This window comes from Streptomyces sp. NPDC002520 (assembly GCF_053595235.1).
Window position 1 is genome coordinate 115,344 of record NZ_JBSFXG010000021.1, and the last position, 52,646, is coordinate 167,989.

Sequence of the window (52,646 nt, forward strand, 5' to 3'; positions counted from 1 at the left end):
CGTGGAGGTTCCGGCGGAGCGGTACTCGGCGGCGAGTGGGAAGACGCGCTTGTTTGCGAGAGTGATCACGGCGACGGTGTATTCCGCGACAGGTATGGCGTTGGCCGAGGCGGCCGACGAGACCGACAGGCCCCGCTCCCAGCAGGCCGGGGTGATGTGGTGCTTGACCGATCCCGCAGCGTGCACGACGGCTCGCAGCCGCGGCGCCAGGGCGAGTACGTCGGCCGTGAGCGGTGGGCACCCCCAGCTGGTGACGAGGATTTCGGCCCGGCCGAGGCACGCCACGGCTTCCGGAGTCGAAAACTCGTGGAGTGCTTGTCCCGGTTCGATGTCCGCGACCGCGCTCAATCTGTGTAGCAGTTCGTCGTCGAGCAGGCGCTCGCGAAGGCCGCGGTGCATGGCGAAGGCCACGCGCGCTCGGCTGCTCCTGGTCACTTTTCTCCTCGGCCGTGTCGGATGTGCGACCATCCAACGATCACTGGACGAAAAGCGTCAACGCGCACCCGGCCGATCGAAAGGAAGTGAAAGCGGGAGCGGTTCTCAGGCGGTGCCGCAGGAGGACCGGACGACGAGGTCGGGTAGCAGGGACATACGACGGGTCGCCACGGCGTCGCCGGGCGAGCTGATGCGCAGCATCAGGGTCTCCACGGCCGTGCGGCCCACGTCGAACTTGGGCGGGGCTACCGCAGTCAGGGGCACCTCGGCCAGCGCGGCGACCTCGTCGTCGTAGGCGACGATCGCGAGGTCGCCGGGGACGTCGAATCCGCGTTCGGCGGCTGCGTGCACGATGGCCGCCGCGTTCGAGTCGGCGTGGACGACCAGCGCCCGTACCCCGGCGGCGAGGCAGCGGTCCACGAGGGAGCCGATCGCTTCGGCGTTCCCGAGCGGATCGAGGTCGGAGCGAGGCAGCTGCGTGTGTCCGACCCCGCCGTCGGTGATGCCCAGCCGGGCCAGAGCGGCGGTGTGGCCGTCGAACAGCCACCGGGCGGTAGGGCTGCGCAGCCCGGCAGCGGCAGCCACCCGGGTGTGGCCGGCGGAGACCAGGTGCTCCACCGCCAGTTCGGCACCGGCGGCGTGATCGCTGCGGACGTACTCGATGCGCGCGGCGGCCGGACCGGCCAGCGATCGCTCCACCAGGACGACGGGGACGTCGATGCCGGTCAGCCAGTCGATCATCTCCGGGGCCTGGTCGGGCGGGTCGGCCGTCGTGATCAGCAGTCCGTCCACCCCCGCGCGCAGCAACCGGGCGACCTGCTGGCGCTCGAGCTCGACGTTGTAGTGGGATACAGCCAGGACGACACGTACTCCGAGGGCCCCTCCCGCGGACTCCGCTCCGCGGATGACCGCGGGATAGTAGTAGGTGGACGACGGGACCACCAGGCCGATGGTCGCCCGGTGCCTGGTGCGCTGCGCACGGTCACCTCCCCTCTTGGGCACCGGCGCTCTGCTCGGGATACTCGCCCCGCCGTAGACCCGTTCGAGGAGGCCCCGGTCGACCAGGGCGCCGATGTCGCGCCGCATGGTGACGGTGGAGACTCCCAGCCGTTGCGTCATGTCCGTCACCCGGACCCAGCCCTGGCTCTGGGCCGCTTGCATGATCGCTTCGTAGCGCTCTACCGCCAACATCACCCAGTCCCCCTGGTCGACCGATGCTCCGTGAGGTGTGTGAGTCGTGCAGCCTAATGACTCCGGCCTTCGATCGAAACCTCTTGCTTTCGATTGCTTTCGATCTCCTTGTGTTGGCTCAGGCTTGCGGTGATGCTGACGATCGCCATTCGTGCCGCCGCTACGAGAGCGAGGAGACGCTCATGGGTTCGTCCGGACCGGTACTGCCGGCGGAGGACCGCACACTCTCCCCCATCACCGGGTACACCAGGGCTCATTGGCTCACCGTCGCCGACCAACTGCTGGTGGACGCCCACCGGTTCGCCTCACCGTCCGGCGCGCGGATTGTGTTGCCGGGCAAGGCCTCTTCGTCGGGCCCCGACTCCGACCATCTGGAAGGCTTCGCACGCACGTTCCTGTTGCTCGCTCACCGGCTCACGGGTTCCGGGGGCGAGGCGCCCGCCGGGCTGCTCCAGTCGTACGCCGACGGCATCGCGGCCGGCACCGATCCGCGGCACCCTGAAGCATGGCCGACGATCGCCCGGGAGTGCCGCCAGACCCTGGTCGAGGCGTGCTCGCTCGCCCTCGGCCTGCACCTGACCCGGCCGTGGCTGTGGGACCGCCTCCCGCCCGTGGTCCAGGAGCGCGTGGTGCACTGGTTCCAGGGCGTGTGGGGGCTGGAGATCCCGGACAACAACTGGCACATGTTCCGGGTGGTCGTGGGAGAGTTCCTCGCGAGTGTCGGGGCCAACCACGACCGCGCCGAAATGGATGCCGATCTGGCCCGGATCGAGGACTTCTACGTGGCCGACGGGTGGTACCGCGACGGTGGCGACGCCCGCACCGCCGACAGCTTCGACCACTATTGCGGCTGGGCCATGCATCACTATCCCATCCTGTGGGCGCTGATGACCGGCGAGCGGGGAGACGCGCGCCTTCCGGTGTTCCGGGAGCGGCTGGTGCGGTTCCTGGAGGACTTCCCGCTCTTCTTCGGTGCGGACGGCGCGCCGATGTACCAGGGTCGGTCCCTGATCTATCGGTTCGCTGCCGCAACAGCTCCCTGGATCGGGGCCCTGGCCGACGCCACCCCGCTCGCCCCGGGGCTGACCCGACGTCTGGCCAGTGGCGCGCTGAGGCACTTCGTCGACCGTGGCTTCCGGGACGCTCACGGGATCCCGACACTCGGCTGGTACGGGCCCTTCCCGCCCATGGTGCAGGGGTACTCGGGACCCGGATCGCCGTACTGGCTCTCCAAGGCCTTCGCCGGGCTCCTGCTGCCGGAAGATCATCCGTGCTGGACGGCGGTGGAAGAGCCCCTGCCCGTCGAAGGCCAGGACCGGGTGCGGGCACTGCCCGCACCCGGCTTCCTCATGTCGGCCACCCACGCCGACGGCATCGTCCGGCTCGTCAACCACGGCAGCGACAACCACGCGCCCGGCCGCACCTCTTCGGACCCGCACTATGCCCGGTTCGCCTACTCCACGGCCACCGGTCCAGTACTTGGTGCCGCCGGCCTCCCCGTGGCCGACAACCATGTGGGGCTCATGGATCCCGCTCTGGGCCTGTCCAGCCGTACGCGCATCCACCGGCTCGGCGTCGCCGACCATTACGCCGCGTCCTGGCACCGCCCCGTCTGGCCCGGCACGCAGGAGCCGGAGAACGCCGAGATGCGAACCCCCGGTGCCCGTGGCGCCGACGCCCGGATCGAGACGGCGAGCGTGATGTGGGGGCCGTGGGAGCTGCGCGCCCATCTGGTCGACGCGCCCGCCCGCTTGACCCTGCACGACAGCGGATGGCAGGTCGCAGATGACAAGCCGCCGCAGCGGGACAGCAGCGACCGCTGGGCTACGGCCGTCACCGGTTCCGGGCTCACCAGCATCTTCGTCTCCCTCAGCGGCCACACCGCGGTGACCGTCGCGGCGACCGAGAACACCAGCGCGTTCGCCCGCTGGGCCGCCGTCCCGTACGCCATCGGTGAGCGGGCAGCGGACCGGACCGTGCATGCGGCCGTGGTCGGCCTCACAGGCGGCGGCCCCGAACCGGCTCCCGTCCCCTCCGGCACGCGCTGTGAGGTCGACGGGACGACGGTCACGGCGCGGTTCCCCGACGGCACCTGGGTCCTGGTCGCTCTCGGCGGGGAGGCCGCGCACACGCCGACCCTCGGCGGCCACCGGCTGGACGGCCCCGTGCGCTATGCGCGGATCTCCCCCGAGGAACGGCCGGTGATCCTCTCCGACCGCCCGCAGGCAGTGAACACACGAGGAGGAGTCAGATGAATACGCCGTCACGGCCGAACCGGCCGCATGTGCTGTTCCTGATGGACGACGAGCATCGGGCCGATGTCGCCGGGTACGCCGGCGATCCGGTCGCCCGCACCCCGGTCCTGGATGAACTGGCCCGTACGGGCGTGGTCTTCACCAACGCCTACACCCCGGCCCCGATCTGCATTCCGGCCCGGCAGAGCCTGGCCGCGGGGCAGCTCCCTCACACGACCGGATGCGAGCGGTACGGCGAGGACCTTCCGCCCGGCCACATGACGTTCGCCCGCCGGTTCGCCCAGTACGGTTACCAGACGGTGGCGTGCGGCAAGCTGCACCACGACGGAGTCGATCAGATGCAGGGCTGGCTGCGCCGCTATGGCGCCGACATCGCCATGGACCCCGGCCTGGTGCCGGGCCGGATCGAGCCGATACCCGTCCCGATGGACCTGAAGTGGCCGCAGGACAAGGAGGTGCGGCGCGCGGGCCCCGGGCGCGCCTCACACGAGATCGACGACGAGTACGCCGTACAGGGCGCGCTGGACTATCTCGACCGGCACTTCGTGGACAGCGGCTACGACCGGGCGCTGCCTGACACGCCCCTGCTCCTGAAGGTGAGCCTCAACCAGCCTCACTACCCGTACATCACCGCACGCGCCGACCGCTTCGACTACTACCTCAACCGCGTCACCCCGTATGCCGGGCAGAGCCTCTTCGACCATCCCTTCCTGGGCGGGGCGTGCCGCGTTCGGGCCGGGGAGGAGGTCAGCGAGCGCGACCTGCGCCGCGCCACCGCGGCGTACTACGCGATGGTCGAGACGACGGACGAGCGCTTCGGGCGGGTGCTGGACGCGATACGGCATGCCGGCCAGGACCCCGACGACTGGCTCATCGTCTACACCAGCGACCACGGCGAGATGCTCGGTGAGCACGGTGTCTTCGAAAAGCAGAAGTTCTTCGAGGGCAGTGTGCGGGTGCCGCTCATCGTGCGCTGGCCCCGCCGGTTCCAGGCCCGCACGGTGGACCGGAACGTCAGCCTCTGCGATCTGTTCGCCACGCTGTGCGAGCTGGCCGGCATCGATGTGCCCGTCCGCCTCGACAGCCGCAGTCTCGTCCCGCTCCTGCACGGTGACGACTCGGGCTGGGACAACGAGGCGGTCTCGGAGTTCCAGGCCAGGAACCTGATGATCAAGCGGGACCATCTGAAGTACCAGTCCTACGGTCCCGGCATGCCCGAGGTGCTGTTCGACCTCCGGGCCGATCCCGGCGAACTGCGCAACGCGATCGATGACGTCGAACACGCCGACGCAGTCGCCGGGTTTCAAAAGCGCCGGGACGAACTCGGCTTCTCATGAAGCTGAAGGCCGCTGCACGGCTCCGGTGGTCAGCCTTCGGAGCCGTGCAGCCAGCAGTGCGTCCACTGCCTGGAAGGGAACTCCGTCCGGCCGGGAAAGGCCCGACGGCACTCGTCGCGGGCCGAAGGGCAGCGGGGGTGGAAACGACAGCCTGGCGGCGGGTTCACCAGACTGGGGGGCTCTCCCGGCGACGCGGTCCGGTCGAACGCACTGCCCAACTCCGGGTCCATCAGCCGCTCCGGGTCGGGAGAGGACTCGAGCAACAGCCGGGTGTAGGGGTGCTTGGGGTGCTGGATGACCTCCTCGGTGGGCCCCGACTCCACCAGTTGCCCGGCATACATCACATACACGCGGTCGGCGAGATAGCGTGCGCTGGCGATGTCGTGCGTGATGTAGAGCAGCGACAGCCCGTCCTCGTCCCGGAGCCTGGCCAGCAGGTTGAGCATGTCCAGCCTGATCGACACGTCCAGCATGGAGATCGGCTCGTCGCCGAGCAGCACACTCGGTCGGACCGCGAGCGCGCGGGCGATCACGACGCGCTGCCGCTGGCCACCGGACAGCTCGTGGGGCAGCTTGTCGATGAAGTGCTCCGCCGGCGTGAGGTTCACCTTTTCCAGCAGCTCCAGGACCTGCCGTCGCCGTTCGGCCTTCGACGTCGCCGCGTGACCGTGCAGTCTCAGGGCACGCTCGATGTTGTGCCGTACCCGACGCATGGAGTTGAGGGATCCGAACGGGTCCTGGAAGATCATCTGTACTGACGAGTGGTACGCCCTGGCGGCCTTGGTCCTCGGCCGTACGACGCTGCCCTGCAGCCGGATCTCCCCGTCCGTGACGGGGTGGAACAGTGCCAGCAGCCGGGCGAGCGTGGTCTTGCCGCTGCCGCTCTCACCGACGAGGGCGACGATCTCGCCGCGGTGGAGGGTGAGGTCGGCGTTCTCCACGGCACGGACCACCTGTGTCCTGCCCAGGGTGCCGCTGACGTCGAAGTGGCGGGTCACACCGACCGCCTCGAGCACGGGCACCGGGACGGGAGCCTTCTGGGCTGTCACAGACTCATCTCCTCGGGTACGGGGCCGGCATCAATACCGGCTGTACTGTGCAGATGGCAGGCGACGTGGCCCCCGCCCGACGGTACGAGCAGGGGTGTCCGGTCGTCGCACGGTTCGAATCGCCGCGTGCAGCGCGGATGGAAGGCGCAGCCCGGTGGTGGGCTCGACAGGCTCGGGGGTGTGCCAGGGATGCCGTGCAGTTCCCGCCTGGGCGCGAACAGCGGCGGGAAGGAGTCCCGCAGTCCGCGGGTGTAGGGGTGTTGGGGGTTGCTGTAGAGGTCTCTGGCGGCTCCCATCTCCACCACCCGGCCCGCGTACATGATCGCGATTCGGTCGGCCAGTTCGAGCAGCAGTGACAGGTCGTGGGTCACGAACACCACCGCGAAGCCCAGCCGTTCGCGCATCTGCAGCACCTGGGAGAGGATCTGCCTCTGCATCACCACGTCGACGGCGGTCGTCGGCTCGTCCATGACGACGAGCGACGGTTCGCACGCCAGGGCCAGGGCGATCGAGGCGCGCTGCCGCATACCGCCGGACAGCTCGTGCGGATAGGCCCGCAGCCGGTCCGGGGAGATGCCGACCATGGCGACCAGTTCGGCCGCCCGGGCCCAGGCGGCCTTCTTGCTCATGTCGCGGTGGTGCTCGCGCAGGACGTCGGCGAACTGCGCGCCCAGCCGCATCACCGGGTTGAGGGCGTCCATGGCCGACTGCATCACGATGGCGATCTCGCTCCACCGCAGTCGGCGCAGCGCTCGCTCCGAGAGCTGCACCAGGTCGACGGGCTGCCCGCCGTCGCGGTGCAGCCAGATCTCACCGCCCGTGGTCACCGCGGGCATCCGCTGCAGCCGGGTCAGCGCGGTGATCAAGGTGGACTTGCCGCACCCCGATTCGCCGGCCACGCCGAGGATCTCACCCCGGTGCAGGTCGAAGGTCAGATCGCGGCAGGCGACCACGCCCGGTTCGGGGGCGGGCCGGACGTACTCGACCGTCAGGTTCCTGACCTGGAGCAGCACCTCGTGGCGTGGCGCCTCGGCGCGTGGGGAGTCGTTCATCGTGGGATCTCCTGTTTCACCGGCTCCGGGCGAGCGGCGATCGTCCTGACGCGCTTCTCGACCTGCTTCACCAGGCTGCGCCGTGCCGCCTTGAGGCGGGGGTTGGCGATCTCGTCGATGCCGAAGTTCACCAGGCCCGCCGCCAGTCCGAGCAGCGCGATGCAGGCACCGGGCGGCACGAACCACCACCACAGGCCGCTCAGCAGTGCGGATTGCTGGTTCGCCTGCTGGATCATCGTTCCCCAGCTGACGGCGTCGGGGCTGGTGATGCCGAGGAATGCGAGTCCGGCTTCGGCGAGCACCGCGCCGACGACCGCGTGCAGGAACATCGCGGAGGTCCATCCGGCCAGATGCGGCATCGTCTCGACGAACACCAGCCGCCAGCGGCGTTCGCCGAGCATGCGCATGGCGACGATGAAGTCGCGGTTGCGCAGGCTCAGGGTCTGGGCCCTCAGGGTACGGGCGCCTCCGGGCCACCCGAAGAAGCCGATGAGCAGCCCGATCATCAGTACGCCGCCGCCTTGCAGATAGCCGGCCACGACCAGGATGAGCGGGAACACGGGAAGGACCAGGAACAGATTGATCAGGAAGGTGGTGCACGCGTCCGCCCTGCCCCCTGCGAAGGTGCCGATGACGCCGACGAGCACGGCGATGGCGGTGCTCAGGATCCCGGCGATCAGGCCGACCACGACCGATCCACGGGTCCCTGCGAGCACCTGCGCCAGCACGTCCTCACCGCCGGTGGTGGTGCCCAGCCAGTGCACGGCCGACGGCGGTTGCCCGGTGGCGCCGTAGTCGATGGCCCGCGGATTCAGGCCGAGCAGGCTGTTGAGAGCGGGGCCGAACAGGGCGAGCAGACCGTACACGGTGAGGAGGCCCAGGCCCACGCGGACCTTCCAGCTGTGGACGAAGTCCTTCATCGCTCAGCTCACCTCCCGGGTGCGCGGGTCCAGCAGGCTGTAGACCGAGTCCGCCACGAAGTTCGCGCACAAGGTCGCGAGGGTGATCAACAGGAACACCCCTTGCATCAACGGGTAGTCACGCTTGTCGATCGCGTCGAACAGCAGGAATCCGATGCCGGGATAGGAGAAGACCATCTCGGTGAGCAGGGATCCGCCGACCACGTGGCCGAGGGCCAGGGCGAAGCTGGTGAAGCTGGTGAAGCTGGGCAGGATCGCGTTGCGGGCTCCGTAGCGGGTCATCACCCGCCAGGTGGACAGTCCCTTGGCTCGGCCGAGCTGGACGTAGTCCTCGCTGATTGTGGTGACCGTCATGTTGCGCATGCCCATGAGCCAGCTCCCGGCCGAGGCGAAGACGATCGTCGCCACCGGGAGGATCCCGTAGTGCAGGACGCTCAGGAGGTAGCCGAAGGAACCGGGGACCTCGTCGGGCGAGTATCCACCGGACAGCGGGAACCAGTGCAGGTGGAACGCGAGCACCCAGACGGCGAGGAGTGCCACCCAGAAGTAGGGCACGGAGGTCGTGAACATCGCCAGGGGCGTCATGACCGAGTCGGTGAGCCGGCCGGGGCGCCATCCGGTGACGATGCCCAGCACGACTCCGATCACGAAGGCCAGCAGGGTGGAGACGCCGGCCAGCATCAGCGTCCAGGGCAGACCGGCCGCGATGAGGTCGGAGACGGGCACCGGGAAGCGGCTCACCGACAGACCGAAGTCGAGATGCGCCAGATTGCCCAGGTAGTCGAGGTACTGCTGGAACAGGTTGGTCTTGGGGTCACCGAAGAGCGCCCGGATGTTGTCGATGGCTCCGGGTGGGAGCTGCTCGCCGCCGGAGGTCTTCTGGAACTGGCGGAGGATCGCCTCGGCCGGATCACCGGGCATCAACCGCGGGATCAGGAAGTTGGCGGTGATCGCGGCCCAGGCCGCCGCCAGATAGAAGCCGACTCTCTTGAGGAGGGGCATCCATCGGGATGCCCGGCGTCCGCGCCGGGCGGAGGAGCCGGGGGCTGGCAAGGCCCCCGGCTCGTCCGTCATGAGAAGCGATGGCTCAGTCACGATGCGGTCCCGGTTCTCACGTGGCCGGCTTGAGGTTCTGCAGGGTCATGGTGAAGTCCGGACCGTTGATGAAGTGCGGCACGTAGCCGGACTTGCCCGGTTCGGGCCAGCCCCGCCACCGGCCGGCGTTGATGTCGACGAACCACACGGTCTGGAAGAGCGGGCGCAGTGGCACCTGTTCGGCGACGATGTTCTCGAGCTGGGCCGTCAGGCTCTTGATGCGCTCCGGGTCGTCGGTGCGGCGCAGCTGGTCGAGCAGTTCGTCGGTCTTCGGGTCGCGCCAGCGGACCGTGTCGTTGAAGTTGGAGTTCTGGCCGATCGGCTTCGCGTACTTGCTGTCCAGCATGGAGGAGTAGGAGTTGTACACGCCTTTGCCGGAGCCGGCGTAGTTGAACGCCATTCCGAAGTCGCCTTCGTTCACCTCGGGGTCGAAGCTGGAGGACTGGACGGGCGAAAGCTTGACCGCGAGGCCCAGGGACTTCCTGGCCTGGTCGGCGAAGCCCCGGGCGAAGGCCTGCCAATTGGCGTACTCCTGGATGAACTTCAGCTCCAGGGGGTAGGACTTGCCGTCCTTGACCAGCTTGCCGTCCTTGACCTGGTAGCCGCTGGCTGCCAGTTCCTTCCTCGCCAGTCCGACGTCCTGTTTGTTGGTCTTCCCGCGGTACTGCTTGGCGATGAGGTCGCTGTACGTCTGCTCGTCGAGGCCGGTGATGTTGGCCGCGGCCTGTCCGGTGTCGCTGAGGGCCAGCATCTTCTCGGCGTCCACGGCCGCCGAGATGGCGCGGCGCACGTGGACGTTGTTGTACGGCGCTACGGCGTTGTTGAAGTACAGCGCCGTGCTGCCGCCTTGCGCGTAGACGTGGTAGAGGTTGGTCTTCGGGTTCTTGGCCACGAACTCCTTGTCAGCGTTCGCCCACGCGGCCGTAGCCAGGTCGAGCTCACCGCTGAGCAGCTTGGGCTTGGTGGCGTCGCCGAGAAGAGCGGGAATTTTGATCGTCGGAACAGCGACGGGCTTGCCCCAGTAGTGGTCGCGGGCCCGGTAGGTCACCTGCTGGCTGCTGAAACCCCCGACCGTGTAGGGACCGGTTCCGACCGGCTCCGGGTTGGTCCAGGACTTCAGGTCCTTCCCGGCCCACTGATGCTTGGGGACGATGTCGAGGTTGCCGGCGCCGAAGCTGTTGAGCTCGGCGTAGGCGGGATGGTCCCAGGTGACCTTGACGGTATGGGCATCGACCTTCGTCACCTTCTTGTACGAGACGCCGGCGAGGTTCAGCTCGGGTTTGTCCAGCATCAGCTGGAGTGTGAAGACCACGTCGTCGGCGTCGAACTTCTGCCCGTCCGACCAGCTCACGTCGGAGCGCAGATGAAAAGTGAGCTCGGTTCCGTCCTTGTTCCAGTCGAACGACTTCGCCAGCCAAGGGTCGATCTTCGCGCCCTTGGTGTAGTCGACTCTCACCAGTGGCTCGAAGATCACTCGTGGGGCCGGGCTCTTGTCGCTGGCCGGCGAGTAGATGTTGAAGTTGCGCACCCAGGTCGTGACGGCCCCTGCGGTCATGGTCAGCGCCCGGCCTCCGCTCGCGGTGCCGTTAGCGCTCTCCGTGGTGCCCCCGGTACAGGCGCCCGCGCCGAGCGTCAGCGCTATCGCGATGCCGGCGGCGCCCAGTCGGCGCCGACCTTTCTTGCACGGAAACACAGCGTCCTCCTCAGGGAAACGGCGTCTGCGGCCGAAAAGCACAGCAGGGAAGTCCTCGGACTGTAGGTGCGCACCGAGGACTCGGCCAGAATGCTGGCTCAACCGAACAACACCGATCATCCCGGTAATGATTGGGCGGTATTTCCGGCCATGGCGGCGGTCCTCCACGGCCTGCCGTGGTCGCGGAGGACCCCGCGATACGGTGCCTCAGTGCACGGCGGAGACGGTGAGGTAGTCGACGTTTGGCCCGTCGTCCTTGGCGGAGGTGAGGCGGACCGTGCTCCTGCCGGCCGTCAGTGGTACCTCCGCCTTGGTGTCGCACCACTTCGGCCGTGATCCTCAGCGGCGTCCGCATGCCACGCGCGAACTGCTCTACCCGCTCGCCACCCGGATCTTCCGTGGCGGACCATCAGATCGCCCACCTTCCGCCCCGCGGCTGACACCGCTCGCGGCTCGGTGATGTCGCCCTGCCGTGTCAAGACATCCGAGGCGGCTGAATCGTCCGACCCAGGCCGAGCTGCCCCGCCCAGGCCCCAACTCGCCACCAACAGAGCCCACGTCATCGGGTGCGATGGCACCAGTGCTCATGTCAGAGGAACGTGGCCTTGCCGGGGCCCTCCTCGGCGAAACTGCGCATGCCGCGTTCTCGGTCCTCGGTCGCGAACAGGCCCGCGAACCAGGTGCGCTCGATGGTTCACGACGACCAGGGGCACGGCGACGCCGACGCCGAGGAGGCCGACCGGTGAGCGTGCTGACCACCGCCCTGCGCGACTCACTCAGGACCCTGCGGCTGTCCGGCAAGCTGGAGACCCTCGATGCCCGCCTCACCCAGGCACAGAAGGGCGAGCTCGGACACCTCGACTTCCTCCAGGTTCTCTGCCAGGACGAGATCACCCGCCGCGAGTCCGTCGCTCTCGAACGACGCCTGCGCAGGGCGAAGTTCGATCAGCAGGCGACCTTGGAGGGCTTCGACTTCAACGCCTCTCCGAAGCTGCCCGCCGCACAGATCCGCGACCTTGCGGCCCTGCGCCGGCTCCACTCCGGCGAGTCCGTCATCCTGTTCGGGCCCGTCGGGGTCGGCAAGACACACGTCGCGCAGGCCCTGGGCCACCAGGCCGTCCGCCAGGGCGCCAACGTCCGCTTCACCAAGACCAGCCGCGTCCTGGCCGAACTCGCCAGCGGCCACGCGGACCGCACCTGGGACAAGCGCATGCGCGAACTCATCCGCCCGGACCTGCTCATCCTCGACGACTTCGCCATGCGCCAGATGAACGCCTCCCAGGCCGACGACCTCTACGAACTCGTCTCCGAACGACAGGGCCGGTCCCTGATCATCACGAGCAACGGGGCACCCAGCGACTGGTATCCCCTCTTCCCCAACCCCCTCGTCGCCGAGTCGCTCCTGGACCGACTGATCAATGCGAGCCATCAAGTCATCATGAACGGCCCCAGCTACCGGCCCAACAAGCGACCGAAGGGGCCCACCGGCTCAGCCAAGCCCCCGACCAGCTGACATCGGCGACACCCCAGAGGGTGGGGAATTCCCCCGACAGACCCCCTGGGGAACATCGCCGTCGCTCGGACGCAGCGGTCAGGCATCTCGGCCGCGTGCAGAAGCAACCTCTTCCCGTGCACGTACGGAACGTGTAGCCAGGCGTCGGCACGGTGGGCTGCTGCGCTACCCGGCCAGATCGTCCAGCAGGGGGATGACCACCTCCTGCTGCCCGCCGGTCAGGGACTGCTCGGCCCAGATGACCTTGCCCCGGGCCGTGTACCTCGTCCCCCACCGTTCGGAGCACTGGGCCACCAGGAACAGCCCACGACCGCCCTCGTCGGTGGTCTTGGCGCGGCGCAGGTGAGGGGAGGTGCTGCTGCCGTCGGAAACTTCACATATGAGGCTGCGGTCGCGCAGGATCCGGACCCGTACCGGCGCGGAGCCGTAGCGGATGGCGTTGGTGACCAGCTCGCTGAGGATCAGCTCGGCGGTGAAACCCAGCTCCTGCAGCCCCCACGCCTCGAGTTGGCGGGTGCATGAGGCGCGGACCTGGGAGACAGCCGCAGGGTCGGACGGCACGTCCCAGTCGGCGACCTGTTCGGGGGGTAGCAGGCGGGTGCGGGCGACCAGCAGGGCAATGTCGTCGTTTGGTTGCGGCGGCAGCACGGCCTCGCAGACCGCCGTGCAGGTCTCCTCGGGGTTGCGGTCCGTGCTGCCGGTCAGCGCGGCGCGCAGCAGGTCGAGCCCGGTGTCGATGTCGCGGTCGCGGTCCTCGATGAGTCCGTCGGTGTAGAGGACCAGTTGGCTTCCCTCAGGCATCTGCAGATCGGCAGTCTCGAACGGTTCCCCGCCCAGGCCGAGCGGTGGGGAAGCGGGTACTTCGGGGAAGGCAACGGTGCCGTCGGGGCGGACCAGCACGGGTCCTAGGTGACCGGCGCGGGCCATGGTGGCCCGGCCGGTGACCGGGTCGTAGATGGCATACAGGCAGGTGGCTCCGGTGATTCCTTCGCCGCTGCTCTCGGCCCCTTCCTCTTGGTCGAGCTCGGTGACCAGCTCGTCAAGATGGCTGAGGAGTTCGTCGGGTGGCAGGTCCAGAGCGGAAAAATTACGCACGGCGATTCGCAGTCGGCCCATGGTCGCCGCGGCATGCACGCCGTGCCCGACCACATCGCCGACCACGAGGGCGACCCGGGCCCCCGGCAGTGGGATGACGTCGAACCAGTCCCCGCCCGCCCCGGCCTGAGCTGGCAGGTAGCGGGAGGCCACCTCGACGGCGTCCTGCCCGGGCATGCCACGGGGGAGCAGGCTGCGCTGGAGGGTGACCGCCAGGGTGTGTTCGCGGGTGTAGCGGCGGGCGTTGTCGATGCACACTGTGGCATGGGTGACCAGTTCTTCGGCGAGATTCCGGTCATCCGCGTCGAAGGCATCGGGTCGTTCCGAGCGCCAGAAGGCCGCTATGCCCAGGACGGCTCCTCGTGCCCGCAGCGGAACCGTGATAAGGGAGTGGAATCCGTACGCGAGCGCCTGTTGTGCACGCTCGGCATCCTGCTGCCACGATGGGTCGTCGCTCAGATCCGGCACGGCAACCGCCTGCCCGAGGTGGAGGGCCCGGGCATGCGGCGTGCTCGGAGCGAAGGTGATCAGTTGGTCCTGCGCGTAGAGGGGATGGTCGTCGCGGATGCCGCTGAGGGCCGTACGGCGGAAGGTCGTACCCACCGGCTCCTCACCCTGCAGGATGGGGTCGACCAGGTCGACCGAGACGAAATCCGCGAACCGTGGCACCGTCACCTCTGCCAGTTCCTCGGCCGTCCGCCGCACGTCGAGGGTGGTGCCGATGCACACGCTGGCGTCGTACAACAGCTTCAGGCGCTCCCTCGCTACCTCGGCTCGCCCCGAAAGGGCGCGTAGCTCGGTGGTGTCCCGGAGCGTCGCCACGCTGCCGGGCGGTCCTCCGTAGAGATCCGTGGGCCGCTGGTTCACGGCCAGCAGGCGGTCCCCCGCCGGGTGTACCTCGTCGGTGGCGATACGTCCGGAGACCAGTAGTTGCGATATGTCAGGCTCCAGGCCGAGGGCGGTGACGGAGCGTCCTTCTGCGTCCGGAGGCAGGTCGAGCAGGCGTTGCGCCTCGTCATTGGCGAGCAGCAGGGACCGCCCGCCGTCCGTGATGAACACGCCCTCGCGGACCGAGTGCAGTACCGCATCGTGATGCTCGTACATGCGGGTGATCTCTGCGCAACCGAGGCCGCGGGTCTGACGCCGCAGCCGTCGGCCCACCAGCGCGGTCCCAGCAGTGGTCACGGCCAGCGCGGCGGCACCGCCACCAGCGAGGATCGGCAGCGTCCGATAGACCGAGCTGTTGATCTTGCTGACCCTGAGCCCGGCACTCACCAGGCCCACGACCGTGCCATGGGCATCAGTCACCGGGGCCGTCGCCTGTATCTCGTAGCCGAGAGGATCGTGGACCCTCTCGACGTACGTGTGGCCAGCCAGCGCCGGTCCGATAGTGGCCACAACCTTCTTCCCGATGAGTGCTGGATTTGTCTGCGTGTAGCGGATCCCGCGTGTATTCGACACGACGATGAAATTGACACCTGCGCGCTTACGGGCCGCCTCGGTCAGCGGTTGGAGCACGGCCGTAGGATTCGGTGACTTCAGCGCTTGTTGGATCCCCGGCGCGTGGGCGAACGTCTCGGCTGCGGTGACCGAGCGGTCACGAGCATTCCGCGTGCTCTCGCTGCGTGCCATAAATACAAGGGCCAAGACCGCAGAAGCAATGGTCAGCAGCACAATTGCCGCCTGCAGGAGAAAGACCTGGCCGGCGACACTCTGTGTGTTCAGCAAAAACCCCAGGCGTTGCCTTGTGCGACGCCGCGACGTAACGCCTCTGTCTTCACCATACCCGTCGAGACCCGCGCCATCACGCCGGTTGGATGTGTGGACTACCCGGAACGACGGCAGTCTAAAAACATCACCATGCGTTATGTATATCACCCGATGTTGAGCGATGTGGGCCCGGAAAGGCGGCTACAGCCTGACCGTATAAAACGGTGAGGTCTTCTCGGCAACGTGATGGTTGCGGCATGACATCCTGCACGCATCACCGAGAGGGGCTGCTCGCAGAGTGGCTCCCACTCGCGGCAGCCGCCAGCCCAGGCTCTCGGAGGCTGGCGCCAGGCGGTGGTGCACGATGGTTGGGCCGGATGAGGCGAGCAGGTGGTGGGCCATGATCAGTCTCCAGCGACTTCTCGACGCCGTGGGACCGTCCGTGCTGTCAGCGGTGCGCGCTCCCGACGGGGCTTCCGTCCCGGTGGGCGATGTGGTGATCGCCGAACCCCATGGCGAGCTTGAGCTGGGTACGGGGGACGTTGTACTTGGCGTGAACCTGATCGACAGGAAGGCGGCCCTTCGGCTGCTGTCGCTGTGCGCCCGGCAGTCCGCAGCCGCGCTGTTGCTCAAGCCTCCGGCGGCCGTCGACGAGGAGGTGACCGCAGCGGCCAGCGCCACGGGAGTGGCACTGGTGCAGGTCGCGCATCAGGCAGGGTGGGCCCAGGTGGTGTCACTGTTGCGGGCGGTGCTCGACAGCGAGGGGCTGGCAGAGTCCGCCGCAGGCTTTGGGACAGCCGAATCCGGGGACCTGTTCGAGGTGGCCGACGCGATCGCCGGCATCATCGACGCTCCCGTGACCATCGAGGACCGCAGTTCGCGCGTACTCGCCTACTCCACGCGGCAGGAGCGCGGCGACGATGCACGCGTGGCGACGATCGTGGGCCGGAACGTTCCCGACGAGGTGAATGCGCACTACCGGCGGCACGGCGTCTTTCGCAGGATCGCCCGGGACACGAGGCCCATCTTTGTCCCTGCGGTCGTCGAGGGCACCAAGCCCCGACTCGTGATGCCCGTGCGCGCAGGAGGGGACGTCCTCGGCTCGATATGGGCCATCGTGCCGGGCCCGGTCGCGGCCGAGCGAGCGGCGGCATTCGCAGCCGCCGCGAACGCCGCGGCCCTGCACCTGCTCCGTCGGCGTGCGGAGGCTGACAGGGAGCGCCTGGTCCTGACGGACCTGGTGGCGAGAGTGCTGCACGGGAAGGAGGATGCCGCGGACGCGGCACGCCTCCTCGGGCTCGCGGCTGGGCCTTGGCGGGTGATCGCCGTGGGCGTGCGCTGCGATGGTGCTGACGAGGCCGAGGCTCAGCGCCTGACGGTCCGGGAACGGCTGTCCCGGTTCCCCGGCTCACGTCTGCGCTCACCAGCGGCTGTGATCGGCGGCGTGGTCTACGGCGTCGTGGATGCCGAGGCGGTGACCCCTGCTTCCCGGCGCCATCCCGACTGGCTGTGCGAGCCCAGTGAAGCCGCAGGCCGGGCCACGCCCCTTGTCGCCGTGGGCGGGCTCGCAGCCTCCGTTCCAGAGCTGGCCACTTCCCGGGAACAGGCCGACGACACGCTCGGGCTGCTCAAGGCGGGCCTGGTCACGAACTCCCAGGCCGTCCACGACGATGTGTGGGCCAAGGTGGTCCTCCACCGGGTCGCCCTGGCCGCCTCAAGCGCCCGAACCACGGAGATCGGACCCCTGCGACGCCTCCTGGACCACGACCGCGTGTGCCGCACCAGCTATGTGCCGACTCTCGAAGCCTGGCTGGAGGAGATGGGCGACCCCAAGGCCACCGCCGCCCGACTGCACATCCACCCAAACACGCTCCGCCACCGGATGCGTCGCCTGCAGGATGTCGTGGAGCTGCACCTGGACAGCCCGGACGTCCGTTTCGCACTGCTCCTTCAGCTCAAAGCCCTCCGCTACGGCACGGAGAGCGGCCCATGCGCCAAGGAGGATCACCTCGCCTGACGGCCTGCTCGAGTATCCCCTGTGGCGCCCCGGCACGTTCCCTCCCTCGTTGTCCTAGCCGCACTCCGGGTCGCCGCAACACAGTGCCGTTCGCACGATGACGGCACGTTTCCCCCTCGCCACCATGGCTTCACCGCAGCCCAACGGGGCATCGCAGGATTCCATGGAAGGACGACGGCGTGACGATCGGCAGTCCCCACGAGGCCACCAGCCCAACGCACTGGGTGGAGAAAAAATCGCCGCACGCGGAGGCGCGGATCGATCTCGCGGCGATCCGCGACAACGTCGCCCGGCTGCGCGATGCGGCAGGTTCCGCCGAAGTAATGGCCGTGGTGAAGGCCGACGGCTATGGGCACGGCATGGTCCCCTGCGCCCGCGCGGCGCTGGCCGGCGGCGCGACGTGGATCGGCGTCGCCCGCATGCACGAAGCGCTGGCACTGCGCGCATCGGGTATCAACAGCCGGATCCTGGCCTGGCTGCTGGCGCCCGGTGACGACTGGGCTTCCGCTACGGCCGAAGGGATCGAACTATCGGCCGGCGCCATCTGGGCGGTCGAGGCGGCGGCCCAGGCAGCACAGACCGCAGGCCGCCCCGGCCTGCTGCACCTGGAGATCGACACCGGACTGGGGCGCGGCGGCGCCTCGTCCGCCCACTGGCCTGCGCTGGTCGCGGCCGCCTCGCGTGCGGAGGCATCCGGGCATGTTCGAGTCGTCGGGATCTGGTCTCATCTCTCCCACGCCGACTCTCCCGGCCATCCCGAGTGCGACCGGCAGGTGGAGAACTTCCGGGACGCGGTTCAGCTGGCACGGAAGGCAGGGCTGAGTCCTGAAGTCCTGCACCTGGCCAATTCGGCCGCCACACTCACCCTTCCGCACACCCACTTCGACCTCGTGCGCCCCGGGCTCGCGCTCTTCGGGCTGAGCCCGGTACCGGAGGTGGCCGGCACGGCGGCCCTGGGCCTGCGGCCGGCGATGACGCTCACCGCGCGGCTCGTCGCCGTCAAGCGCGTCCCGGCCGGACACGGAGTCTCCTACGGCCACCGCTATCGCACCTCCCGCGAGACGACGCTCGGTCTGGTCCCCCTGGGGTACGCGGACGGCGTCCCCCGGCACGCCTCCGGCACCGGCCCGGTCCTCGCCGCAGGCCGTTGGCGCACGGTGGCCGGCACGGTCTGCATGGACCAGTTCGTCGTCGACCTCGACGGCGAGGCGGCTGCAGTCGGCGACGAGGTCGTGCTCTTCGGCCCCGGAGACCACGGAGAGCCCGGCGCCGAGGACTGGGCGCGTGCCGCCGGCACCCTCTCCTACGAGATCGTCACGCGCATCGGTGCCCGCGTACCGCGTACGTACACCGATGGTTCCAGCCCGGACGAACGCTGACGTCGACCCGCTCACCGTCCCTGATCAGAAAGTCTCCGGAATGGCTCACCGCACCACGCCTTTCACCTCCCGGGCGCCTGTCCACGGCGCATCCCCAACCGGCTCGGGAAACCTCCATCGCGCGGTGCGCTGGGCGCGCCCTGGACCGGCCGCCATGGCCATGGTGCTGGCTCTCTCTTGAAAATCCCCTTCAGGCGGTCTGTCGTCGTTCCAAAGTGACGTCGTAGCCGAGGGCGTCGAGTTGGGCGAGGAGACGTCGGCGGTGGCGCTCTTCACCGAGGCGGCGGGTGAAGTGGTCGGGGCCGAGGTCCTGGTAAGGCACGTCTGTGGTGAGCATGTGGTAGGCGGAGACGAGCATGCTGTGCGCGACCGCGACGATGGTGCGTTTCTCGCCGCGCCGCGGTCGCAGCCGGTGGTACTGGGCGGCGAGATACGTGCCCTTGGTGCGGCCGATGGCCAGGGCGGCGACGCCGAGTCCGCCCTTGAGCCACACGTTGCCGTGCCGGGTCGGTGCCCGCTTGCGTTTCCCGGCGGACTCGCGGTTGCCGGGGGCGAGCCCGGCCCAGGCGGCCAGGTGCCCGGCGCTCGGGAACCGGCTCGTGCCCGCGCCCATCTCCGCGATCACCACGTGGGCCACCGTGGTGCTGATCCCGGGGATCGTGATCAGCAGATCGACCTGGTGGCGAAAGGGGGCGATCTGCCGTTGGATCTCTTCCTCCAGCAGAACGATGCGCGCGTTCGCGTCGCGGATCGCGCGGATCAGGACACGGACCATGAAACCGTGGTGATCAGTGAAGTCGCCCGTGAGCGCCTCGACCAGCTCGTTGTGCTTGCGGCGCATGGCACCGCGGGCCAGCTCGGCCAGCACCTCGGGATCGCGTTCACCGCCGGCCATGGCCTCCAGCATCTCCATGGCGGAGACACCCGCGATGTCGGAGACGACGAGGGAGAGTTTGATCCCGGCGTCCTCCAGCAGGTTGGCCAGCCGGTTCACCTCCCGGGTGCGCTCCTGGCAGGTCTCGGTGCGGTAGCGGGTCAGATCCCGCAGCCGTCGGATCTCCACTGGGGGCACGAACGAGGGGCGGACCAGGCCGTGCTCGACAAGGCGGCAGATCCACTGCGCATCGGTCACATCCGTCTTGCGGCCCGGCACCGCCTTCATGTGCTGGGCGCGTTCAGCAGCCACGGCTCGATCCCGTCGGTGGCCTCCAGCAGGTAGTACAACGCTTTCCAGTACGAGCCCGTGGCCTCCATCCCGAACACCGTGATCTTGTTGGCGAGCAGGTAATCCCGCAGCTCAAGCAACCCGCTCGTGGTCGTTGCGAAGGTGCGTACCTCCTGATGTCGCCGGGTGCCCTTGCCCGGCACCCGAATACACACCTTGCAGTCCCGTTTGCCCAAGTCCCCGCCGCCACACCGTTCATGAAGCAGGTCCACACCCGCCCCCCTGCGCTCGTGCCCGATCATGCGGGCGCCCGCCCGGCGGGGTCACAGACCGGTAAGAAGCTCTCTTACGTGCTCGCGACAACAATTCCGGATGCCTGCACAGACCCCCGCGTCCGACTGGCTAACGGACTCCACCGCACCAAGCAACAACGACGTCAGCCGGACGGACACCCGCACCGATTTTCCCGCCTCCGGGACGAGCGCCGCAGGCGCTCTGGAGGACAGGCTACTGGAGGCGGTAGGCGACGGGGTGACGCTGACCCAGGCCGGCTACCTGCCGCGGACTCTGGTCATCGAGGCCGCCGAGCGCTACACCTGGTATCTGCCGGGCATGGTGCCGCGCACCGAGTACGACGTCGTTCGCCTCGCCGAACTGCATGAACTGGCCCGCGCGGCTCGGCTGCTCGCCAAGCGGCACCGAAAGCTCGCCCTGACCACCCGCGGCCGACAACACCTCGCCGACCCGGCCCTGCTGCAGGCCACGGCCGCCCGCGCGTGGTTCGGCGACGGTGTCCGAGCCGAACTCGCCGAAGCCGCCGCAGCGGCCCTGCTCGGCGGAAAACTCACGCTCGACGACCTCACCGCCGCCGTTCACACCCTGGCCGCCGAGGTGTTCACCCTCCCCGACGGCTCCGCGCCACGACGCGACGACACCCGCCACTTCCTGTGGCAGTGGCTGCGTCCCGGCGAGGCCCTCGGCTTCCTGGCATACCGTGACCGCCGCCGCTCCACGATCTCCCTCACCCCCACCGGCCGAGTCGCCGCCCGCACCGCGCTCCGAGAACGTGCCCAAGCCCCGCGGACCGCACCCTGGACGTGAACCTCCCGTTCAGGTTCGGGCGGGCAGTGCGCAACCGAGTTTCAGCAGCGCGGCGCGGACGGCCGGCAGGTCGCCGGGGGCCACCATGAGATGCCTTGGGCCGATCCGGGAGCACAGCGCGCCCGCCCTGCGGTCCTTCGCGATCATCACGGCCTGCGCCTCGTCCACACACTCCAGCAGGTGGCACGTGCCCAGATCCCGTACCTTCTCGGCGCGGGAGGCGGCGTCGGCCAGCAAAGCCGTGACGGTCTGCGGCAGTTCCTCTCCTGTGCTGGTCTCGGCGAGGAAGCGGCGCAGCTCCTCCAGACCTCGGCCCGCGTGCAGGGCCTTCAGCAGGGAGGCGGTGGACAGCGTCCAGACACGGTCGGTGGACCGGGTGGCGAACGCGTCGAGCAGCAGCGCCTCGGCGGGGGCCAGGCCGTCGAGCGCCACGATGTCAAAGTTCGGCAGAGCCCTGACCGGGCTTCGCGCTCCGGCGGCGGGCTCCGGGCCCGGTCGGTAGGCGTCGGTGCGCCCCGTCGCGTACGCCCCGAGCGGGTTCAACCGGATGGCGAGCAGCCCGTCGTAGCGGCTGAGCCGCTGAAGCCAGTCGGCACCCCACATGTGGCGGAAGTCGTCCCGAGCGCCGTCCGGGTCGATGTACTGGACGTCAACGAGGCCGAGGGTGGCCGCGTACTCGAACAGCACACACAGGGTGTAGCGGCCCTGCAGCACCGGCCAGTCGTGGTGTCCGTCGTAGCCGAGGCTGCCGTACTGCGCGTCCTCCAGGTACAGCGTCCACAGCGCCCGCTCGGAACGGACCAGGTACGGGTCATGCCCTGCGGTACGCATCGCCTTGAACAGCTCGTCCACCGCCATCCATTCCCCTGGCGTGCAGCACTCGGCGAGCGCCGCACCCACCGCCTTGCGGCGCGGGCCGGCCGCGCTGAGGACGTTCGCCGCGCGCTGCCCCTTGACTGCCTCGATGCGGCTGAACTCGTCCAGTACCCCGTGGCTCAGCCAGCGCCGCCACAGGTGCCGGATCGTCTCATGAGCGGGCGCGGCCAGCGCCTTGCGGCCCCGCGCGGTCAACTCCAGTCGGCCGCCCGATAGTTCCGCAAGACCGCCAGCCTGGAGCAGCAGCGGCCAGGCGAATGCCCTGACCGCCTCGCCCTCGTAGAAGTCACTGCCGGTGAGGACCTCGCCCAGTGCGCGGAGGGTGGCGGCGGAGGGGCGCTTCGTCTTGTCGCCGCACCGCAGCCTGCCCGCGGCAACCAGCTGCAGCACGGCCGCGAGCTCCGTTCTTGCATCATGCTCCAACGCCCGCTCGGTCCACACCGCCACAGCCCGCTCCTCCCCGCCACGGCTCACCTCGGCTCACCCTATGACGTTTGATTGCTGCCTCCGGTCGGCTCCGCTGCCGTGGCCCATCCGCGTCCGAGCCCACCCGCGGCGGCGATAGGGTCCGCCGTGTGAGCGAGTACCAGTACTACGAGTTCCAGGCCCTCGACCGGCCGCTCAGCCGCGAGGAACAGGAGCAGCTGAGGGCCATCTCCACCCGGGCCCGGATCACCGCCACCAGCTTCACCAACACTTACAACTGGGGCGACCTGAGCGCCAATCCGCGCAAAATGCTCGAGCGCTACTTCGACGCCCACCTGTACGTGACCAATTGGGGCACCCACCGGTTGATGCTCCGCTTGCCCAAGCAGACCTTGGCCCTGCCGGCGGCGCGGTCGTACTGTCTCGACCACCACATCGAGGCCTGGACCACCCGCACCCACCTCCTGCTCGACCTGACCAGCGAGGACGAGGGCGGCGACTGGATCGAGGGCGCCGACGACTCGCTGTCCGCCCTCATCGGCGTACGCGACGAACTCACCACCGGCGACCTGCGCCCCCTCTATCTGGCCTGGCTCTCAGCGCTCGCCGCCTGGGAACTCGAAGACGACGACGAAGAGGAGTACCGGACCTGCCCCGAACCGCCCGTCCCGGCCGGACTCGGCGAACTGACCGCCCCGCAGCGGGCGCTCGCGGATTTCCTGCGCGTGGACGACGACCTGCTGGCAGTCGCGGCCCAGGCCAGTCCCGCCGCATCCAAGAAGCTGACCAGGCCTGCGAAGAAGGAACTCGCCCCGCTTATCGCCGCAATGCCCCAGAAGGAGAAGGACGCTCTGCTGCTGCGGCTCGCCCTCGGCCCGGAACCTGGGCTGCACACCGAACTCCTGCATCGCCTGCGCGGCGCCGACGCCCCACCACGGTCCCCGGGCGCCGGTCCGCCGCCCACCTCTTGGACGCCGCCCACACCCTGCGCACCGAACGCCGACAGCGCGCCGAACACGAACGGGCCACCGCCCGCGCCCGGCATCTGACCGCTCTCGCGGGCGAGGCCGAATCCGTCTGGCAGCAGATCGAGGCGCACATCGCCACCAAGAAGACCAGCTGCTACGACCAGGCCGTCAGCCTCCTCGCGGAACTGTGCGACGCCTACGCCCACGCCCGACAGCACACCGACTTCCACCAGCGCCTGGCCCGCCTGCGCGAGGACTGCCAGCGCCGCCCCGGCCTCATCCACCGCCTCGACCGCTACGGCCTCCGATAGGCCGCCTCGTCCCGGCTCCGATCGAGCCGCGTTGCGCCCTCCCCACCTCAGTGAGGCAACGTGAGCGCCTGAACGTGCACGGCCCCATGGAGCGCTGAGACTCCACGACGATCTCCTTCCTCCGGTTCGCAGAGCCCCGGCCGGGAGCCGGAAGCGGGTGCCGATCTCCCCTGCCCAAGAACAGGGCGCCGTGGGGTAACTCTGTGTCCGAGATGGCTGACGATACGGTCGCGGTGGCGCAGGGAAGGCTCAAGCTGGAAGATGCGCCAAATGGTCTCAGCCGCGCCTCATGAGACTTGGCTTTGCTCACCGGGGGCACCCGGCGCCTCGCCACGACTACCACCGCCATCGAGCAGGGGAGCCCAGCTCAACAGAACGGCGGATTTCCCGGGACGCAATGACGAGGAGTTCATCAGCCGCTGAGCCAGGCAAGGGCAGCCACTGTCATGGCGCTGACGCCGGTGTCCAGGGTGGGCTGGACGACGGGAGCGAATGCAGGGCTGTGGTTGACCGGGACGTCCTGGGCGACGGTGCCCTTCCTGGCGGCCTCGGCGTACAGGCCGGCGTCGATGCCTCCGATGCCCCAATAGGTGAACGGCGCGCCGAACGCTTCGGGGATCTCGCTCATGTCCTCGCTGGCGGTCTGCAGGTCGATGGTGTGGGCGTCGGCGCCGAAGTGGGCCGCGAACGCCTCGGCGACGCGCCGGGTCGCTTCCTCGTCGTTGACCGTGGGCGGGAATGCGGCCGTTCGCTCGATCTCGGGTGCCTCGGGGGACCCGGACGCCTCGCTCTCAGTCCGGACGATGCGCTCGATCGCCTTCAGCACCTGGTTCCGCGTGGCGCCGTCGTAGGTGCGGACGTTGAGGTCGATGACGGCGCTGTCGGGGATGACGTTGGGCCCGGTGCCGGCATGGATGCTGCCCACGGTGACGACGGCGGGGGTGGTGGCGGCGAGTTCCCGGGAGACGATGGTCTGCAGGCGCACCACGATCATGGCGGCCATCACCACGGGGTCGACCGCGGCCTGGGGCATGGAGCCGTGCGCACCTCGGCCGTGGACGGTGATGCGCAAACTGTCCGCGGCCGACAGGAAGGGCCCCGGACGTGTGCCGACGTACCCGGCCGGATAGGGCAGGACGTGCTGGGCGAGTACCACGTCGGGCCGGGGCACCCTTGCCGTGAGACCGTCGTCGATCATGACGCGGGCGCCGTCGCCGTTCTCCTCCGAGGGCTGGAAGAGCGCCACGAAGGTACCGCACCACGCTTCTGCGGTCTGCGCCATCAGCCGTGCGGAGCCGATGAGGGAGGTCACGTGCACATCGTGCCCGCAGGCGTGCATGACCGGCTGCTCGGCGCCGTCCGGGCCGGTCAGGGTCACGGTGGAGGCGTAGGGCAGACCCGTCTGCTCGCGTACCGGGAGGGCGTCCATGTCCGCGCGGGCCATGACGGTGGGTCCGTCGCCGTTGGCCAGTACGCCGATCACTCCCGTGCCGCCGATGCCGCCGGTGACCTCGTAACCGAGATCCCGCAAAGCATCGGACACCTTCTTGGCCGTGCGGTGCTCCCGCAGGCCGAGTTCAGGATGCCTGTGAAGATCACGGTAGAGATCCTCGAGATCGGAGCGGATACCAGCGAGGCCGGACAGCACTGCGCGGTTTCGGTCGGTCACGGCGTCTCCTTGCGTGGGTGGGACTGCTCTTCTTTCCCACTCCCGGCGGCGGTGCCGCCCCGCAGCGACGCGGCCAGCTTCGACCCGGGACGCCAGTCCAGGCTGGTGGGCAGGTTCCAGCCGAACCGCAGGGCAGTGAGCCGAAAGGCCAGGGCCAGGGTGATGCCCAGGGCGACGCCGAGGGCCGGCACACCTTGGTACACGCAGATCACCGTCGTTCCGGCGACCGCGAGGGCGACGGTGGCGTACAGACCGTTGCCCCCGAAGACAGCCGGCACCCGGCCGAGGACGATGTCGCGCAGGGCCCCGCCGCCGACGGCTGTCACTGTGCCCAGGAGGATGGCCGGAAGCCATCCAAGACCCACGGCGAGCGTCTTGTTGACCCCGGTGACCGCCCAGAACCCGAGGACGGCAGCGTCGAGCGCGGTGAAGAGCCGGGTCCAGGACGCCTCGCTGATCTTGATGAGGAAGACCACCACAGCACCGGTGACGGCGGTCGGCACATAGGCGTAGTCGGTCAGCGCGACCGGTGTGCCGTGCTGCAGCAGCACGTCCCTGATCATGCCTCCGCCCAGACCGGAGATGACGCCCACCACGAGGAATCCGAACAGGTCCAGGCCGGCCGTGCGGGCCACGGCGCCCCCCAGCAGCGCGCACGAGAAAACGCCGGCAAGGTCGAGATAGCGCGTCGCGACCGTGATTCCGGCGGGGATCAGGGAAGCCGACATCACACACACGGTGGACACAATGACGAGCCTAGTGACTCGGCGTCTCCACGGCACGCACACGGCCACGGACAGTGATGTTCCGCGACAGCGCGCGGCCGATAGGTCGGAGTCTGATGCGGGAGGCACGGCTCGGGCGTAACCCCATCTATGCATGGTCTGGTGGTGGAACTGGACAGCGGTTGAACGGCATCGGCATGCCAAGAGCTCAAAGCCTCTCGCTCAACCTGACAGTGCCCGCGCGCCCCAAGCGCCGACGAGGTCGCGATCGAACGCATTGGCCGACACGTACACGGTGTGCACGGGCTGACGGCTGGTCCGATCGCCCGGGTAGTCGTGCGCCAGTTGCCGGTCGAGGTCCGCAAGCATCCGTTCCAGGTCCGCGGCAAGCGACTCCGCGAAGTCGTTCACTCAGTCGCACCCTCCACTCGGCGTCGCCGGTTCAGCCCGCGCGGACGATGTCGCGCACGGCGTTGACCAGCAGCTCCGCGTCGTCATCGTCGGCCACGAGCGGCGGGGCACGCGCCGTGGGTGTCCTTGGCGAGGACACCGCGCTTGAGGAGGCGCTCGCACATCTCGCGACCGCTCATCAACGCCGGCTCGAGGTCGACACCGGCCCACGCGCCACGCACTCGTACGGCGGTACGCCGTCGCCGATCAGGGGTTTGACCCCCTACTCGATCTGCTTCCCCAGTCGCTGAGCACGTTCCTGGAACTCGCCGGTCCGCAGCAGCCTGACGACCGCCGTACCGAGAGCGGCGGCGACCGGGTTGCCGCCGAAGGTCGAGCCATGCGTGCCCGGGGTGATCACCTTCATGACCTCGACGTCGGCCGCGATCGCCGGGACCGGATAGAGCCCGCCACCGAGTGCCTTGCCGAGGATGTAGGTGTCGGGATGGACGTGCTCATGGTCACAGGCGAAGGTCCGCCCCGTACGGGCCAGTCCGGACTGGATCTCGTCGGCGACCATCAGCACACCGCGTCGCGTGCAGAGCTCACGCACGCCCGTCAGGAACCCGCCGGGTGGGATGAGCACGCCGGCTTCACCCTGCGCCGGCTCCAACAGCACCGCCACCGTGTCGTCGTCGATCGCGGCATCGAGCGCGGCCCCAGGTCGACCACCGTGGGCACACTCACGGTCATCGGGCTGGCCATGGCTGCTGTTCCCGTCGTGCTGGGCCCGCTGTGACTGCAGGCCCTCAAGACGGTCGTCACGAAGATCATCGCGGCAGCGGGTGGGCAGACCGCCCCATGTGAGTGGTTTCCGGCCGACGCGCACAGTACCCAGCAAAGTCCCCTCGCAGGCAGGAGACCAGCCAGGATCCGCCACTCTGTGTGAACTCCGGCCGAACGGTGATCAGCAGGACATCGGGGTCGTCGGCCTGCGCCCCGGGTCCCCGGGGCGCAGGGAAGTTGGAGCCTCAGTTCGCGAAGAGGTTCTCCAGCGAGCCGGACGTCCGGGGCGAGCAGGAGTTCTCCAGGCAGCCGAGGTGCCACAACCGCTCGATCGTCGCGAGCACCGTGTAGTGGTCGGCCCGCGTGTCGGAGATCTTGTGCGGACCGGCCTTGGAGTTGATCACGAGCAGGGGGGCGTCTCCGCCGCCGAGCACCGTGCCGCCCTCTCCCACCGGGCTGCCCGGCCCGCCGGAGTAGCCGGAGTAGTCGTTCTCGTCCCAGGCTATGACGATGCTGGAGTTGGACGTCTGCCAGGTCCTGGACTTCATGATCTTGGAGACCGTGTCCTTGAGGAACTGGTCGCCCAGCTTGATCGCGCCGTGGTCCAGTCCGGAAGCGGGGTAGCCGCAGGCAGGCAGGCCGATCAGGCTTGCGCTGCTCGGCGACACGCCGTGCATGTCGTGGCACTGGTCGGGGCTGATCCAGTTGAAGGCGGGAACGGTGCCAGCGGCCAGGTCCGCGTCGAAGTTCTTCTCGAACGGGACGACCCGCTGGAGCCTGGGGTTGCCCGGTGAGTTGACGTCCGAGAAGTACATGAACGGGTTGTGCTTCTGCGCGTACAGGTTCACCGTCGTGCCGTTGACCGTCGGCGCGTACTCGCCCTGATAGCCGGCCTCCGGCATGGACTGCATATACGCCTTCCAGGACAGGTCCTTCGCCTCCAGCTGGTCGACGAGATTCTTGCCGGAAAACATGTGCGGCGTCTTGCTCGCGCTGGCCACCTGCGCCGACGTCAGCGACGCGGAGTCGGTCGAGTCACCCGAACCTGGCACGAACTCCTCCGGCGCACAGGTGACGTTCGCCCCCGCCTTGCAGTCGTCCCAGATGCCCTGGGACGAACCGGAGAACATGGACAGGTAGTTGGGCAGGCTCGGGTGGGTGACCCCGTGGAAGTTGGTCGCCACGTTGTAGCGGGCAGTCAACTGGTTGATGTAGGGAGCATCGGCCTTGTTGCCGATGATCTGGGAGGACCCGTGGTTCTCCATCATGATGTAGAAGATGTGCTTCGGGGCGCCCTCGGAAGTCCCCGGCTGTGCGGGTGCCGCGGAGGCCGATCCAGCGACGACACTGCTCGCCGCGGCCACGGCTGCGGCGGCTCCCAGAGCGATCTTCCGGCTCACGGCTGCTTTTGTGCCCATATCTGTTTCTCCTGTGTGTCAAGGCCGGGTGGCGGACTGGCAAGTCCGGCCAACCAGGGTGAGGCGCCGTGAGAGAACGGGGAGTGAATCTCGCGGCAAGATCGACTAATGACAGAAGCTCGTGAATTCTGGGTTCCGCGGCTGTCCAGGTAGGTGACCATCTCGCCGCGGACGTCGGGTGGTGGCCGACAACGAGAGCTCAGGAGTGCCCCGTTCTCAGCCGCTGAACCAGGGCGACGAGCTTGATGAAGACCAGGCCGGGCACCGGGCATCGACGGCATCGTGGTCTTCCGTGCTGCTACGTCTGGCCTGCCTCGCCGCGACCAACGCCTTCGCGCTCCTGCGCCTGCTACCGATGAGCGATGACTCTGCTGCGTAATCCAGGTACGCAGGCTGCGAGTTGGTGGCTGAGTCGGGCGAGTCTCTGGTGCCCCTGTGGGCCCCGTCCGGGTTGCTGTCGGGCCCACAGGGAACCGTTCAATCCAGCCGCTGATGCCAGATGGCGTCAGTCTCGGGGGCGGTCCCAGATGTCGTTGATGGGCTGGGCGTACAGGTCGTTCTTGGTGAGGCTGGGCAGGTGCAGGGCTGCTTCGATGGTGCGCAGCATGTTGTAGTGCGTGTAGCGGGCGGCGGTGGTGCTGCCGGCCTTGACGCCCTGCGAGCCGAGGACGAGGGTGGGGACGTTCTGCAAGTGTTGTTGGCCGTCGGCGGCGTCCTCGTCCCAGGTGAGGATGAGCAGCGAGCGCTGGTTCTTCCATGCCGGGGAGTTGAAGATGGTCGGCAGCGTCTGGGAGAGCCAGGTGTCGCCGGCGGTGGTGCCGCAGCCTTCCATGTCGTAGCAGTCGTCGGCGCTGAGCCAGGAGAACGTCGGGGTGGTCGATGTTTTCTGCAGGTCGGTGCTCATCTGGGTGAGCGGCAGTAGGTGCGCCTTGCAGTTGGCGGGGTTGTCCTTGATGTCCTTGAAGAAGTACCAGGGCTGGTCGTCGATGCTGTAGGCGCCGTGGCTGGCGGTGTCGCACGGCCCATTGGCGTTCTGCATGTAGCCGCGCCAGTCGCCGCCGTGTTCGGTGACCAGGTCACCGATGTGCGGGGCGTCGACAGTGCTGGAGAACGGGGAGTTGCTGTTGACGTTGAACAGACTGCCCCCGGCAGCGGCAACGTAGTTGGGGTCGCTGGGGTGCACCTCGCCCATGGCGCCGGTGAGATTGGCGGCCTTGGGAACCAGGCTGTTGATGTACGGCGCGGCCTTGTTGCCGATGATGTTGCTGTAGTCCCGGTTCTCCATCATGACGTAGAAGACGTGGTCGTAGCCGGGCACCTGGGCCTTGGGCGGGGTGACCGGGTGGGGCGGCTGCACGGGGGTGGAGATCTTCAGTGAGAGGTTGTCGACGTAGCCCTGGCCGTGGCCGAGGCGGTCGTAGGGCTGCGGTCCGGTGATGGTCATCACCGTGCGAATCGAGCGGGTGCCGGCCGGGAGCTTGCCCAGGGCCTGTTCGGGGAGAAGCTCGGTGGTGTATTTGCGTATCTCGGGGGTGACCGGCCCCAGCGTCGCCGATCCGAGTGCGGTGCCGTCGGCGCCCAGGAAGGTGCTGGTGACGGTGGCGTTGTCGGTGATTGCTCCGGTGCCGCCGAGCCAGCCGGTGAGGTTGTAGGTGACGTCTTTGCGGTCGATGCGTTGTGCGGCCTCCGATACGTCGGCGGTCTGGGTGCCGGTGCTGATGCCGCCGCCGCCACCGGAGAAAAGGTTCTTGCCCCGGTTCTGCGGTCCAGGGCTGGCCGGGGTCGGGTAGTCGTGGATGCCTTCGCCGCCCTTTGCGCCGTAGGCGGTGGCGTTGAGCAGGCCGGTAGCCTTCCAGCCGGGGACGGTGTTGGTGTCCACGCCGACCTGGGTGCCTTCACCCTGTTCGGCGTCACCGTTGACGATCAGGTTCGGCCCGGTGCCGGTGTCGGGTTCGGGCAGCGGGCCGGTCGGAGGCTGCGGCGTCGGAGCGGGCTGGACGGTGAGCTCGACGGGGCCGGCCAGGTGGGTGTAGCCGTTGGCGTGGAAGAGGTAGACGTCGTAGGCGCCCGGGGCAAGCGTGTAGGTGTCGAAGGTGACCGAACCGCTGGCGTCCGGCGTGTATCGCCAGACCGCGTAGCTGTTCGACCCCTTCGGGTAGATCCCGACCCAGTTCGAGGGGCTGAGATCGGTGGCGGACGCCGAGTAGTTGACGGTGAACGTTCCGCCCTGGACCACCGTGGAAGACGCCAGAGACAATGACGTCGTACTCGACTGGGCAGAAGGGCTCTGCGCTGTCGCTGAGGGGAGCGGTGCGGACATCACCTGGGAGGCTCCGGTCACCAGGAGCGAAATCGCCGCCCCGAGGACCAGGCTGGACCGGACACGACGAGCAGCCCGCATCGAAGGGGCCACAACTTGTCTGAACATGTTGGGGAATTTAGCCGCGTCTCACGGCTTCGGAAGCGTGGCCGCACAACATACGGATGAATGATCGGTCAAGCCCGCGCAAGGTCGCCCAAGATAGTGTCAAGTGATGCCATCCAGCGCCTGCGCTGAGTTGGTGTTCAGCACATCGCAGAACGGTGTATGAACCGTTCCGGGTTCGGTACAAGGCCGCGTAGTTAAGGCTTGTCGGTGCAGGTCAAGGGGCTGGTGAAGGGCAGTGATCCGGGATCGTGTATCGGCCGCGGGCGGGTTTGCCGAGCAGTCCGCGGCGAGCCCAGGTGGCCAGCTGGACGCTGAAGCTGTTGATGTTGGTGATGCCGAGGGTTTGTGCGAGTTCGCTCGGGGTGAAGGAGCGGTCCGGGGTGGCTCCGAGGAACGCGAAGACGCGGTCGACACGGGAGCCGGGTTTCATGATTTTCGCTTGGGCGGCTGGTGAGGGCTCGGGGCGGGGTGCGGTTCCCGGTTTCTCGACGTCGATGTCGATGCCGGTGATTCGTGTGCTGGTCAGGGGGCGTTCTTCGAGCGGGCGGCCGGCGTAGCGCGAGATCGGTGACTTGACCTTGCGAGCTGAGAGCCGGGCCCGGCGGGCGGGGAGCGGGTGGGCGAGGACGGCGGTGGCGATGGCCCGGGGCGGGGCGGGATCGTGCTGGTCAGCGGTTCCAGCGGCGCGGACCACGGTGGCCTGGGCGGTGGCGGCGGCAGCGGTGAAGCTGACCCGGTCGGGATCCAGATCTGGTCGGGACCGGGCGGCATCGACCATCGCGTGGCGCAGTATCTGGTAGAGCGTGAGCAGGGACCACAGTTCCTGCTCCAGTCCTGCCGGGTCCATTGAGCGCAGTACCCGTCCGCGTAGCAGGGTGTGGCGCAGGGCGAGGTAGCTCGATTCGATCTCCCAGCGTTCGTGGTAGAGCGCGATCAACTCGGTTGCCGGGTGGGCGCGGTGGTCGAGCAGGCTGGTGGCCAGCGCGTAGTGGCCTGTGACACGGGTGCCGTCGGCCAGACGTGTGGTGACCTGTGCCTGGATGACGCGCACGTCGAGCCGGCCCAGGCGGGTGAGGATCGAACCGTCGGGCAGCACCGCAAGGCGGGGCAACCTGCGGCCCGCACGCATACGGACCAGGAACTGCGCCCCGGTCGTACGGACGGCCGCGAGGAACTCACCCCCGTCGAAGGCGCGGTCCGCCAGCAGGAGCATGTCCGGGGCGAGCCGGTCGACCAGGCGCGCGGCGTAGGTGATCTCTCCGGTGCTGCGTGGCCCGAACACGGCGCCGAGCAGGGCGCGGGTGCCGGTCTCGGCCAGTGTCATCAGCTGCAGGCACGGGTAGCCGTGGAACCCGCCACGGCCGGTTGCCGCGCGCCCGAGCCAGGCGCGGTTGCGCCCGGAGTCCGGGCAGTGCAGCGATGCGCATCCGTCGAAGGCGACGGTGCGCCAACGCCGTTACCGCACGCCCGGGGTGCGCGGATCTGCAGTAGGCACCGCGAGGGTGTCGAACAGCAACTCGACCGGTTTGGGGCCGATTCGGCGGCGCACATCCCGCAGAGCCTTCTCCGAAACCCGCGCCGCACCGGGAAGCGCACTGGTCAGCATGGACCACACGCGGACATACCCCAGGTGGGGGAACAGTCCGAGCGCCAGCAGGAAGTAGACCCCGACCCGCGACGGCAGTAACCGCAACCGTTTCTGGACACGACCGGTCTCCGCCAGAACCGCATCGACCAGGTCAAACGGGACGTATCTCGTCAGCTCGCCCAGGTGGCCGGCGGTGAACGCATCGGCCACAGGAACCGATCCCTCCGGAGCGGGCTCGGAGGAATACTGGAACGGCAAGGGGACCTCTGAACCTTGAGATGTCTTGGCGGACTCCCGAGGTATACCAGGGGTCCCCTCGCCTTATCTCGGGATCTTCAAAGCCCTCTTGACCTGCGACGACAAGCCTTAAGGGCTTGCCGGGAAACAAGCCGTCGCTTCCGGCTCCAAGGCTCGTTGCCATGGTATGGGGAGTTCGGAGGGGATCGAGGCGGCCTTGGCCGCGAAGTTCGCGACGCTGTTCCCGCATCTCGACGAGCGGCAGCGGCGGCTGGCCATAGGAGCAGAAGCACGGTCTCTGGGCCATGGAGGCATCAGGCTCGTCGCTCGTGCGGCCGGAGTCCGGGAGGGCACCGTGTCGTGTGGGGTGACGGAACTGGATTCCGGCGAGGCGCCGTTGGGACGGGTGCGCCGGTCCGGTGGGGGCCGCAAACGTGCGGTGGACCTGGATCCGGGGCTTCGGCCGGCGTTGCTGGCCTTGGTGGAACCGGATGTACGCGGGGACCCGATGTCGCCGCTGCGCTGGACGACGAAGTCGACCCGGCAACTGGCTGCCGAGCTGACTCGGCAGGGGCACCGGGTCTCGGCGGACACCGTGGCGGCCGTGCTGCGCGAGGAGGGCTTCAGCCTCCAGGGCAACGCCAAGACCATCGAAGGTGCCCAACACCCCGACCGCGATGCACAGTTCCGCTATATCAACGGCCAGGCCAAGGACTTCCAGGCCGCCGGAGACCCGGTGATCAGCGTGGACACCAAGAAGAAGGAATTGGTCGGCAACTACAAGAACGCCGGCCACGAGTGGCGTCGCGAAGGTGACCCGGCCCGGGTTCGCACCCATGACTTTCCCGATGCCGATCTGGGCAAGGCGATCCCATACGGGATCTACGACCTGACCGCGAACACGGGCTGGGTCAACGTCGGCACCGACCACGACACCGCTGCCTTCGCCGTCGCCTCCGTCCGCCGCTGGTGGCACGCGGTTGGGCGCGACACCTATCCGCGCTCGCACCGTCTGCTGATCACTGCGGACGCGGGCGGTTCCAACGGCTACCGCACCCGGGCCTGGAAGTTCGAGCTGGCCGCGCTGGCTGTCGAGACCGGCCTGGAGATCACCGTGTGTCACTTTCCTCCGGGCACATCTAAGACCGACCGGCAAATGGATCACTTGAGGCGTCGGGTGGTGGGGCGACCGTCCCAGCGATAGCGGCTGGTCGAGCGTCGGATGAGCATGCGGAGCGTGACGAATGCGGCGGCGAGGTACAGGTAGAAGTCCACGGCGCTGCCGTCCTTCTCGGTGCAGCGCCGCAGCTTGCCGTAGCCGTTCATCCACGAGTGCGAACGCTCGACCACCCACCGCTTGCCGGCCTGGATTGGTGCGGGCACGCCCTTGCGGGCGATCTCACCGGTGAAACCGAACTCGTCGAGCAAGGCACGGGTCTTGGCGCTGTCGTAGCCCCGGTCGAGGTTGACGTTCACTTGCTTCGGGAGCGCTCCTACCTGGTCTTTCGTTGCTTCGAGGGTGGGGCCGAGCAGCGGTGAGTCGTGCCAGTTGGCGCCTGCGGAGACGATCCCCAGAGGGACCCCGGCGGCGTCGGAGGCCACCGATCGCTTCAGCCCCTGCTTGCCCCGGTCGACCGGGGAGCGTCCGGCTTTCTCGCCGCTCGAGGGAGCTTTCGTGATGCAGCCGTCCACGGAGATCTCGGCCAGTCCGAGGCCGATCATCCGGTCGTATGCCTGCAGCGCCAAGGCGTGGACCTGCTCTGATATGCCCATCTGCGACCAGAGCTTGACGCGGCGTCGGATGGTGCGGTCCGAACAGCCCGGACTGGCGATCCGCTCGTATCCGGTGCCGTGGACCAGGGCCTGCAAGATGTGCTCGAAGACGATCCGGTCCGGGACCCGGCGACGGTGACAGCCCAGCGGGTGGGTCGGCGCATAATCATCGCGCGCGGGCAGCAGGGCGGCGAACTGGTCCCACAGGGGTTCGAGCAGGCAAGATGGCACAGCAGGCACGGGCCCTCCGGTGATCACTGAGCGTAGAGAACTCCATGATCACTCAGGCCCGTGCCTGTCTCGTGCCCAGAGTGTCCAGCCTCAGGCAGCCCACCATTCGCCGGTCGGTCTAAGTGGAACCGAATCGAGCACCGACTGTTCTCCCACATCACGATGAACTGGCGGGGCAGGCCGCTGACCAGCCATGAAGTCATCGTGAACAGCATCGCAGCGACCACCACCCGCACGGGACTGACAGTCCGCGCCGAACTCGACACCGCCAACTACGAGACCGGCGTCCGCATCAGTGACGGGCAGCTGAACGCCCTGCCACTGAGCCGCCATGACTGGCACGGCAACTGGAACTACACGCTCCACCCCCAGGAACACCGCCGGGACGGCGTCCTTCCGATCCCGCCCCAGAACGAAGCCGGCCCCGGCCGTGACTGGCTGACCCATCCTGCCCTCACCGGCATCCCGCACGAGCAGTGGGACTCGCTGGTTACGGAGTTGGCGGCGGCCCGCGCGGCTCAGCGGGAAGCAGACCTCCAGCAGCGACGCGGCGGCGACCGGCAGAAGACCCCTGCCGCTGGCCTCTACACAGGTCGACGCCCCGGCCTTACCCTCGTCGACCGGCTCCTGGCCACCATCCTCTACCAGAGGTTCAAGCTGCCCCAGGTCGTCATCGCCCCGCTCTTCACCGTGACACCCGTGACCCTCAACCGGGCCATCAGCCAAACCCGCCGGCTCCTCCACGACATCGGACACACCATCGAACCCGCCGAGACGCAACTGGCCACCCTCGACGATCTCACCGACCTCACCACACACCTCGGCATCCCCAAACCGGAGATCAAGACGGCGAGTTATTGATCGGCAAGCCCTAAGCATCCGGGCCGCGGGGCACACGGTCGTCACCGAGAGCCGGAGCGACGCGGATGGGGCGCCTTCCCGGGCGGGCGCAGGCGTATGCGGCAGCCCAATGAGTACTATAGTAGTTGCTGCGTCTTGTTTACTGGACAATGGGATGTGCCGAGAGGATGTGCTCCGTGCCCACTGGCGATCAGCCGCCCGCTGCGCCACGCCCCCCGCACGACGACGGGATCGGTCAGCACCTCCGCCGTGAGCGCCTGGAACGAGGCTTCACGCTGGAGGCGCTCGCTGAGAAGACGGGCCTGTCCCGCAGCTACCTCAGCAACGTCGAGCGAGACGTGAACAGTCCGACGATCAACACGTTGCGCACGATCGTCGACGCCCTCGGCACGACGCTCAGCCAGCTGTTCCGCGCTGTCGACCGTGAGCGCCGGGTGCTCACACGTCCCGATCAACGCGTCGAACTCACCCAGGCGGGCGTGGAGGGGGTCACCTACACCCTCCTTAACCCCAACCCGGTGGGACGGTCGAGATGATGCTGCTGGAGGTGGCCCCAGGGGCGTCCTCCGGCGACAACCCGCATACCCACGCGGGAGAAGAAGTCAGTCTCGTCCTGAGCGGAGAGCTGGACTACCGGGTCGACGGCGTGCACTACCGCCTGCAACCCGGTGACTGTGTCAGCTTCGAGTCCTCCACACCGCACCGGTACCACAACCCGGGGAAGGTCCCTGCGGTCTGCGTCTGGTCGGAGACCCCGCCGGGCTTCTGACGATCAGCCGGGTACGGGCCGCGGGCCACGCGCAGGCGACCTGCGTCACTCCGGAAGGACCATTCAGCCGCGGCGGCGCGACAGCGCCGTCGAGGCCTGGGAGTTGTGCACCGTGAACGAGACCGTACCCGGCAGGTAGCGGTCGTCCGACCACTCCAGCGGCGTGCCCGCCGGGTCTGTCGCACGCCGTCGCTCCCTCATGAGCGGCGAACCCGGGTCGCAGCCGAGCAGGCGGGCGTCCTCGGCGTCGGCATAGACGAGGTCGACGGTGTGTTCGGCGTCGGCGAACACCACCCCCTGGTCCGCCAGGGGCTCGGTGTGTGAGATGGCCTCGGGCTCGAGGCGCGCGATCATGGCGCCGATGTGCTCGGGGTAGATGGTCCGCTCGATCATGACCGGGACACGCGACAGCGTCCTCAGCCGCAGCACCCGGTAGATCTGCGACCCGGGCGCGAGGGCGAGTTGCTCGCACTCCAACGGGTTGGCGACACCGCTGCTGATGTCGATCGTGCGGCCGCCCGGTTCTTCTCCGACGGAGCGTGCCCAGCGAGTGAAGCTCAGCAGTTCGAAGAAGCTCTGGGTCCGTGCGGTGCCGAGCACGACGCGCCGCGTGCCCCGACGGGACGTGACCAGGCCGTTGGCGCGCAGCACCGCCAGCGCCTGACGGACGGTGCCACGCGACACGCCGTACTGCTGGGCGAGTTCCTCCTCGCTGGGCAGCCGGCCGCCGGCCCCGTAGGCCCCGGAAGCGATGGCCTCGCGCAGGTCGGCCGCCAGCCGCCGGTATTGGGCCCCGGTCGCCCTGCCGCCCGCGCCTGCCATGTCGCTCTCCTTCTCCCTCAGCCGCCCGTCGCCGCTCTGACGTGACCTTATCCGCTCGCCGCCCCTGACTGACCGGCCCAGGGGCCGACGCCCGCCGGCGCACGCCCTCTTCCCATGGAGGCCGTCGGCACGTGCGTCGGCGTTCACCTTCCAGTCACCACCCTCCGAGGTAATGCTTCAAGTTGTACAGCCAACTTTGATCCCTCAGGAGAACCCTGTGAGACTGCGCCACGCCCGCTCCGCGGGCCTCGTCTGCTCCGTCGCCCTGGCCGCGATGGGGCTCAGCGCATGCGGTTTGACCAGCACAAATGAGGTCAGTGGCAGCGACGGAAAGGCCGCGACCGCCATCTCGGCGAAGGACCTCGGCGGCATGGACGCTCTCGTCGCAGCCGCGAAGAAGGAGGGCAAGTTGAACGCCATCGCCCTTCCCCGTGACTGGGCGAACTACGGCGAGATCATCGACTCCTTCGAGAAGAAGTACGGGATCAAGGTCGAGGTGGAGAACCCCGACGGCTCCAGTCAGGACGAGATCACCGCGGTGACCTCCCGCAAGGGCCAGGAGCGGTCTCCGGACGTCATCGACGTGGGGAGCGCCTTCGCCATCAGTGCGGCCGAGCAGAACCTGCTGGCGTCGTACCGGGTCAGCGCGTTCGACCGGATACCGAAGACGCAGAAGGACGCTCAGGCCCGTTGGTACAACGACTTCGGCGGCTACGTCTCCATCGGCTGTGACGCAGCTCGCGTCAAGAAGTGTCCGAAGACCTTCGCCGACCTGCTCGATCCGCAGTACAAGGGCCAGGTCGCACTGACCGGCAACCCGGCGAAGTCCGCCTCGGCCTTCGGTGCCGTGTACGCCTCGGCACTCGCCAACAAGGGCTCCTTCGACGACGTCAAGCCCGGCCTGGACTTCTTCGCCCGCCTGAAGAAGGCCGGCAACTTCAACCCCGTCGAGTCGAGTCCCGCGACCATCCAGAAGGGCGAAACGCCGATCAGCATCACCTGGGACTACCTCAACGCCGGGTACGCGGATCAGCTCCGCACCAAGGGCGTCGACTGGAAGGTCAGCGTCCCGGTGGACGGCCTGTACGCCCAGTACTACTCGCAGGCGATCGTGAAGTGGGCCCCGCACCCGGCCGCGGCCCGTCTCTGGCAGGAGTTCCTGTACAGCCGCGAGGGTCAGAACCTGTGGCTCAAGGGCTACGCCCGCCCGGTACTGATGCCCGCGATGCGGCAGGACGGAACGCTCGACGCGACCTTCGCCGCCAAGCTCCCGCAGGTACCCGGCAACGGCACGGTCGCCTTCCCGACCGAGGGTCAGATCGGCAAGGCCAAGCAGGCCGTTGCGCAGGGCTGGGCCCAGGCGGTCACCGGATGAGTGCCCTCCAGACCGCGGCACGCGGCGAACGCCGGACTCGCTCCGCGGGCCGCAGGGCCGGCCTCGGGGCCGACCGGCGGGGTCTTCCACGCTCGGTGGGCTGGCTCGGTGCCGTGCCGCTTCTCGTCTTCGTCGCCCTGGTGTTCGGGCTGGCTTTCGGGACGATGGTGTACGGCGCGTTCACCACACCCGAGACCGTGCCAGGCGGAGCCCGCCTCACCGGAGCGAACATGAGCGCTTCGCTGCACGGCGCCTACCTGACCGCGCTGCTCGGCAGCGTCAAGCTCTCCGCCGTCTCCGCGTTGATCGCCACCGCCGTCGGCCTGCCGATCGCCCACGTGGTGGTGACCTCGCGATTCCGCGTCCTGCGCGAGGCGGTACTGGCAGGGTCCGGTGTCCTGGCGAACTTCGGCGGTGTGCCGCTCGCGTTCGCGTTCGTGGCGACGCTCGGCAACGCCGGCGTGCTGACGAGCCGCTTCCACCTGCTCGACCACGGCTGGGACCTGTACAGCTTCTGGGGTCTGACCCTGGTCTACCTCTACTTCCTGGTTCCGCTCATGGTGCTCACGCTCACCCCGGCTCTGGAGGGGCTGCGGCGGCAGTGGCGGGAGGCGGCCCACAACAACGGCGCGAACGCCTTCCGGTACTGGACCCATGTCGCGCTGCCCATCCTCACGCCGTCGCTGCTCGGCGGCTACGTGTTGCTGTTCGGCACCGCTTTCAGCGCGTACGCGACGGCCGCCGCGATGGTCGGCAGCTCGGTGCCGCTGGTCACCATGCAGATCGCGGACGCCTTGTCCGGCGACGTCCTGGTCGGCCAGGGCAACATCGCGCTCGCGCTCGGTGTCGACATGGTGCTGGTCGCGGGGCTCGTCATGGCAGTTCAGCTGCCGCTGCAGCGCAGGAGCGTGCGATGGCTCGCCTGAGTACCCTCCGATACGGTCGCGCCGCCGTGCTGTTGCTCGCCGGTGCGTACTTCCTCGTCCCGCTCGCATGCGCCGTCGCCTTCAGCATCGGCGCCGGCGTACCAGGCCAGCGCATCCGCTTCGAGGCCTACAGCGGAATCATCGATGCCGACGGCTTCACCGACAGCCTGCTGCTGACCCTGAAACTGGCCGCCGCCACCATCGCGCTCGTTCTCGGGCTGCTGGTGCCCGCGCTGGTCACGGTACGGCTGGCCGCACCGCGCCTGCGCACACTCGTCGAGATCGTGTGCCTGCTGCCGCTCGTCGTACCCGCTGTCGCCCTGGTCGCCGGAATCAGCACGGTGCTGCGCTGGGGACCGGAACACTTCGCCGGCACCCCGGTCTTCCGCGCTCTGGTCGCGCTCCAGGACCCGAATTTCCCCATCGTCCTCGTCCTCGCTTACACCCTGATGGCACTACCCCTGGCGTACCGCACGCTCGACACCGGGCTCGCGGCCATCGATCTGCGAGTGCTCGTCGAGGCCGCCCGGGCCTGCCGGGCCTCATGGCCGCGCACCCTCCTGCAGGTGGTACTTCCCAACCTGCGCGGGGCGCTGCTCAACACGGCGTTCCTGACCCTGGCACTGGTGCTCGGCGAGTACACCGTCGCCGCGATCCTCGGCTACCGACCGTTCGCCGTGTGGATCCTCGCCATCAGCGGCTCGCAGGCCCAGATGTCGGTGGCGGTGTCGGTGATGGGCCTGCTCCTCACCTGGGTGCTGCTGTTGATCATCGCCATAGCGGGACGTGCTCGCCGTCCCAAGGAGACCTCATGACCCCCCTGACAAGCGAAATGCCCCACTCGCCAAGCGATATGACCCACCTGACAGGCGATGCCGAAACCGGCGACCGGACGCGGACCGGTGCCACCGTCGAGTTCCGCGGCCTGCGCCGCTCCTTCGGCGCCACGACGGCGCTGGACGGCCTGGACCTGACGGTCGAGCCAGGCGAACTCGTGGCCCTGCTCGGACCGTCCGGTTGCGGCAAGACCACCGCACTGCGGACCCTCGCCGGATTCGAGCGGCCCGACTCGGGCACGGTGCTCGTGGACGGCGAGGACATCACGGCGGTCCCCGCGCACCGCCGCGACGCGGGCATGGTGTTCCAGTCCTACAGCCTCTTTCCCCACCTGACCGCCATCGACAACGTCGCCTTCGGGTTGCGGATGAGCGGCACCGGCAAGGCCGCACGGCGGGCTCGCGCCGCCGAACTCCTGGAGCTGGTCGGCCTGCCGCAGCACGCCGGCCGCTATCCGCATCAGCTGTCCGGAGGCCAGCAGCAGCGGATCGCCCTGGCGCGGGCTCTGGCACTGCGGCCACGCGTACTGCTGCTCGACGAGCCGCTGTCGGCGCTCGACGCACAGGTACGTCTGACGCTCCGTGAGGAGATCCGACGCCTCCAGAAACAACTCGGCATCACCACCCTTTTCGTGACACACGATCAGGAAGAGGCGCTCTCCATGGCCGACCGGGTCGCGGTGATGCGTGCCGGGAGACTGGAGCAGTGCGCGCCCCCCGCGGAACTGTACGAACGCCCGGCAACCGCGTTCGTCGCGGAGTTCGTGGGCGTGATGAGCCGGATACCGGCCCGGCTCGGGCCGGACGACGGGACCGTGCACGCGTTCGGCCGCACGATGCCGGTCAACGGGAGACTGGCGGGGGCCGCCGAGGCCGCCGGTGGAACCGGTGACGTCGATGTACTGGTACGGCCGGAGGCGGTCGAGGTCACCGCCGACGGGACGGGTACGTCCCGGATCGTGGGGGCGGCGTTCCTGGGCGCAACGACGCGGCTGACCGTGCGGCTGGCCGACAGCGCCAAGGTGACGGCCGATGTGCCGACCCACGCCATGACCACGCTCCCGGTCGGTGCGGCGGTGACGCTGACACTGCCCGACCGCCCCGTGCTCGTGGACCGCCGCCGACGGGAACACGGCGGCGGCGATCGTGGCTGACGGCTCCCGCCGACACCCGCCGAGACGACACCGTCGTTTCGGAGCACACCACCTCACGCCCGGCGACCGAGCGGAGAGCCTGTGCTTCCGCCTGTTCGCCGCACATCGGAGAAACTCACCTTGAACCGTCGCATCGCCGCCCCCGGCCTTCCCGCCGCCGTCCTGTTCGACATGGACGGCACACTCGTCGACACCGAACGGCTGTGGTGGGCCGCAGCGAAGCAGGTCGCCGACGGGATCGGTCGGCCACTGACCGACGCGGACCTGCCTCATGTGCTGGGCCGCCCGGCCGCGCACACCGCCGTCCACCTGCACCGCACCGGCGGCCCGGCGGTCTCCGACCCCGGCACGCTTGCCGCCGAGCTGGATGCCGCCTTCGCCGCCCGCGTCGCCCGTGAGGTCGTCCCGCGCCCGGGCGCACTGCGGCTCCTGGACGAACTGGCCCTGGCCGGCGTGCCCGCGGCGATCGTCTCCGCTTCGCCGCGCCATGTCGTCGACCTCGTACGCAAGGCGCTGGGCGAGGACCGGTTCGCTCTGACCGTCGCAGTCGAGGACACCGCCCGCACGAAGCCGGCGCCCGACCCCTACCTCGCCGCGGTCGCCGACCTGGGCGTCGAACCGCACGCGTGCGTGGTCGTCGAGGACACGCCCACGGGTGTCGCCTCGGCCGAGGCAGCCGGGTGTGCGGTGCTGGCCGTGCCTTCCACCGTACCGATCCGGCCCGCGCCCGACCGGACAGTCATCGACTCATTGGAGCGTGCAGACCTGACCCTGCTCAGCTCCCTCATCGCGTCGACGGAAAGGAACTGACACCATGGAGGACATTCGCCATGTGGTGATCCTGATGCAGGAGAACCGCAGTTTCGACCACTACTTCGGCACGTTGAACGGCGTGCGCGGGTTCGACGACCGCCAGGCGCTCACGTTCCCGAACGGCGACAGCGTCTTCCGCCAGCCCACCCCGGCCCGGCCCGACGGTGGTGTCCTGCTGCCTTACCGCATGGACTCCACGAAGTTCGACGCGCAGAACGCGGACGGCCTGCCGCACGACTGGGAGAGCGGTCACGAGGCCATCAACAACGGTGCCATGAACCGCTGGACGTCCGCCAAGGGCGAGCAGAGCATGGGCTACCTCACCCGTGAGGACATCCCCTACCAGTACGCGCTGGCGGACGCCTTCACACTCTGCGACGGGTACTTCTGCTCACTGGCCGGCCCCACCAGCCCCAACCGCCTCTACCTGTGGACCGGCACGGTCGGCCCGGGCCGCGACGGCACGACGGGCCCGTGGATCGACAACACCCCGCTGCCCGAAAGCCCGGTCTGTGACTGGACCACCTACGCGGAGCGCCTGTCGGCCGCCGACGTCACCTGGCGCGTCTACCACACTCCTGGCCTGGACGAGCGCGACGGCAACTACGAGGACAACGCCCTCGAGTACTTCCGGCAGTTCCACACCTTCGACCACGACGACCCGCGCTACATCAACGCGATGACGAAGTGGGACCTGTCCGCGTTCGACGCGCACTGCAAGGACGGCACCTTGCCGACGGTGTCCTGGCTGGTCTCGCCCTACCTGTTCAGCGAGCATCCGACCGCCAGCCCCGCCTACGGGGCGCACTGGGTGAACACCGCTCTTCAGTCGGTGTTCGCGAACCCCGAGGTGTGGCAACACACGGTGTTCCTCGTGATGTACGACGAGAACGACGGCTACTTCGACCACATGGTGCCGCCCTTCCCGCCCGCGGGAACCCCTGACGAATTCGTCGACGGGCAGCCGATCGGCCTGGGCAACCGCGTCCCGCTGTGGGTGATATCGCCGTGGTCGCGCGGCGGCTGGGTCAACTCCCAGGTGTTCGACCACACCTCTGTGCTGCGCTTCCTGGAGCTGGTCACCGGGGTACGGGAGCCCAACATCTCGCAGTGGCGCAGAGCCGTGTGCGGTGACCTCACGAGCTGCTTCGACTTCACCCGGCCCGACTTCTCGGTCCCCGTACTGCCGGACACCCGCGCACTGGTGGAGCAGGCCGATGCGGCGATGGAGCTGCCGGCGGTGGAGCTCCCGGCGCCGGGCGCACAGGTCATGCCCACTCAGGAACCGGGGGGTGCGCGACCGCACCGGCCGCTGCCGTACCGCCCCTGGGCCGACGTCGCCGTGGACCGCGTCACCGGCAAGGTGACCTGCACGCTCGCCAACGAGGGAGCGGCGGCCTTCCACTTCACGGTGTTCCCGAACATCGCCCGGCCGTTCGCCGGAACGCCGTTCACCGTCGCAGCGCACAGCACCGACACCTACGTGTGGGACGCGGTACGCACCGGCGGGCGCTACGACTTCACCGTCCACGGTGCCGACGGCTTCGTCCGCCGCTTCGCCGGGACACTGGCGCGGTCCGACCAGGACGACGCCGCTGTCCCTCGGGGGGCGGCGGTCCTGAGGAGCGGCGATCCGGACCACGTGTCGGTCGAGTTGCTGCTGGCCAATGACGGCGGGACCGCCGTGTCGTTCACGGTCACCCCGAACGACTTCGGCGGCACAGCGCACACTCAGCTGGTCGGCCCGCGCGAGCAGGTCACCGTGACGTGGCCCACGGACGGCGGGCGGTACGACATCACCGTCACCGCCGACAGCGACCCGGGCTTCGCCCGGCGATACGCGGGCACGGTGCACGTGGCCAGGTAAGCATCGTCCACGGCTGCCCTGCCAGACCTGCTCGGGCAGGGCCGGGATCGCTGGACCCCGTGCGGACCCTGCGCTCACGCGGGATCCTCACGCCGCCGCCCGATGGGCAGCGGCAATCATCGGCGTCCTCGACTGGGCCATGCTCGGCAGACCCCGGATGCCCGCCACCGCCTGATCGTCACCGGTCCGGCTGACCGGAGGTCCGGCATGCCTGCGAGCAGGGGCAGCCATCCAGTCACACGCGATCTATCCTCGCCTCATGGCCATCACCGTGGGGGATCTGCTCGAGATGCCCCATCTGCGCCTGCATCTGTACTCGGGTGGCAGTGGGATCGGGCGAGACGTCACCTGGACCCACACCTCGGACCTGCCCGAGCCTTGGCGTTGGCTCACCGGCGGCGAACTGCTGCTGACCAACGGGATGTCGTTTCCCGCCGACGGTCCTGGGCAACGGCTGCTGATCGAGCGGCTCGTCGACGCCGGTGCGAGCGGCCTCGCGATCGGGGAGAAGATGTACTGCCCGCCGCTCACCGGGGAACTGAGAGAGGCCAGCGAGCGGTTGGGTTTCTGTGTGCTCCTGGTCGACTACCCGATGCCGTTCGTCGCGATCTCGCAGGCGGTGGCCGTGGCGAATCTTCTCGAGCAGTCGGATCGACTGATCCGGACCGAGCGGATCTATCGCACGGTTCAGCGGATGGTGTCGCATGGCGGCGACGCGTCGGTCCTGTCCGGCGCGCTGGCCCAGGTGCTCGGTTGCGAGGTCCACGTCTGCCACCGGGAGTCCCGGCGGCCGTGGTACCCGCAGGACCCGCCGTTCGACCCGGTGCTCGAGGCGGCACTCGGTGCCACGGCGGGACCGGGTGCGGACCTCCGCGCCGGCGCGTTCACCGTTGCTCTCAGCGACGGCCGCGAGATGCGTCTGGCTGACATCCCCACCCAATCCAGCGCCGTGCTCGTCCTCGTCTCCCGAGGGCGCAACTCGCTGGACGCCATCCTCATGCAGCATGCGGTCACCGTCGTCGCACTGGAGCTGTCGCAGTCGCTGGTCGCAGTGGAGCATCGGCGGCGCCTGGGCGCTGAGCTCCTGGCGCAGCTGATGGAGGGTCGCCTCGACCCCCGCGCAGGGCGGCGCCAACTGCGCGCGTTCGACATCGACATCGCCAAGGCCCGGCTGTTCGCGATCACGTGCGACGACATGAGCAAACTTCGCGAGGCCCACGTCGCACTGTGGCGCAACGGCGTGCCTCACGCGGCGTCGTACCGGTCGGGCGTGCTCTACCTGCTGGCCGCCGACGTGGACCGGGTGTGCGACGTGATCCGCGCGGATCTCGGTGCCGACGTGCTGATCGGGGTCGGGGGCGTCGCCGGCAGCGTCGACCGGGTTACGGAGGCGGCGCGCGAGGCCCACTGGGCACTCCGAGCGGCTCGCAGCACGCCCACCCGTACCTTCCGGTACGGCGAGGCGACTCCCTTCCTCGGAGTGGGAAACATCGACGAGGCAGCGGCGCTGGTGGCCCGGATCCTGGGACCCGTCATCGAGTACGAGCGCGTCCATGGCACCCCGCTGCTCGCGACGCTCGATGCGTACCTGGCTCACCAGAGGTCGTGGCAGAAGACGGCGGACGCCCTGCGGGTGCATCGGCAGACGGTGCTGTACCGCATCCGCAAGATCGAAGAGATCACCGGACGCGACATCAACGACACCCGCTACATCGCGGAGCTGTGGCTGGCCCTGCAGGCCGAGGCACTGCTGGGCCCCGCTGAGCGCGCGGTGCCCAGTGAGAGAGCGGACTGAGGCACCGAGCCGCACGCCGGGTCTCGACCATCGCCGCGCAACTCTTGTGCATTTGCACAAGTCGTGTCACGTCGAGTGTTGCGGATCGCATCACGCGCGGGTCGCCACCGCCGGGGCAGTCTGAGGGCTGTCCCGCACCACAGCAGCGGCGTCGAAGGCGGTTCGGACGGGGAGTCCACATGTCGACGAGATCAGGCGTCGGCGGTCATCGGATGAGGAGTGTGTGAGGTGAACGTGCGGTCGGATATCGCAGACGCGGACGTGCTCATAGTCGGCGCCGGAGCGTCGGGCGGTGTCGCGGCGCTCGAGCTGGCGACGCGAGGTTTCCGCGTCGTCTGCCTCGAGCAGGGTGACTGGGCGCTGCCGGACGATTTCACGGGCGGCAAACCGGCGTGGGAGCTGAGCCGGCTCAAGCAGTGGAACCCGGCCCCGAACGTACGTCAGCGTGAGGCCGACTACCCGGTCAACACCGAGGAGACTCCGGTCGAGCCGCTGATGTTCAACGGTGTGGGCGGCAGCACCATATTGTTCTCCGGCCACTGGGTCCGCGCCCTTCCCTCCGACTTCCGGGTGCGGACGCTTGACGGGGTCGCCGACGACTGGCCCTTCACGTACGACGATCTCCGGCCGTTCTACGACGAGGTCACCCATCACATCGGCGCATCGGGCCTTGAGGGTGACCCGGCGTATCCGGACGCCCACACCTTTCCGCTGCCGCCGTTGCCGATCGGCAGGTACGGGCTCAGGGCGGCGAAGGGCATGGACAAGCTGGGCTGGCACTGGTGGCCGGCACCGAACGCCATCGCCTCGCGCAAGTTCAAGAACCGGCCCGCCTGTCTGCGCTACGGCGCCTGCGAGTCGGGCTGCCCGACCGGGGCCAAGGCGAGCACCGACTTCACCCACTGGCGGGATGCGATCGCCGCCGGCGCCGTGCTCATCACCGGGGCCCGGGTGCGCCGGCTGACCGTCGACGGACGCGGCCTGGTCACCGGCGCCGAGTACGTCGACCGCGAGGGGGTGCTCCGCCACCAAGCTGCTGGTGTCACGGTGCTCGCCGCCAACGGCGTCGGTACGCCGCGCCTGCTGCTCAACTCGGCGTCGTCGAAGCATCCCGACGGCCTGGCCAACTCCTCGGGCCTGGTAGGCAAGCGCCTGATGGTGCACCCGTACGCCTCCGTGTACGGCGCGTACGGCGAAGACCTGGAGAGCTACCTCGGCCCGGCCGGTCAGGCGCTGCAGTCGATGCAGTTCTATGAGACCGACGCCGACCGCGGCTTCGTCCGGGGTGCCAAGTGGAACCTGATGCCGACCGGCGGTCCGCTCGCCCACACCCTGTGGGAGCCGGGCGAGGACTGGCGGGACGGGTTCGGCCAGGCGTTCCACCCCAGACTGCGGAGCAGGTTCGGGCGCTACACCGAGTGGGGGATCACCACCGAGGACCTCCCCGAGGAGCACAACGAGGTCGTCATCGACCCCGAGCTCACCGACTCCGACGGCGTTCCCGCCCCGAAGATCCGCTACACGATCAGCGAGAACACCCGGCGGATGCTCGACTTCCACGTCGCCCGCGCGGTCGAGGCGCACGAGGCCGCGGGCGCGACCTCGATCCATCCGATTCCCGTCGTCCGCGAGAGCGGCTGGCATCTGCTGGGCACCGCGCGGATGGGGACCGATCCCGCGACGTCGGTGGTGGACGAGTTCGGGCGTTCCCACGACATCCCGAACCTCTACATCGTCGACGGCAGCGTCTTCGTCACCTCGACCGGTGTCAACCCGACCGCGACCATCATGGCGGTCGCGCTTCGGGCGATGCGCCATCTGGCCGACAACCGGCACGAACAGACCGTTGCTTCCTGAGGAGCCCGACATGCTCGACCCGACTCAGCGTGCCGCCTTCGCGGTGGTGGCCGACGTTCTCATCCCGGCAGCAGGCGACATGCCGTCCGCGTCCGCGGCCGGCGTGCCGGGCGCCCTGCTCGACCAGGTCCTCTCCTTCCGCCCCGACCTGGCCGCACCGTTCGAGACGGCGGTCGCGGCGTGCGTGGGCAAGGAGCCCGAAGCCGCGCTCGACGAGCTGACGACGTCGGCGCCCGAGCTGTTCGCCGCGCTCACGCTGCTCACTGCCGGCGCCTATTTCCTGAGCCCGCAGGTCAAGGAGGCGCTCGACTACGAGCCCGCTCCTCGCGTGGCCAACGACGACGTCGACACATACGTCGACATGTTGGAAGCCGTGGTCGACCGCGGATTCCTGATCCGCTGAGACAAGGACGGAAACGCAGATGACACAACCGCCCGTGCTGGGGCACTTCATCGACGGAACCGCGTGGGAAGGCGACGGGGAAGCCACCCAGGCAGTGGTCAACCCCGCGACCGGCGCGACCATCGCCTACGCCCGCCGTGGCACGACGTACGACGTCGACCGAGCAGTCGCGGCCGCCATGGCCGCGTCGGCGGAGTGGGGACGCAAGACCCCGAAGGAGCGCTCCGACGTCCTCCTCACCGTCGCGGCCGTGATCGAGGCGAACACCGAGGAACTCGCTCTGCTCGAGTCACGCAACGCCGGCAAGCCCATGGGGCTCGCGCGCGAGGACGTCGCGGGCGCCGCCGACACCTTCCGGTTCATGGCGGGCGCCGCGCGGGCCCAGCTGAGTCTCAGCGCCGGTGACTACGTCGAGGGCCGCACCTCGATGCTCGTGCGCGAACCGGTCGGCGTGGTCGCCGCGATCACGCCGTGGAACTACCCGTTGCTGATGGCGGCCTGGAAGCTGGGACCGATTCTCGCCGCGGGCAACACGTGCGTGCTCAAGCCGTCGGAGCAGACCCCGCTGACCACGCTCCGGCTCGCCGAACTGCTCGCGGACGTGGTTCCCGCCGGTGTGCTCAACGTGGTCACGGGCGAGGGTGCCGTGGTCGGTGAGGCGCTGGCGACCCATCCCGCTGTCGCGCTGGTGTCGGTCACGGGCAGTGTCCGCAGCGGCAAGTCGGTGGCACGCGCTGCCGCGGACTCGCTCAAGCGGGTGCATCTGGAGCTCGGTGGCAAGGCCCCGGTCCTGGTCTTCGCGGACGCGGACCTCGACGCCGTCGTCGACGGCGTGATCTTCGCCGGTTTCGGGAACTCCGGGCAGGACTGCGGTGCGGCCTGCCGGATCCTCGTCGACACCTCGGTCCACGACGAGCTCGTGGCGCGGCTGGTCGAGCGGGTCAAGGAGATCGTGGTCGGCGACCCCGCCGACGGCGACGAGATCGAGATGGGGCCGCTGGTCTCCGCAGCTCACCGCGACCGGGTGCTGGCCGCCCTGGCGGCGGCGTACGACGAGGGCGCCCGGGCCGCGGTCGGAGGCGCCGCGCCGGACGGCGCTGGGTACTTCGTGCAGCCGACGGTGCTCGTCGACATCCCCGAGGGCGCGCAGTGTGCTCGCGAGGAGATCTTCGGTCCGGTCGTCACCGTCGAGTCCTTCTCCGACGAGGATGCCGCGATCGCGGCCGCGAACGCGACGCCGTACGGCCTGTCCGCGTCGGTGTGGACCGACAGCGCGCGCCGGGCCGCCGATCTCCCGGGGCGCCTGGACTTCGGCACGGTCTGGGTCAACGACCACCTCGCCTTCGCCACGGAGATGCCGTGGGGAGGCTTCAAGTCCTCGGGTTATGGCCGGGACCTGTCGTCCTACGCGCTGGACGACTACTCGCGGACCAAGCACGTCATGGTGAACCGGACCCGCTAGGTCCCCTGGCCGAGGGAGTGAGAATGTCCCCACGAACCACTGACCGCAGCGGGTCGGCTGTCCTCATCGAAGAGACCACGATCCAGCAGATTCCACACGACCAGCGTCACGGTCGGAACCGCGACATGTTCACGATCTGGTTCGGCACGAACATCATGGTGCTGAGCATCGTCACCGGTGCCCTCGCCACCACGGTGTTCGGCCAGCCGGTCTGGTCCGCGGCGCTTGCCATCGTCATCGGCAACCTGGTCGGCGCGATCTTCATGGCCCTGCACTCGGCCCAGGGGCCGACGCTCGGCGTGCCGCAGATGGTCCAGACCAAAGGTCAGTTCGGTGCCTGGGGCTCGGTGCTGATCGTCGCGGTCGTGGTGTGCATGTACCTCGGCTTCTTCATCTCGATCCTGGTCTTCGGCGGTGAGTCCCTGGCCTCGGTCGTCCCGCAACTGGGCCGATCGGGCGGCATCCTGATCCTGGCGGCGGCGAGTCTCGCGGCCGCCATCTGGGGCTACTCGCTGATCCACACCTACGCACGGATCATGACCGTCGCCTCCGGTCTGGTGCTCGCCCTGGCTTTCGTGTGGGCTTTCGCCGTGCACCCCGTCCCGGCGAACTTCTTCCACACCAGCGGTGCGACGCTCGCCGGCTTCATGGGGACCGTGTCGGCGGCGGCGGTCTGGCAGATCGCCTACGCGCCCTACGTCTCCGACTACTCGCGCTACCTGCCGGCCGGCACCGGCTCGAAGCCGGCGTTCTGGATGAGCTACTGGGGTACGACGACCGGCTCGATCCTGCCGATGTTCCTCGGTGCCGGGATCGGGCTGCTGATGCCCGATGCCGACCCCGTGGTGGCGCTGACGAAGGCAACCGCCGGCGTCAGCGTCCTCGTCGTCGCGGTCTTCAGCATCGGCGTGGCGGCGACCAACGCGATGAACCTCTACTGCAGCACCCTGTGCACGATCACGATCGCCCAGACCTTCGCGCCGCGGTACACCGCTCGTAGCCGCGAACGCGCCCGGATCGCGACCGGGCTCGTCGTGGTGTCGCTGGCCGTCGCACTCACGATGGGCACGCACTTCGTCAACGTGTACAACAACTTCCTGACGCTGCTGCTCGGCTCGCTGGTGCCGTGGACCGCCGTCAACCTGGTCGACTTCTACCTGGTCCGACACGGCGACTACGAGGTCGACGACTTCTTCCGCGCGGACGGCGGTCGATACGGACTGGTGAACTGGCCCGCAGTCGTCTGCTATCTCGTCGGCGTCGCGGTCCAGATCCCCTTCATGGTCATCGGCACGTTCTACACAGGTCCGATCGCGAAGGCTCTCGGCAACACCGACATCTCGTTCATCGCCGGCCTGCTGATCGTCTCGCCTGTGTACTACCTCACCGTCAAGGCGGTCGAGCGGCGCAAGGTCCGTTCCGGCGCCGCCGCGGTCGCCTTCGTCCCGAACACCGTGATCGGAGCTGTCAACGATGACTGACCACCAGCCGGTCGGCGCACTCGATGCCACCGTCGTCCCGCGCTTCGCGGGGATGGGCACCTTCGCCCGGATCCCGGCCATCGACGCCGTGCCCGACTACGACATCGCCGTACTCGGTGTGCCCTTCGACGGGGGTACGTCCTACCGGCCGGGCGCACGGTTCGGTCCCATGGGGGTGCGGCAGGCGTCCCGCCACCTCCGCCCGCGCTTCCATGTCGAGCTCGACACCGCCCCGTTGGAGCAGTTGCAGGTCGTGGACGCGGGTGATGTCCCGTGCACGCCGTACTCCATCGACGATGCGGTCCGCCAGATCGAGGGGTTCGCACGAGAGGTGGTCGGCGCAGGCGACCGCCGGCTGGTCACCATCGGCGGCGACCACACGATCGCGCTTCCGCTCCTGCGTGCCGCGCGCGCGAAGCACGGTCCGATCGCGCTCATCCACTTCGACGCGCACCTCGACACCTGGAACACCTACTTCGACGCGCCGATCACGCACGGGACGGTGTTCCGCCGCGCCTTCGAGGAGGGACTGCTGGCCGAGGACAAGTCGATCCACGTCGGCATCCGCGGACCCATCTACGATCAGCTCGACCTGGTGGACGACGCCGCCTTCGGCTTCCGGGTGATCCGCGCCGGCGACCTCGACGTGCTCGGCATCGAAGGCGCAGTCGACATCGTCCGCCGGCGTGTGGGCGATGCGCCGGTCTATCTGTCGATCGACATCGACGTCCTCGACCCGGCCTTCGCGCCGGGCACCGGTACGCCGGAGATGGGTGGGCTCACCAGTCGCGAACTGTTGCGCCTGCTTCGCGCGCTCGATGGCGTGAACATCATCGGCGGCGACGTCGTCGAGACCGCACCGGCCTACGACCACGCGGAGATCACCTGCGTCGCGGCGGCCACCGTCGCCTTCGACCTCATCACCCTGATGACCAAGCGCCCGGCCGCATTGCCCGACGCCGACTCCGCGGCGAGCAGCCGGCCCGGCGCTGCCGACTTCACCGGCGGTCTTCGGTGAGGTGATCAGCAGGCTGGTCGTGGGGTGTCGCGGGAGGGGCTGTTCGTGGAGGGTGAAGCGGCACCGTGGCTCTGTCAGGTTGCCGAAGGGGCGTGGGAGGCTCTTGGTGGTGATCGTTGCGGGAGGGGCCGGTCATGGAGTCCGAGGTGCCGCCGTCGTACAAGGGGTATCGGTTCCCGGCCGAGGTGATCGGTCACGCGGTGTGGCTGTATCACCGTTTCCCGCTTTCGTATCGGGAGGTCGAGGAGCTCCTGTTCGAGCGGGGCATCACGGTCTCGTACGAGACGGTCCGTGCCTGGTGCGCGACGTTCGGCCCCGCCTACGCCCGGAACCTGCGTCGCCGCCGGCCCCGCCCGGGCGACAAGTGGCACATG

40 protein-coding genes and 6 pseudogenes (1 of these 46 only partly in view) are annotated in these 52,646 nt (G+C 68.9%); 25 read left to right on the forward strand and 21 right to left on the reverse strand.

Annotated elements, in window-relative coordinates:
- Together ACWD5D_RS26875 and ACWD5D_RS26880 are read right to left on the reverse strand one after the other, a co-directional pair.
- On the reverse strand, positions 1 to 468 hold the 5' portion of the coding sequence (locus ACWD5D_RS26875; RefSeq protein WP_451375315.1) for a hydroxyacid dehydrogenase. 582 nt of this gene lie to the left of the window's left edge; 468 of the gene's 1,050 nt are visible here — the first part of the coding sequence; it begins with the start codon at positions 466 to 468; its stop codon lies off the left edge, out of view.
- 72 nt (positions 469 to 540) lie between these two features.
- The gene (locus tag ACWD5D_RS26880) at positions 541 to 1,626 is read right to left on the reverse strand and encodes a substrate-binding domain-containing protein (RefSeq protein ID WP_451375316.1); all 1,086 of its coding nucleotides are present in this window, start codon (positions 1,624 to 1,626) and stop codon (positions 541 to 543) included.
- Between the two features lie 182 nt (positions 1,627 to 1,808).
- On the opposite strand from ACWD5D_RS26880, the gene ACWD5D_RS26885 reads away from it, so the two are divergent.
- Entirely contained in the window at positions 1,809 to 3,881 is a 2,073-nt protein-coding gene (locus tag ACWD5D_RS26885) for a DUF2264 domain-containing protein (RefSeq protein ID WP_451375317.1), read from the forward strand.
- Entirely contained in the window at positions 3,878 to 5,218 is a 1,341-nt protein-coding gene (locus tag ACWD5D_RS26890; protein WP_451375318.1) for a sulfatase-like hydrolase/transferase, read from the forward strand. Before ACWD5D_RS26885 ends, ACWD5D_RS26890 begins: the two co-directional genes overlap by 4 nt.
- Before the next feature lie 29 nt (positions 5,219 to 5,247).
- Here ACWD5D_RS26890 and ACWD5D_RS26895 read toward each other — a convergent pair whose 3' ends face one another.
- The 6 genes and pseudogenes from ACWD5D_RS26895 to ACWD5D_RS26920 all read right to left on the reverse strand — a co-directional run.
- Positions 5,248 to 6,267: an ABC transporter ATP-binding protein gene (locus ACWD5D_RS26895; RefSeq protein ID WP_451375319.1), complete on the reverse strand. Its 1,020-nt coding sequence runs from the start codon at positions 6,265 to 6,267 to the stop codon at positions 5,248 to 5,250.
- Entirely contained in the window at positions 6,264 to 7,319 is a 1,056-nt protein-coding gene (locus ACWD5D_RS26900; RefSeq protein WP_451375320.1) for an ABC transporter ATP-binding protein, read from the reverse strand. Before ACWD5D_RS26900 ends, ACWD5D_RS26895 begins: the two co-directional genes overlap by 4 nt.
- Positions 7,316 to 8,239: an ABC transporter permease gene (locus ACWD5D_RS26905; RefSeq protein ID WP_451375321.1), complete on the reverse strand. Its 924-nt coding sequence runs from the start codon at positions 8,237 to 8,239 to the stop codon at positions 7,316 to 7,318. The genes ACWD5D_RS26900 and ACWD5D_RS26905 overlap by 4 nt, the downstream gene beginning before the upstream one ends.
- Before the next feature lie 3 nt (positions 8,240 to 8,242).
- Complete coding sequence (locus ACWD5D_RS26910) at positions 8,243 to 9,241, reverse strand: ABC transporter permease (RefSeq protein WP_451375322.1); 999 nt, start codon at positions 9,239 to 9,241, stop codon at positions 8,243 to 8,245.
- A 109-nt stretch (positions 9,242 to 9,350) separates the two neighbouring features.
- Positions 9,351 to 11,027 carry an ABC transporter substrate-binding protein gene (locus ACWD5D_RS26915; protein WP_451375323.1) on the reverse strand — a complete coding sequence of 559 codons (1,677 nt, stop codon included), beginning with the start codon at positions 11,025 to 11,027 and terminating at the stop codon, positions 9,351 to 9,353.
- A 589-nt stretch (positions 11,028 to 11,616) separates the two neighbouring features.
- A pseudogene (locus tag ACWD5D_RS26920) lies at positions 11,617 to 11,721 on the reverse strand (enoyl-CoA hydratase/isomerase family protein); the annotation flags it as partial.
- Positions 11,722 to 11,769: 48 nt separating this feature from the next.
- Between ACWD5D_RS26920 and istB the strand changes: the two are divergent.
- The gene (gene istB, locus ACWD5D_RS26925; protein ID WP_451375324.1) at positions 11,770 to 12,540 is read left to right on the forward strand and encodes an IS21-like element helper ATPase IstB; all 771 of its coding nucleotides are present in this window, start codon (positions 11,770 to 11,772) and stop codon (positions 12,538 to 12,540) included.
- A gap of 165 nt (positions 12,541 to 12,705) precedes the next feature.
- Here the strand turns inward: istB and ACWD5D_RS26930 are convergent, their stop codons facing one another.
- On the reverse strand, positions 12,706 to 15,372 hold the full coding sequence (locus ACWD5D_RS26930; protein ID WP_451375352.1) for a SpoIIE family protein phosphatase: 2,667 nt from the start codon (positions 15,370 to 15,372) through the stop codon (positions 12,706 to 12,708).
- A gap of 373 nt (positions 15,373 to 15,745) precedes the next feature.
- On the opposite strand from ACWD5D_RS26930, the gene ACWD5D_RS26935 reads away from it, so the two are divergent.
- Positions 15,746 to 17,362, forward strand: a complete 1,617-nt coding sequence (locus tag ACWD5D_RS26935) for a PucR family transcriptional regulator (RefSeq protein ID WP_451375325.1) — start codon at positions 15,746 to 15,748, stop codon at positions 17,360 to 17,362.
- A gap of 185 nt (positions 17,363 to 17,547) precedes the next feature.
- Positions 17,548 to 18,741 carry an alanine racemase gene (gene alr, locus ACWD5D_RS26940; protein ID WP_451375353.1) on the forward strand — a complete coding sequence of 398 codons (1,194 nt, stop codon included), beginning with the start codon at positions 17,548 to 17,550 and terminating at the stop codon, positions 18,739 to 18,741.
- A gap of 190 nt (positions 18,742 to 18,931) precedes the next feature.
- On the opposite strand, the pseudogene ACWD5D_RS26945 reads toward alr, so the two are convergent.
- A pseudogene (locus ACWD5D_RS26945) lies at positions 18,932 to 20,178 on the reverse strand (IS110 family transposase).
- A gap of 100 nt (positions 20,179 to 20,278) precedes the next feature.
- On the opposite strand from ACWD5D_RS26945, the gene ACWD5D_RS26950 reads away from it, so the two are divergent.
- Complete coding sequence (locus ACWD5D_RS26950) at positions 20,279 to 21,007, forward strand: hypothetical protein (RefSeq protein ID WP_451375326.1); 729 nt, start codon at positions 20,279 to 20,281, stop codon at positions 21,005 to 21,007.
- 9 nt (positions 21,008 to 21,016) lie between these two features.
- Here the strand turns inward: ACWD5D_RS26950 and ACWD5D_RS26955 are convergent, their stop codons facing one another.
- Positions 21,017 to 22,273, reverse strand: a complete 1,257-nt coding sequence (locus ACWD5D_RS26955; RefSeq protein WP_451375327.1) for a helicase-associated domain-containing protein — start codon at positions 22,271 to 22,273, stop codon at positions 21,017 to 21,019.
- A 185-nt stretch (positions 22,274 to 22,458) separates the two neighbouring features.
- Here ACWD5D_RS26955 and ACWD5D_RS26960 point away from each other — a divergent pair, with 185 nt between their 5' ends.
- Both ACWD5D_RS26960 and ACWD5D_RS26965 read left to right on the forward strand, forming a co-directional pair.
- Positions 22,459 to 23,358 (forward strand): hypothetical protein, encoded by a 900-nt coding sequence (locus tag ACWD5D_RS26960; protein WP_451375328.1) that lies wholly within the window; start codon positions 22,459 to 22,461, stop codon positions 23,356 to 23,358.
- Positions 23,277 to 23,588: a hypothetical protein gene (locus tag ACWD5D_RS26965; RefSeq protein WP_451375329.1), complete on the forward strand. Its 312-nt coding sequence runs from the start codon at positions 23,277 to 23,279 to the stop codon at positions 23,586 to 23,588. The genes ACWD5D_RS26960 and ACWD5D_RS26965 overlap by 82 nt, the downstream gene beginning before the upstream one ends.
- Positions 23,589 to 24,000: 412 nt before the next feature.
- Here the strand turns inward: ACWD5D_RS26965 and ACWD5D_RS26970 are convergent, their stop codons facing one another.
- From ACWD5D_RS26970 to ACWD5D_RS27005, 8 genes and pseudogenes are all read right to left on the reverse strand, one after another.
- Positions 24,001 to 25,257 carry an amidohydrolase gene (locus ACWD5D_RS26970; RefSeq protein WP_451375330.1) on the reverse strand — a complete coding sequence of 419 codons (1,257 nt, stop codon included), beginning with the start codon at positions 25,255 to 25,257 and terminating at the stop codon, positions 24,001 to 24,003.
- Positions 25,254 to 25,985, reverse strand: a complete 732-nt coding sequence (locus tag ACWD5D_RS26975; protein ID WP_451375331.1) for a trimeric intracellular cation channel family protein — start codon at positions 25,983 to 25,985, stop codon at positions 25,254 to 25,256. The genes ACWD5D_RS26970 and ACWD5D_RS26975 overlap by 4 nt, the downstream gene beginning before the upstream one ends.
- 219 nt (positions 25,986 to 26,204) lie before the next feature.
- A complete protein-coding gene (locus ACWD5D_RS26980; RefSeq protein ID WP_451375332.1) occupies positions 26,205 to 26,393 on the reverse strand; it encodes a DUF6986 family protein in 189 nt (62 codons plus the stop codon).
- Between the two features lie 31 nt (positions 26,394 to 26,424).
- A pseudogene (locus ACWD5D_RS26985) lies at positions 26,425 to 27,087 on the reverse strand (aspartate aminotransferase family protein); the annotation flags it as partial.
- A gap of 316 nt (positions 27,088 to 27,403) precedes the next feature.
- On the reverse strand, positions 27,404 to 28,558 hold the full coding sequence (locus tag ACWD5D_RS26990) for an alkaline phosphatase family protein (protein WP_451375333.1): 1,155 nt from the start codon (positions 28,556 to 28,558) through the stop codon (positions 27,404 to 27,406).
- 523 nt (positions 28,559 to 29,081) lie between these two features.
- Positions 29,082 to 30,833 (reverse strand): alkaline phosphatase family protein, encoded by a 1,752-nt coding sequence (locus ACWD5D_RS26995; protein WP_451375334.1) that lies wholly within the window; start codon positions 30,831 to 30,833, stop codon positions 29,082 to 29,084.
- Positions 30,834 to 31,218: 385 nt separating this feature from the next.
- Positions 31,219 to 32,421 (reverse strand): transposase, encoded by a 1,203-nt coding sequence (locus ACWD5D_RS27000; protein WP_451375354.1) that lies wholly within the window; start codon positions 32,419 to 32,421, stop codon positions 31,219 to 31,221.
- A gap of 39 nt (positions 32,422 to 32,460) precedes the next feature.
- On the reverse strand, positions 32,461 to 32,802 hold the full coding sequence (locus tag ACWD5D_RS27005; protein ID WP_451375335.1) for a transposase domain-containing protein: 342 nt from the start codon (positions 32,800 to 32,802) through the stop codon (positions 32,461 to 32,463).
- Between the two features lie 214 nt (positions 32,803 to 33,016).
- Here ACWD5D_RS27005 and ACWD5D_RS27010 point away from each other — a divergent pair.
- Positions 33,017 to 34,021 (forward strand): annotated as a pseudogene (locus tag ACWD5D_RS27010) (ISAzo13 family transposase); the annotation flags it as partial.
- Here the strand turns inward: ACWD5D_RS27010 and ACWD5D_RS27015 are convergent.
- Entirely contained in the window at positions 33,991 to 34,842 is an 852-nt protein-coding gene (locus tag ACWD5D_RS27015) for an IS5 family transposase (RefSeq protein WP_451375355.1), read from the reverse strand. The pseudogene ACWD5D_RS27010 and the gene ACWD5D_RS27015 overlap by 31 nt on opposite strands.
- A 102-nt stretch (positions 34,843 to 34,944) precedes the next feature.
- Here ACWD5D_RS27015 and ACWD5D_RS27020 point away from each other — a divergent pair.
- From ACWD5D_RS27020 to ACWD5D_RS27030, 3 genes and pseudogenes are all read left to right on the forward strand, one after another.
- A pseudogene (locus ACWD5D_RS27020) lies at positions 34,945 to 35,694 on the forward strand (ISAzo13-like element transposase-related protein); the annotation flags it as partial.
- Positions 35,695 to 35,870: 176 nt separating this feature from the next.
- The gene (locus ACWD5D_RS27025; RefSeq protein WP_451375336.1) at positions 35,871 to 36,230 is read left to right on the forward strand and encodes a helix-turn-helix domain-containing protein; all 360 of its coding nucleotides are present in this window, start codon (positions 35,871 to 35,873) and stop codon (positions 36,228 to 36,230) included.
- Positions 36,230 to 36,463 (forward strand): cupin domain-containing protein, encoded by a 234-nt coding sequence (locus tag ACWD5D_RS27030; protein ID WP_451375337.1) that lies wholly within the window; start codon positions 36,230 to 36,232, stop codon positions 36,461 to 36,463. The genes ACWD5D_RS27025 and ACWD5D_RS27030 overlap by 1 nt, the downstream gene beginning before the upstream one ends.
- A 63-nt stretch (positions 36,464 to 36,526) precedes the next feature.
- On the opposite strand, the gene ACWD5D_RS27035 is transcribed toward ACWD5D_RS27030, so the two are convergent.
- Positions 36,527 to 37,285, reverse strand: a complete 759-nt coding sequence (locus tag ACWD5D_RS27035; protein ID WP_451375338.1) for a GntR family transcriptional regulator — start codon at positions 37,283 to 37,285, stop codon at positions 36,527 to 36,529.
- Positions 37,286 to 37,559: 274 nt separating this feature from the next.
- Here ACWD5D_RS27035 and ACWD5D_RS27040 point away from each other — a divergent pair, with 274 nt between their 5' ends.
- The 13 genes and pseudogenes from ACWD5D_RS27040 to ACWD5D_RS27100 all read left to right on the forward strand — a co-directional run.
- Positions 37,560 to 38,660, forward strand: coding sequence for an ABC transporter substrate-binding protein (locus tag ACWD5D_RS27040; RefSeq protein ID WP_451375356.1), 1,101 nt, complete (start codon positions 37,560 to 37,562; stop codon positions 38,658 to 38,660).
- Positions 38,657 to 39,586, forward strand: coding sequence for an ABC transporter permease (locus tag ACWD5D_RS27045; RefSeq protein ID WP_451375339.1), 930 nt, complete (start codon positions 38,657 to 38,659; stop codon positions 39,584 to 39,586). The genes ACWD5D_RS27040 and ACWD5D_RS27045 overlap by 4 nt, the downstream gene beginning before the upstream one ends.
- Complete coding sequence (locus ACWD5D_RS27050) at positions 39,574 to 40,401, forward strand: ABC transporter permease subunit (RefSeq protein WP_451375340.1); 828 nt, start codon at positions 39,574 to 39,576, stop codon at positions 40,399 to 40,401. Before ACWD5D_RS27045 ends, ACWD5D_RS27050 begins: the two co-directional genes overlap by 13 nt.
- A 38-nt stretch (positions 40,402 to 40,439) precedes the next feature.
- A complete protein-coding gene (locus ACWD5D_RS27055; RefSeq protein WP_451375341.1) occupies positions 40,440 to 41,576 on the forward strand; it encodes an ABC transporter ATP-binding protein in 1,137 nt (378 codons plus the stop codon).
- A 120-nt stretch (positions 41,577 to 41,696) separates the two neighbouring features.
- Entirely contained in the window at positions 41,697 to 42,386 is a 690-nt protein-coding gene (locus ACWD5D_RS27060; RefSeq protein WP_451375342.1) for an HAD family hydrolase, read from the forward strand.
- Positions 42,387 to 42,390: 4 nt separating this feature from the next.
- Entirely contained in the window at positions 42,391 to 44,256 is a 1,866-nt protein-coding gene (locus ACWD5D_RS27065; protein ID WP_451375343.1) for a phosphocholine-specific phospholipase C, read from the forward strand.
- A 259-nt stretch (positions 44,257 to 44,515) separates the two neighbouring features.
- Positions 44,516 to 46,051 (forward strand): PucR family transcriptional regulator, encoded by a 1,536-nt coding sequence (locus ACWD5D_RS27070; protein WP_451375344.1) that lies wholly within the window; start codon positions 44,516 to 44,518, stop codon positions 46,049 to 46,051.
- A 228-nt stretch (positions 46,052 to 46,279) separates the two neighbouring features.
- The gene (locus ACWD5D_RS27075) at positions 46,280 to 47,908 is read left to right on the forward strand and encodes a GMC family oxidoreductase (RefSeq protein WP_451375345.1); all 1,629 of its coding nucleotides are present in this window, start codon (positions 46,280 to 46,282) and stop codon (positions 47,906 to 47,908) included.
- Between the two features lie 10 nt (positions 47,909 to 47,918).
- On the forward strand, positions 47,919 to 48,311 hold the full coding sequence (locus ACWD5D_RS27080) for a hypothetical protein (RefSeq protein WP_451375346.1): 393 nt from the start codon (positions 47,919 to 47,921) through the stop codon (positions 48,309 to 48,311).
- A 19-nt stretch (positions 48,312 to 48,330) separates the two neighbouring features.
- On the forward strand, positions 48,331 to 49,773 hold the full coding sequence (locus ACWD5D_RS27085) for an aminobutyraldehyde dehydrogenase (RefSeq protein WP_451375347.1): 1,443 nt from the start codon (positions 48,331 to 48,333) through the stop codon (positions 49,771 to 49,773).
- A 23-nt stretch (positions 49,774 to 49,796) separates the two neighbouring features.
- Positions 49,797 to 51,254 (forward strand): purine-cytosine permease family protein, encoded by a 1,458-nt coding sequence (locus ACWD5D_RS27090; protein WP_451375348.1) that lies wholly within the window; start codon positions 49,797 to 49,799, stop codon positions 51,252 to 51,254.
- The gene (gene speB / locus ACWD5D_RS27095; protein ID WP_451375349.1) at positions 51,247 to 52,272 is read left to right on the forward strand and encodes an agmatinase; all 1,026 of its coding nucleotides are present in this window, start codon (positions 51,247 to 51,249) and stop codon (positions 52,270 to 52,272) included. Before ACWD5D_RS27090 ends, speB begins: the two co-directional genes overlap by 8 nt.
- Positions 52,273 to 52,406: 134 nt before the next feature.
- Positions 52,407 to 52,646, forward strand: a pseudogene (locus tag ACWD5D_RS27100) (IS6 family transposase); the annotation flags it as partial.

Coding starts and splice junctions, on each gene's coding strand:
- ACWD5D_RS26880 (WP_451375316.1), bottom strand. CDS start 1,626: ATGTTGGCGGTAGAGCGCTACGAAGCGATCATGCAAGCGGCCCAGAGC.
- ACWD5D_RS26885 (WP_451375317.1), top strand. CDS start 1,809: ATGGGTTCGTCCGGACCGGTACTGCCGGCGGAGGACCGCACACTCTCC.
- ACWD5D_RS26890 (WP_451375318.1), top strand. CDS start 3,878: ATGAATACGCCGTCACGGCCGAACCGGCCGCATGTGCTGTTCCTGATG.
- ACWD5D_RS26900 (WP_451375320.1), bottom strand. CDS start 7,319: ATGAACGACTCCCCACGCGCCGAGGCGCCACGCCACGAGGTGCTGCTC.
- ACWD5D_RS26905 (WP_451375321.1), bottom strand. CDS start 8,239: ATGAAGGACTTCGTCCACAGCTGGAAGGTCCGCGTGGGCCTGGGCCTC.
- ACWD5D_RS26910 (WP_451375322.1), bottom strand. CDS start 9,241: ATGCCCCTCCTCAAGAGAGTCGGCTTCTATCTGGCGGCGGCCTGGGCC.
- ACWD5D_RS26935 (WP_451375325.1), top strand. CDS start 15,746: ATGATCAGTCTCCAGCGACTTCTCGACGCCGTGGGACCGTCCGTGCTG.
- ACWD5D_RS26950 (WP_451375326.1), top strand. CDS start 20,279: ATGCCTGCACAGACCCCCGCGTCCGACTGGCTAACGGACTCCACCGCA.
- ACWD5D_RS26975 (WP_451375331.1), bottom strand. CDS start 25,985: ATGTCGGCTTCCCTGATCCCCGCCGGAATCACGGTCGCGACGCGCTAT.
- ACWD5D_RS27030 (WP_451375337.1), top strand. CDS start 36,230: ATGCTGCTGGAGGTGGCCCCAGGGGCGTCCTCCGGCGACAACCCGCAT.
- ACWD5D_RS27035 (WP_451375338.1), bottom strand. CDS start 37,285: ATGGCAGGCGCGGGCGGCAGGGCGACCGGGGCCCAATACCGGCGGCTG.
- ACWD5D_RS27040 (WP_451375356.1), top strand. CDS start 37,560: ATGGGGCTCAGCGCATGCGGTTTGACCAGCACAAATGAGGTCAGTGGC.
- ACWD5D_RS27045 (WP_451375339.1), top strand. CDS start 38,657: ATGAGTGCCCTCCAGACCGCGGCACGCGGCGAACGCCGGACTCGCTCC.
- ACWD5D_RS27050 (WP_451375340.1), top strand. CDS start 39,574: ATGGCTCGCCTGAGTACCCTCCGATACGGTCGCGCCGCCGTGCTGTTG.
- ACWD5D_RS27055 (WP_451375341.1), top strand. CDS start 40,440: ATGACCCACCTGACAGGCGATGCCGAAACCGGCGACCGGACGCGGACC.
- ACWD5D_RS27065 (WP_451375343.1), top strand. CDS start 42,391: ATGGAGGACATTCGCCATGTGGTGATCCTGATGCAGGAGAACCGCAGT.
- ACWD5D_RS27070 (WP_451375344.1), top strand. CDS start 44,516: ATGGCCATCACCGTGGGGGATCTGCTCGAGATGCCCCATCTGCGCCTG.
- ACWD5D_RS27080 (WP_451375346.1), top strand. CDS start 47,919: ATGCTCGACCCGACTCAGCGTGCCGCCTTCGCGGTGGTGGCCGACGTT.
- ACWD5D_RS27085 (WP_451375347.1), top strand. CDS start 48,331: ATGACACAACCGCCCGTGCTGGGGCACTTCATCGACGGAACCGCGTGG.
- ACWD5D_RS27090 (WP_451375348.1), top strand. CDS start 49,797: ATGTCCCCACGAACCACTGACCGCAGCGGGTCGGCTGTCCTCATCGAA.
- speB (WP_451375349.1), top strand. CDS start 51,247: ATGACTGACCACCAGCCGGTCGGCGCACTCGATGCCACCGTCGTCCCG.